This is a genomic window from Collimonas arenae (genome assembly GCF_000786695.1).
GTDB lineage: Bacteria > Pseudomonadota > Gammaproteobacteria > Burkholderiales > Burkholderiaceae_D > Collimonas > Collimonas arenae_A.
In genome coordinates this window covers 403,102-460,772 of sequence record NZ_CP009962.1, presented here as the reverse complement: position 1 = coordinate 460,772, position 57,671 = coordinate 403,102, and the positions used below count along the sequence as shown (strand labels likewise).

Sequence of the window (57,671 nt, the reverse complement as noted above, 5' to 3'; positions counted from 1 at the left end):
CAAACCGCGCTGACCCAGTGCTGGACCAATCGGTGGGGATGGGTTTGCTTTACCAGCTGGAACTTGCAGCTTGATAAAACCAATGATTTTCTTTGCCATGATGGCTCCTACGTTAAGTGAGTATTAGCGCCTTTTTGATCAACCCGATGTGCTGGGCGGCGATCTAGTGGGGCTCCTCTTACTGCATCGGATTCCTTGAGTTCTCACTCATGACGCTCCGAACGGCGTTGATTCAAATTCTTAAACCTTTTCGACCTTGTCGAATTCCAGCTCTACCGGTGTGGCGCGGCCAAAAATGGTGACGGTCACGCGCACGCGCGATTTTTCGTAGTTCACTTCTTCGACATTACCGTTGAAGTCGGTGAAAGCACCTTCCTTGATACGCACCAGCTCACCGACTTCATACAGAACCTTAGGCCGCGGCTTCTCAATACCGTCTTGCATCTGCTGCATGATCTTGTCGACTTCATGCTGCGGAATCGGCGTAGGCTTGTTCGACTTGCCGCCGATGAAACCGGTTACCTTGTTGGTGTTCTTTACCAGATGCCAGGTTTCGTCCGTCATTTCCATCTCAACCAGGACATAGCCCGGGAAGAAACGACGTTCGGTAACCGCCTTCTGGCCATTCTTAACTTCAATCACTTCTTCAGTCGGCACCAGGATCTGACCAAACTGCTCATCCATTCCAGCGCGTGTAATACGCTCGGCAAGCGCGCGTTGCACGCTCTTTTCCATACCGGAATAAGCATGCACCACATACCAGCGCTTTTTGCCCGCTGGCGCCGAAGGCGTTACAGCAGGCGGCGTTGCTTGCGCATCGTTTTGTGTGCTATCGCTCATTATTGTTTCCAACCCAATATTACGTCGTACAACAAGACCTCAAGGAGCTTATCGATGCCCCACAGGAAAATCGCCATCACCAGCACAAATGCGAAAACGATGGCAGTGATCTGCATCGCTTCCTTACGGGTTGGCCAGACTACCTTTTTTGTCTCACGGACGGCTTCTTTGGCGAAACCAACGAATTCACGGCCTTGAGTCGAAGTCCATGCGAGGGCGACTGCTACCACCAAGCCGGCAACCAGCGCACTAGTACGCACCAGACCAGACTGGCCCGACAAAAAATAAAAGCCGACAACGCCGGCGACGACAGCCAAAACTGCCAATATTACTTTGAGCTTGCTGCCGGATTCGCCGACAGTTTGCACAGGGTGGTTAGACATACGCGGCTTACTTTCAGTGACTTTCAGTACCCTACACCCGAATCGGTGGCAGGGGCGGAGGGCATCGAACCCCCAACCTCCGGTTTTGGAGACCGGCGCTCTGCCAATTGAGCTACACCCCTACGCTTAAAACACTTTTTGACCAGTTCGCTTGGCAACTTCGTGCAAGCTGATCAGACATTAACGCCGCGAGGCGGGATTTTCCCGGGTCGCGGCGATTACTGCTACTTCAATTACGCGTCAGGCAGGATCTTAGCAACAACGCCTGCACCAACAGTACGACCACCTTCGCGGATCGCGAAACGCAGACCTTCTTCCATCGCGATCGGGTTGATCAGCATTACTGTGATCGACACGTTATCGCCTGGCATCACCATTTCTTTATCCTTCGGCAACTCGATCGAACCAGTCACGTCCGTTGTACGGAAGTAGAACTGTGGACGATAGTTGTTGAAGAATGGTGTGTGACGGCCGCCTTCGTCTTTCGACAGAACATAGATCTCGCCAGTGAAATGCTTGTGTGGCTTGATCGAGTTCGGCTTGGCCAATACCTGGCCCCGCTCCACGTCTTCACGCTTGGTGCCGCGCAACAACACACCTACGTTGTCGCCTGCCTGACCTTGGTCCAGCAGCTTGCGGAACATTTCAACGCCAGTACATGTTGTATCTTGTGTATCACGGATACCAACGATTTGCAGTGCTTCGCCAACCTTGACGATACCGCGCTCGATACGGCCGGTTACAACAGTACCGCGACCCGAGATCGAGAATACGTCTTCCACTGGCAACAGGAAGTGACCGTCAACAGCACGTTCCGGTGTCGGGATGTAGGTATCCAGCGCTTCAGCCAGAGCCATGATCGCTTGCTCGCCCAATGGGCCAGTGTCGCCTTCCAGAGCCAGCTTCGCCGAACCCTTGATGATTGGCAGGTCGTCGCCTGGGAAATCATACTTGGTCAGCAGTTCGCGCACTTCCATTTCAACCAGCTCGAGCAACTCTTCGTCGTCGACCATGTCCGCTTTGTTCAGGAACACGATGATGTATGGCACGCCAACCTGACGCGACAACAGGATGTGCTCACGAGTCTGTGGCATTGGGCCGTCAGCTGCCGAACATACCAGGATCGCACCGTCCATCTGTGCCGCACCGGTGATCATGTTTTTCACATAGTCAGCATGGCCTGGGCAGTCAACGTGCGCGTAGTGGCGGTTGGCAGTTTCGTATTCAACGTGTGCAGTGTTGATCGTGATGCCGCGCGCTTTTTCTTCTGGCGCTGCGTCAATCTGATCGTACGCTTTGGCTTCGCCGCCAAATTTCTTCGACAATACTGTCGCGATCGCTGCTGTCAGCGTGGTCTTGCCGTGGTCGACGTGGCCGATAGTGCCGACGTTGACGTGCGGCTTGGTCCGCTCAAACTTGCCTTTTGCCATCTTAGACTCCTAAAGATTTGATGAGAATGTTCAGGCCAGCGCCCGACCGTCTTACAGATTGAAAACTCGAATCAGCAGTATTCTTACTACTACCCGAATCCATAGTGACATCCAACTTTTACGACGCCAATGCCAGCGCCGCAAACAAAACCGAGATACTAAATCTGGTGCCCTTGACGTGGATCGAACACGTGGCCTCTCCCTTACCAAGGGAGTGCTCTACCACTGAGCTACAAGGGCTATGCTGTCCGCGTGTTTTTATTATTAACAACACGCCCAACTTAATATTCTTGCAAAATCTACTGGAGCGGGTGAAGGGAATCGAACCCTCGTCATAAGCTTGGAAGGCTTCAGCTCTACCATTGAGCTACACCCGCGAGATCACTTCAATTCAGCTCACTTCACTTCTACCGCTACAACAATTTTTACTGCAACTGCCTTTTACTTCTTCCCAAAATGGTGGAGAGGGCTGGATTCGAACCAGCGTACTCGTAAGAGGGCAGATTTACAGTCTGCTGCCATTAACCACTCGGCCACCTCTCCGCAGGGAACCCCAGATTATAGTAAAGCACCCTTTGAGTGTCAACTGCGGAAATCGATTTCTTCTAAATATTTCTTAGTTTTTTCAATTTCCCCGCTGCAATGACATCGGGCCCGGCCGGAATCGGGAAAAGTGCGTTTCAACACTTCACCAGCCAAGGCGCGAGATAATATCAGAAACGCGTCTCGCGTGCAGCTCTTAAAAATCCATCGAGGATTGGCGTGCAATCCAGCAACTGCGGACCGCCGGCACGGTGGAATTCCGGGTGCCATTGCAAACCCATGACAAAAGATGCCTTGCGATAACGAATTGCCTCCACGATATTGTCGCTGCCGGAGATGGCTTCCACTGTCAGGTCCCGTCCCAGGTCACGTACAGCCTGGTGGTGGATGGAATTCACCACCCACTCGCTTTGCTCGCCGCCATGGGCATTGAATAAAGTTGCCAAAGAGGAACCTGGCGGGAACTGGATCGCATGGTGCAAGCGATCGTACTCATCGTTCACGTGCTTGATCGATGTCGGCACATCGGTTGCGATGTCCTGGTACAAGGTGCCGCCAAACGCCACGTTGATTAACTGGCAACCGCGGCAAATCCCCAGCACCGGCTTGCCGGCTTCAATGAATTCATGCAGCAGCTCCAGCTCGTACATATCGCGTACCCGATCGCCGCCCCACTCCGGCCGGGTTGCGGCTTGGGCATAGCTTTGCGGCGATACGTCGGCACCGCCCTGCAACACCAGGCCATCCAGATGCTTGGCGTAATCGCGCAGGCGAATCGAGCTGGGATGGACCAGACCGTTTGTGTTGACCGTAGGAATCATAAACACCAACACATTGCGCGACATTACCCACTGTGCGATCGATTCCTCCAGATATTGCAAGGTACGGCCACGCAAGCCTTTGGCGCCTTCTTCCGGATGGAAGATCCGCGCGGAAATGCCGATCTTCAAGGTCCGCTGCATCATGCGCCGGCCGGCTTTGTCGGACAGCGCACGGAACCGCGCCGCAATCAGCTTCCAGGTTTGCGGCCAGGGGGCGGAATCATCGGCTGCCTTGAATCCGCCTGCTGCGGCAGGTTGCGGCTGAGCTGCCGCCGCTTGCGGTCGCTCTTGCGCGGCTTCCTTGACAGCGTCCGGAACCGGCGCGGCCGGGCCGGATTCAGCGGAAATGATTTGTTTGGTTTCGATCGCTCCCTCGGGAACGGATTGGGCAGGATCGCTGGTCGGATCACTCGGTTTATTGTCAGACATATTTGTTAGGAATTGTCAGAAGTAAAAATGTTTGAGAAAGTACTGCTAGCATGTGGCTGCAAACAAAACAGCGCGTCGCCACGAGAGGCCGGTCAAAAACTGCTTGCCAAAGTATAGGCCCGATTGGTGTGTGAGCATTGTTTTCGTGATCAGTTCATCCTGAATTTCCTGTCGACTCAGCCGTTTCCCCTTATTTTTATCGATTCCGTCCAGAACCGCCATCGCCGACCATGACCAAACCGCCGCAAACCCTGATCCTGTACGCACATCCGACGCCGCACCACTCGCGCGCCAACCGGCGCATGGCCGAAGCCGCCGCCAAAGTGCCGAATGTCAAAGTACATGATCTCTATGAGCTATACCCCGACTTCCATATCCCTGTACGGCGCGAGCAAGCCCTGTTGCAAGAAGCGGACCTGGTCGTGTTCCAGCACCCGATCCAGTGGTACAGCATGCCGGCGCTGCTGAAACAATGGGTCGATTCGGTCTTCACGCCCGGCTGGGCCTACGGCCCTGGCGGCGACGCCTTGCACGGCAAGGATTTCTGGCTGGTCGCCACGCTAGGCGGCTCAGAGCGCTCGTATCAAGCCGAAGGACATAACCTGATGCCCTTCTCCGCTTTCCTCCCTGCGTTCCAGCAAACCGCGCAGCTGTGCGGCATGAACTGGCTGCCGCCACATTTGTTGTTTGGCGCACACCAAGTCAACCAGCAGACCCTGGCGGCGTATATCGAAACCTACCGCAAGCGTCTGGCGAACTATCCGAACTGGCCTGAGTTGCTGGCTGCAAATTCAACCACATCACTCACCGGCAACTGAGCATCATGGAAAATAATCTTTTATTCAACGGCTTGATTTACCTGGCGGCAGCAGTCGTAGCGGTGCCGATCGCCAAACGTCTGGGGCTGGGAGCTGTGCTCGGCTATCTGCTGGCAGGCATGACGATCGGGCCGTGGGGCCTGCGCCTGATCGATAACGTCGAAGACATCCTCCATTTCTCCGAATTCGGCGTCGTGTTGCTATTGTTTATGATCGGTCTGGAGCTGGACCCCAAGCGCTTGTGGTCGCTGCGGCGCTCGATTTTCGGTTGGGGCACGGCACAGGTGTCCATGGTGTCGCTAGCGCTGTTTGGCGCAGCTGTCGCCGTCGGCGTCGATTGGAAAACTGCTCTGATCGCAGCGCTCGGCATGTCGCTGTCCTCCACCGCGATCGCCCTCGCCACCATCAATGAGCGCAAATTAACGACGACGCCTGCAGGCCGCGCCGGATTTGCGATCCTGCTGTTCCAGGACATCGCCGCGATCCCGATGATCGCCATCGTGCCGGTATTGGGCGTGGCGGTCGCGCATGGAAGCGGCGAAGGCTGGATCGGCGGTCTCAAGGTGGTGGCGGTGATCGCCACGCTGATCGTCGGCGGCCGCTACCTGATTCGCCCTCTCCTGCGGCTGATTGCGCGCACCGAACTGCGCGAAATCTTCACCGCCTTTGCGCTATTGCTGGTGATCGCTATCGGTCTGCTGATGGAATCGGTCGGCATGTCGATGGCTTTAGGCAGCTTCCTGGCTGGCGTGCTGCTGGCCGATTCGGAATACCGACACGCGCTGGAAACCGATCTGGAGCCGTTCAAAGGCTTGCTGTTGGGACTGTTCTTTATTGCCGTCGGCATGTCGGTCGACTTCGGCTTGCTGCTGACCAAGCCATGGCTGATCCTGGGGCTGGTGGCCGGCTTCCTAGTTATCAAGCTGACTGTGCTATACCTGCTCAGCAAGGTCTTCCAGATCGCCCGCGCCCAGCAATTCCTGTTTGCGGCGTTGCTGTCGCAAGGCGGGGAATTTGCTTTTGTGGTGTTCGGCGCGGCCGCCACCGCACGTGTGTTTTCGGAAGAAACCTCGTCAATCCTGGTAGTGGTAGTGGCCTTGTCAATGGTGACCACGCCTTTGCTGCTAGTGTTGTACGACAAAGTCATCGCGCCTTACTTCCTGAAAGCGCAAAAACGTCCCGATGACGACATCGACGACAACGAAAACCCGGTGATCATTGCAGGCTTCGGCCGCTTCGGCCAAATCATCGGCCGTCTGCTGCATGCCAACAAGATCGGCCTGACCGTGCTGGATCACGACCCCGACCAGATCGAACTGCTGCGCCGTTTCGGCTTCAAGGTGTTCTACGGTGACGCCACCCGCATCGATCTGATGCATGCGGCCGGCATCGCCAACGCGCGCTTGCTGGTGGTGGCGCTGGACGATATCGAAGGCAGCCTGAAACTGGTGGAGGCGGTGCGCCACGAATTTCCCGACTTGCAAATCATCGCTCGGGCACGCAACGTCACACATTACTTTGACTTGATGGACCTGGGCGTCACCGTGATCGAACGGGAAACCTTCGAATCGGCGCTGCTGCTGGGCCGCGAAGCCTTGCGCCAGCTTGGTTTCGGCGCCTATCGCGCGCGCCAGGCAGCCATGAAATTCCGTGCGCATAATTTGCAAACCCTGCACGACATGTATCCGCATCAAAAAGACCAGCAGCAAATCGTCTCCATCGCCAAGCAGGCGCGCGAAGAACTCGAAGAAATGTTTGCGCATGACCGCATCTTGCGCGAGGATATGCCCGCCAGCGGCTGGGACGACGAGGTATTGCCGCTGGATCAACCTACAAAGGAAGCACAATGATCACGATTTATCACAACCAGCGCTGCTCGAAATCGCGCGAGGCGTTGGCGATTGCCGAGCAATTCAGCAACACGCGCAAGCTCAAACTGGAAGTAATCGATTACCAGAAGACGCCGCTGACGCTGGCCCAATTGCAGGCTTTGCATCGAACCTTGGGAGGTCCCGTTAGCGCCATGCTGCGCGACAATGAACCTGAATATGCAGCGCTCGATCTCGCGCAAGCCGATGACGCAGCGTTGCTGGAAGCGCTGGCAGCGCATCCGAAACTGCTGCAGCGGCCGATTGTGGTTTACCAAAAGCACGCAGTGATTGCCCGGCCGCCGGAGTTGGTCAATCCATTGTTTGGCATTTGACCTGAGATAACCTGCGAGAACCGGTGATACTAAGCCGATTAAGCCGATGTTTTAAAGTATCCGCACCAGCAGGAAAATCACCACCGACAACAAGACGGTCGAAGCGAACGGCAGCGAAAATTTCCTGCCGAACAAGGTGAAGCGCACATCGCCGGGCAGGCGCCCGAGGCCGAGTTTTTCCAGCCAGGGCAAGGTGCTGGAAAACACGATTACGGCGACGAAGATCACCAGCATCCAGCGGATCATGTCAGACCTTCAAGGAAGATAGTCATAGTCAGGCTTAGACTTACAGGCGATGGCTACGGTCATGGCGGCTGAAGCGCTCGGGTAATTCCGCCGCCATGCCCACTACCAGCACCTTGAACAGCTCGCCCATCTCGGCCGGCGACACCAATTTTTGCATGGCATTGGCTTGCGGCAGGTATTGCAAGGCGTTTTCCGGCGATGTGCGTAATAACAATTGGCCAATTCCGGCTTCCAGCAGAAATGCCGCCTGGCTGCTGTAACCCAGCAGTTCCAGCCCCGAATCCAGGGCGGCCACTGCCATCGCCGTGAAATCCACGTGCGCGGTCACATCCTGCAAACCCGGCATATAGAAAGGATCTGGATGCGCATGATGGCGGTAATGGCACATCAAGGTGCCCTGGTCACGCTGCTGCAGATAATATTCCGCTGCCGGGAAGCCGTAATCGAAGAAGATGGCGACGCCGCCTCGCCCGGCTTTCAGCATCGCTCCCAACGAGTGCATGAAGCCGATGGCGACCGGGTGTACTTCCGTCAGATGGCCCGGCGTCAGCGTATCGGCCTCAGGAATCTGGGCAATCAGCGCTGGATCGGCAGGCCGGTCGATATAGATAAATTGATCATTACCCGACAGGCCGACACCACGCTGCTGCCAGCCCTGCCCTTGCTCGCCCAGCACCACCAGTTCCACCGGCATGGCGTCCAGCACCTCGTTGCCGAGCACCACGCCGGAAAACGCTTCGGGTAAGCGGTCCAGCCACTGCACTTGCGGAAATTCACGCAATTTCAGTTGCTGGCGTGCGCGCAGTTCTGCTGACAATTCGACAATGTAATAGCCCTGCAACGCGCTTTTTTCATCGGAACCGGCCGCCAGCTCACTCAAGATATCGAAAGCCAGTTGGCCGCTGCCGGCGCCAAATTCGAGTATCTGTGGCTGCAGCGATGGCGACGAAGTGAACAATTCTGTTGCCAAATGCGCCAAAGCTGCGCCAAAAAGCGGCGTAATTTCGGGCGCGGTTGTAAAATCACCGTCTTTGCCCAATTTTGCTGCGCCGCCGCTGTAATAACCGAGATCCGGCGCGTACAGCAACAGTTCCATATAACGTGCGAACGAAATCCAGCCCTGTTGCAGGCGGATTTCAGTGGCGATCAGGTTGTGTAACAGGCGCGATGCGCGCTGTGCTTCGACCGAAGCTTCGGGTAATTGCAGTTGCATGCCGCTATTGTAGGAGATAACGCCAGAGCGTAAAGCACTCGATGCTAAGAGGCTGTTGAAAAATTAAGATGGCTAAGCGCTCCGACCAAGACAGTACGAGTAGTACGGCTAGGAGAAGCAACAACGCCAGGTTAATTTTTCAATAGCCTCTAAAGTTTAATCAGCGCCTGCGTCCACAATATGCACGAAGCCATTAATTGCCAACAACAAAACATGAGGTACCATGCCAAAGCCAGTCCATCAGCCTCACGCCGTAGCCCTTGTCACTGACGCCGCCAATGCGGTCGGCCGTGCCATTGCTCTGGCGCTGGCGCGTGCGGGATGGCAACTGGCGCTTCATTACCAGGAAGACCAGCCGCCGGCACCGCTCACGGCCCTTGTGCAGGAATGCCAGGCATTAGGCGCGCAAGCTGTCGCCGTCGGCTGTCGTTTGAACCAGGAAAGCCAGATCAGCACGCTGCTGCCGCGTGTTGCGGCGGCGCTGGGCGAGGTTCGTTGCATTGTCAACAACGACAGCCATGTCGAACAAGATAGTCCTGCCGCGTTTTCCTCCGCCGGACTGGCCCGGCACATGCAAGGCAACCTGGCCGCACCGCTCCAACTGGCGCAGGAACTGTATGCGGCGATGCTAAAGACGCCTGGCGCGCAGGCAGTCGTAATCAACCTGCTGGACCAGAAGCTGTTCAATCCGCAGCCGGATTTTTTATCCTATACTTTGTCCAAAGCCGCGCTACACAGCGCCACCACCTTGCTGGCGCAGGCCTTCGCGCCGCAGGTACGGGTAGTCGGCATCGCCCCGGCGCTGGCCGTGACCGACGCCGGTGGCCAAACATTGGCGCTGCAAGCCGCCAATCCCGCCACATTGGAAGATATCGCAGCGACAGTCTGTTTTGTCGCTGCCTCCTCCGCCATTACCGGCAGTACGCTGCTGGTCGATGGCGGCCAACATTTGCAAACTCATCCACGGGACAAGGCCGCCGCATCAGGCCAACCGTTCCAACCTCACTGAAAAAGCCATGCTCTCTGCACTCATCCATCCCGACCTTAGCGATTGCCGTCGCCTGTTCCTGCGCGACTACGAAGTGCAGATCAATATCGGCGTCTACGAATCCGAAAAACAAGGCACGCAGCGCGCGCTGATCAATGTCGACCTGTTTGTGCCGTTGGCCCTGTCGACACCGACCAAAGACCATATGGATGACGTGCTGGATTACAATTTCATGCGCAATACCGTGGCCAAGCGCATGGCACAAGGCCATATCCATTTGCAGGAAACCCTGTGCGACGACCTCGTCAGCGCCTTGCTGGCGCATCCACGGGTACGCGCGGTGCGGGTGTCGTCTGAAAAACCCGATGCCTACCCGGACTGCCGCTCGGTCGGCGTCGAAGTATTCCGCATCAAGCCGAAAGCCTGAGTTTGAATCACCATGAATGACCTATTGAAGCAGGAAGTCCTTATGCAAGACCAACCATTGGCGCAAGCGCTGGCCGACACTGTCGCCCCGAACCAGAAAAGCATCGAAAAGATCGCCCACGAAAACAACAAGCTGCATAAGCGCTTGTGCCGCCAGGTCGGCCAGGCAATCGGCGATTTCAACATGATCGAAGACGGCGACAAGGTGATGGTCTGCCTGTCCGGCGGCAAAGATAGCTACGCCCTGCTGGATATCCTGATGACCTTGCGCGAGCGGGCGCCGATCAATTTCGAGATCGTGGCGGTCAACCTGGACCAGAAACAGCCGAATTTCCCCGATCACATTCTGCCGGCCTACCTGGAAAAACTGGGCGTCGCCTATCACATCGAAAACCAGGATACCTACAGCATCGTCAAGCGCCTGATCCCGGAGGGCAAGACCACTTGCTCGCTGTGTTCACGGCTGCGGCGCGGCATCCTGTACCGGGTCGCCACCGAACTGGGTGCGACCAAGGTCGCTCTCGGCCATCACCGCGACGACATCATGGAAACCTTTTTCCTCAACATGTTTTTCGGCGGCAAACTGAAGAGCATGCCGGCCAAGCTGCAATCGGACGACGGCAAGCAGATCGTCATCCGGCCATTGGCCTACGTCAAGGAAGCCGACCTGATCCGCTATGCCGAGGTCAAGCAGTTTCCGATCATCCCCTGCGATCTGTGCGGCAGCCAGGAAAACCTGCAGCGCAAGCAGATCAAGGGCATGTTGCGCGAATGGGAAAAGAAATTCCCGGGCCGGGTCGACAATGTCTTCGCCTCGCTGTCGACAGTGGCGCCGTCACATCTGATGGACCGCAACCTGTTCGGCTTCACAGGACTCAAGGCAAGCGGCATCGCCGATCCGAACGGCGATATCGCGTTTGACGACGATCCTTGCTCGACGCCGGCCAGCGCTAACGTGGCCAGCATCATTCCGCTGCACGCGGTCGATTGAACGTCAAAGCGTTAACGTATCGATGCGTTGATCAAGCAGCAGTATTGAATTAACCCTCAGAGCTATATAATTAAAGTGGACGAGCGGCGGTCGGATGGATAAGTAGCTATTTCGTCACCGCTTCGTCTGCAACTATAAACAGGAGAAGCGCAATGGCAGGGTCCTATGTACTCAAGAAGTCTGTAGATGGACAGTTTTACTTCCTGCTCTACTCTGACGACGGCGAAGTCGTGCTCAACAGCGAAATGTACGTCGCCAAGGCCTCCGCCGAAAACGGCATCGCTTCGGTGCAAAACAACAGCACGCAAGATGATCGCTATAGCCGCAACCAGGCTTCCAACGGCAAATTCTATTTCAACCTGAAAGCCGCCAATCACCAGGTCATCGGCAGCAGCCAGATGTACAGCACCACCAGCGCCCGCGACGCCGGCATCAACGCCGTCAAGAAAAACGGCCCCAATACCAATGTGAAAGACGAAGCCTGACCCTTCGCGGCAGGCGGCCTGCAACCTCCGGGAGCGGCTTGCGGCGGGTATATTGCAAGTATTTGTAATCCCTGTATTCATTCCGTACGGCTTTTCGTTTAATACCGAGGATCTTTCTCTGGAGACATAAATGAACCGTCGTCGTTTTCAACGTTATTTGGTATTGTCAGCCGTAGCAGCAGCGACCGTGTCGCTGGCCGGCTGTGTAGTGGAACCGCCCCGCACACAGGTCGTATACCGCGAAGTCAAAGTCGTGCAAGCGCCGCCTGCGCCGCTGGTTGAAGTGCTGCCGCCGGCGCCCTATCCTGATTCTTACTGGATCCCTGGTCACTGGAAGTGGGAAAACAACCGCTTTGTCTGGAACAACGGTCACTGGGAACAGTCCCGCGCCAATATGGTTTTCCAGCACGCTTACTGGAGCAATGACGGCGGTCAATGGGTATTCCATCCTGGCCGCTGGGTGCAGATCAACAATACTTACAACGCCGCGCCGATCGTGATCAATGTTGCGCCGCCGCCGCCACGGATCGAGGTCATGCCCCCGGCGCCGAGTCCTGACCACGTCTGGATCGGCGGCTACTGGCGCTGGAACAACGGCCGCCATGACTGGATCAACGGCCACTGGGAAGCGCGCCGCGACGGTTATTTCTGGGCGCCGGGCCACTGGGTCCGCAATGGCAACAACTGGGCCTTCTCCGGCGGTTTCTGGCAGCACTATTAACTGGCTTAGCTAGCGCGGCGCGCGACGTATGCCGCCCCGCATGTCGTCCCGTACATCGCCCCATTACCGCTAATCCGGTCCTGGGGCGATTTAGTTTCGGCAAATTGTTGTGCAATCGGTATCGGCGCCAATGCCGACAGCACTGCGCATGCTAGAATTTCCCACCCGCCGTTTCCACTTCCCTTTCTATATTGACCATGAACATTGTCATTCTCGCTGCCGGCATGGGCAAGCGCATGCAGTCCGCACTCCCCAAGGTGTTGCATCCCCTGGCGGGCAAGCCGTTGCTATCGCATGTGATCACGGCGGCGCGCGCGCTGTCTCCCACTACTCTGTGCGTAATCTACGGCCATGGCGGCGATGCCGTGCCGCGCTCGCTGGCTGCTGACGACCTGGTCTTCGCCAAGCAAGAGCCGCAACTGGGCACCGGCCACGCCGTGGCGCAAGCCGCTGCGCACCTGGACGATGTGGTGCCGACGCTGGTGCTCTACGGCGACGTACCGCTGATTGCCAGCAACACGCTGCAACGCCTCATCGACAGTGCGGGCGCCGACAAGCTGGCGGTGCTGACAGTCGATATGGAAGACCCTACCGGCTACGGCCGCATCGTCCGCGAACAAGGCAAGATCACCAGCATCGTCGAACAGAAAGACGCGACGCCGGAACAGCGCGCCATCCGTGAATGCAACACCGGCATCATGGTCGCCCCGACAGTGCAACTGAAAAAATGGCTGGCCGGACTCTCCAATAACAACGCGCAAGGCGAATATTATCTGACCGACATCGTCGCCAGCGCCGTCGCCGACGGCACGCCGGTCGTCTCGGCGCAGCCCGATGCGATAGCGGAAACCCTGGGCGTCAACAGCAAGGTGCAGCTGGCCGAACTGGAGCGCATCCACCAGCGCAACATCGCCAACCGCTTGCTGGAACAAGGCGTGACCTTGCTTGATCCGGCCCGCCTGGATGTGCGCGGCACGCTGCAATGCGGCCGCGATGTCAGCATCGATATCGGTTGCATCTTCGAAGGCGAAGTCAGCATCGAAGACGGCGCGGTGATCGGCGCCCATTGCGTGATCAAGAACGCCCGCATCGGCCGCGACGCCAACATCAAACCCTTCTGCCATATAGAAGATGCAATCGTCGGCGCGGCTTCGCAAATCGGCCCGTATGCACGCCTGCGCCCCGGCACCGAACTCGGCGAAGACGTCCACATCGGTAATTTCGTCGAAGTCAAAAACAGCCAGGTCGCGGCGCACAGCAAGGCCAATCACCTGGCCTATGTCGGTGATGCCACAGTAGGAACGCGAGTGAATATCGGCGCCGGCACCATTACCTGCAACTACGACGGCGCCAATAAATTCCGCACCATCATCGAAGACGACGCCTTCATCGGCAGCGACAGCCAACTGGTAGCGCCTGTGCGCGTCGGCAAAGGCGCCACGCTCGGTGCCGGCACCACGCTGACCAAGGATGCGCCGGAAGGCAAGCTGACCGTATCGCGGTCACGCCAGGTCACGATTGATGGCTGGCAACGGCCTGTGAAGATCAAGAAGTAAGTAAGAAATAAGTACGAAGCAAATAACAAACAAATAAGAAACAAGCAGTAAATCAGCAAGCCATGGATAGCCACCGGTTTCGACCGGCGCTATCCATTTTTTTATACCGCCAGCCGGGTATCGAATTTGCTGCGGTGGATCGAGAAGTAAGTCCGCACATTGCGCACATTCTTCTGCGCGGCAAACAACTGGTGCGCCAGTGCATGGTAGGCCGCCATGTCCGCCACTTGCACCACCAGCACAAAATCCGGCCCGGGCGAAACCCGATAGCATTGCAGCAGCATCGGCTCAGCCGCCACCAGCGCCTCGAACTCCACCAAACGCTCATCCGCCTGATTGTCCAGCGTGACTTCGACAATCGCAGTAAGTCCAGCCCCCACCTTGTCCGGTGCGATGATCGCCACCTGCCGCAAGATGACGCCGGCATCGGTCAAACGCTTGACACGCCGCAAACAGGTCGGCGGCGACGCATGCACCTGTTGCGCCAGTTGATGATTCGTTTGTGAAGCATCCAGCTGCAATGCGTTCAAGATGCGCTTATCGAGCTCGTCTAAAACAATGTCCATGGTGCGATATGCAATTTATGAGATATTTATAAATAAAAATGAAATAATATTTCACAAAATGTATACAGTGAAATAATAATCCAAATAATAACAAATATAGACATCTTATTTCACCAACGCTAGCCTAAGATACGCTCATTCGGGAGCTTCGAAAAACCGTAGCAAGCGGTGGAATGTCGGCAGGAGAAGCGCAGCCGTACGAAAGTACGGTGAGCATCGCAGTGCCAAGATTGCAGAATTTGTAAACCCTGCAGCAGGTTATTCGAGGCTCCCTTCACCCAATCAATGAGGAAAACCATGTGCGGAATCGTTGCTGCAGTTGCCCAAATTAATGTCACGCCTATTCTGCTGGAAGGACTGAAACGCCTCGAGTACCGCGGTTACGATTCCTGCGGCGTGGCCCTGCATATCGACGGCAAACTGCAACGTTCGCGCAGCACCTCGCGCGTAGCTGACCTCGAAGCCCAGGTTGAGAAAGCCCACCTGTCCGGTTTTACCGGCATCGCCCATACCCGCTGGGCCACTCACGGCGCACCGGCAACCCACAATGCCCATCCGCATTTTTCGCGCGACCGTATCGCCCTGGTCCACAACGGCATCATCGAAAACCACGACGAGCTACGCGCCGAACTGCAAGCAGCCGGTTATCACTTCGAAAGCCAGACCGATACCGAAGTAATCGCCCATCTGGTCAATCACATGTACAACGGCGACCTGTTCGCCACCGTGCAGCAAGCTGTGCGCCGCCTGACCGGCGCCTATGCGATAGCCGTGTTCTCCGTCGACGAGCCGCACCGCGTCGTCGCCGCCCGCCAGGGATCGCCGCTGATCGTCGGCGTTGGCCAGGGCCAGAATTTCGTCGCCTCGGACGCCATGGCGCTGGCCGGCACCACCGACCAGATCATCTACTTGGAAGAAGGCGACGTGGTCGACCTGCAATTGCAACGCGTCTGGATCGTCGACGCCGCCGGCAAAGCCGTTGAGCGCGAAGTCAAGACCGTGCACGCCTACAGCAGCGCAGTCGAACTGGGGCCGTACCAGCACTACATGCAAAAGGAAATTTTCGAACAGCCGCGGGCCATTGCAGACACCCTCGAAGGCATCACCGGCATCATGCCGGAACTGTTCGGCGACGGCGCCTTCAATGTGTTCAAGCAGATCGATTCAGTCCTGATCCTGGCTTGCGGCACCAGCTACTACGCCGGCCTGACCGCCAAGTACTGGATCGAATCGATCGCCAAGATCCCCGTCAATGTAGAAATCGCCAGCGAATACCGTTACCGCGACAGCGTGCCGAATCCGAACTCGCTGGTGGTCACCATCTCGCAGAGCGGCGAAACCGCCGATACCCTGGCCGCGCTCAAGCACGCGCGCGGCCAGGGCATGCAACACACCCTCACCATCTGCAACGTCGCCACCAGCGCCATGGTGCGCGAATGCGCGCTGGCCTACATCACCCGCGCCGGCGTCGAAGTCGGCGTCGCCTCGACCAAAGCCTTCACCACCCAGCTGGCCGCGCTGTTCCTGCTGACGCTGGCGCTGGCGCAAAGCAAAGGCCGCCTCAGCGAAGAACAAGAAGCCGCCCACCTGAAAGCCATGCGCCACCTGCCGGCGGCGCTGCAAAGCGTGCTGGCGCTGGAACCGCACATCGTCGCCTGGGCCGAAGCCTTCGCACGCAAGGAAAACGCCCTGTTCCTGGGCCGCGGCATCCACTACCCAATTGCGCTGGAAGGCGCATTGAAGCTCAAGGAAATCACCTACATCCACGCCGAAGCCTACGCCGCCGGCGAACTCAAGCACGGGCCGCTGGCGCTGGTGACAGAAGAAATGCCGGTGGTTACCGTGGCGCCGAACGATGCGCTGATCGAAAAGCTGAAATCGAACATGCAGGAAGTCCGCGCCCGCGGCGGCCAGCTGTATGTATTCGCAGATGCCGATTCGCATATCAAGTCAAGCGAAGGCGTACACGTGATCCGGCTGCCGGAAAACTATGGTTTGCTGTCGCCGATTTTGCATGTGGTGCCGTTGCAGCTGCTGTCGTATCACACTGCATTGGCGCGTGGGACTGATGTGGACAAGCCTCGGAATCTGGCTAAATCGGTTACTGTGGAATGATGCCTGATAATTTTACGTACCGTTGATCACAAGTAATAAAGTCTGTCGGGGTCTGGCGTACACGGATATGCTTGGAATTGAGATGCGTGAGTGATTGACCGTTGGTACGACCGCAATGGGCCAGTTGGCCTCAATGTTGCGACAGCCTGAACGTCGCTTACAAACTTTCGAGAAAATATGATGAAAAGCAGGATTAGGAGAAAAGCGGCTTTATTCACGCTGGGAGCCAAAGCGCAAACCGCGCTACAAACTTGCAGAGCTGTTGGCAAAATGCCGGCGAACTTTCAATTGACTGCCTAGGATCGCGCTTGGCTTGACATGGCTCCGGTCGGTGGTGAGTTCGGTAGTTCAGACTACGAGCGCCCAGTACAGTTCGACGCCCTTGCTAATGCTACAAAGGCTTCTGCTGATCTAGCCGTTAAATCTATAGATGAAACGCTTTCATTTGTGGACGAATCAAATAAACGGATCCGGGGTATGAACCATGACCATTGAATTGCCCGTGGAGTTTCCGACCTTGTAGCGGGATTTTCACCTGTTAATTTTAACAGGTTGCCGTATAGAAATTTCAGCCTAAAATTTAAGCAAGTACTCTTGTAAAAACGCTGTCTTGAGAGTGCCAATTATAGTGTGCTTGACTTACTTCCCCTTCATACCCAAACCAGCTATAGCTTGAGTCCCAAGGGGCATGCCCTCGATAACTATATGCGCCGACTTCGTCGGTCAGCATAATTTATTCCTGCAGACATCCAACTTCGTCCAGCACGAGAAATTTAATCTATCTGGTAGTTATATACATTTATGAATTGAATGTGGGATTTTTTAATCACAGAAGAGAGGCTATCATGCGATTCGTTAAAACTATGGTTGTTTTCTGTATTGTCAGCACGGTTTCTTGTATCGGCTTTGCCGATACAACTAATACGATAAAGCAAGAAGGAACGAAGAATAAAATTACTAATCAAGTCACGGGAAAGGCCAGTGTAAAGATTGGGCCATTAAGTGGTGGAAGTGGCTCCGTCGGTGGTGCCGCGATCCAAAACTCAATTCTGGTTAACGATACAAAAAAGACTTCTCATAACACTATCAGTCTTAAAGGTGGCGACAATACAATTAATGGTCAAGGAACGCAAAATTCAATAGTTGTTGGAAAATAGTCCTATATTTAATGTTCCGCATTGGTTTCATTAATAGAAAATGCAAAGATCGTTTAAATACTGCGATTACTGTTTTTTGGAGGGCAGTAAAATGTCTCACCCGTTCTCTAATATATTCTTCTTAATTATTTTATCTGCCCCTTATGGTTTTTCCTTGGCTGATGGTGGTGCATACGATGCATATAAAGCGAAATTGAATCAGCAACAAAAAAATACGAAACCTCTAACTAACACTCAATTCACTGTTACGAATGCAATGAATCGTGCGAATAAAGAGGCTCGTGATGGTGCGTCGGGAGGAAAGCATCGAATAGTTCAAGGAAAGAGTGACGGTAGCGCGAATGTAAATAGCGTCAATATTGGTTCAAATGCAAAAATGAATAATGCAACAATTATTATCAAAGCTGATCACTCTAATTCAACTATTGTTAATAAGGATGCCGCGGTTAAATAATAAAATCATGAAATATTTCCTATTCAAATAAATTAATGGGAATAACACACGAATGCTGCATTTTATTCGCTCTATTTCTTATTTTTTGACCACGGTTTTACTCGCCGCTTGCGTAAGCGGTGAAGCCTTGGTGGTCGAACCTTACAGCATCCCCAAACAACGGATTAATGCGTTCAACGATAGCCTGCCATGTTTTGGCCGGATGTTGAGCGCGTATATTGATCAACCGTTGCCGATTGAAGTTGGCGTGGTGAAAGACGCCACGGGTGCTTCCAAAGACGAGGAAATCCCCGTTGATCTACGCGATATGGCTGTGAGTACCCTCTCCAAGATTGGCGGCCCGCTCAGTATTATTTATCGGCCGACGATGGAGGAAGCGCAGTTGTTCAATATTGGCGGGGCGGCGCTGATTCCAAGTCGGGCGTTTGGTTACGATACGATTTTTACGCTGTACGGTGCGGTGACTGAGTTTGACCGCGCGGTCTATGACAGCAAACATTCGCAAAATTTATCCACTGAATCCGGCGGCGGTAAGGGCCTGCTCAATGTCGACTTTGGACGTAATCAACAAAAGACCAGCACTCGCATCGTGATGGATTTTTACGCCAACCAAACCACTATGTTTTCTATTGCCAACCATACTGCCTCAACCAATGCGATGGTGCTCAATCTCGATAGTGTCGATCACAACTATGACATTAGCATCAATGGTAATTCCATCGGTTGGAGTGACTCAATATCGCGTATAGAAGCCCGTCATGCCTCGGTGCGCCTTCTCGTGGAGTTAGGCATCATTGAAACGCTGGGCAAAGCGGTTCCGGTGCCTTACTGGAAATGTGTACCAGGCGGCATTGAAGACCCCGAGACGGTGCAAACGGCGCGACGTGAATTTGTCCAAATTCAAGAAGCGCAAAACATGCAAACTATTGCCAATAGTCATACCCTTTCGTTTACACAAATCCGTCGCGCAAGAACACCACTGGAGAAAGAGCAAAAATTTAATACCTTGGTTAGCGCCTATGCCCTCAGCGGCCAATATCCAGAAACTGGCGGGGACTTACGTGATCGCCTGTTGAAGGAAGCGGGATTTTCTTCGTCAGACTTTGTTAACCCAGATGCTTATGTGGCGCTTTGGAAAAAACTTCCCTATTAATAGGAAAGATTGGGCTTGGCTATTGTTAACGCTCGGCCCCTTGTGCTTAAGTCTGCTTGCTACTGCCGCTAGCACTCCTTCGCTCGCGGCTGACACCGCTTGCCGTTTAGCCGACAGCCAAGCTTGGCCTGCCTATCAATACCAAGGACCTTGCTTGGAAGGCGTGAGCAATGGTCACGGTGTGGTGCGCTTCATCAATGGCGACGAACTGCAAGGCCAATTTAAACAAGGTCGGCTACTTGAAGATAAAGCGGAAATTCGCTACCTCAACGGTGATCGTTATACCGGGGGAATAAAAGATGGTGTGCCTCAGGGGAACGGCGTTTATGTTTGGCGCAACGGCAATGTGTTTGAAGGATCCTTTAACGCTGGCAAGAAAAACGGGGTGGGACAATACACAGAGGTGGAATCAGGCCGGCATTCGCAAGTCCGTTATCACGACGATTTTCTGCAAGAATTGAGTCAAGCGCCAATAGCTGCGACCACAACTGCGGCGCAGCAGGACCAAACAACGGTGGCGTTTCGCAAAGCTCTTAAGCCGGGTGATCAGACGAATTTGGGATTGGTCATAGAAATTAAGCACAAAGACGGCTTGGTGTTGGTGCAAGCGGAGGAAACGGGTCTGCTTGGCATCCCTCGCTTCGACTACCAACGACAACGCTCGGGCATCGACTATACCGTTGGCGCACAGGTAGTTCAGAGATGGGTCAAGCTGTCGCAAATTTATCCGCCGATGTCAGACGCTCGGCCTGAGCCTGGCCGCAGGCCCTAGTTCGCCGGTTCTCCAAAATAGCTCTGCACGCTGGGAACGAAGCGAATATGAGCTTTCCCTGAAATTTCGTCTTCCACAGGTAACGTAAAATTGACCTTGCTTTGGAAGGGCAAGAGATGAAGATTTCAAGAAGTACATATACGGTAGAGTTCAAGGAACTGCCTGTCATGCGGGTCAAAGCCGGTGAGTCGATTCCGGCGACCGCGAAGGAACTTGGCCTGAACGACCAGACGCTGCGCAACTAGGTGAAGGCCGCCGCGGCCGGCAAGTTGAAAGGCTCCGGCCGCCAGGTGGTGGCTCCCGAGGCGATGGAACTGTCGTGGCTGCGTGCCGAGAATGCCAAGCTCAAGCGGAAGAATGAAATTATAAAAAAGGCAGCGGCGTACTTCGCGAAGGATGTTCTGTGAAGAATACATTCTGAATAAATCTGCTCTGGCCAGCGCTACACTCCCGCCCCGTGACACGAATAGTGTAGCGCTTGGTTCATAACGATGGCTAGATGGATTAGCCTCGCATATGAGCTTGAACAACTGTTCCGGCTACCTGCCAAGGCCAACAACAGAGTAAACTGTACTGCCTATCTTTCGCACACTGCGATTCGAGCACACTTGTGAGTGACGCCATGCCTGAAACATCTATTCCCTTATTTTCCGATCTGAAGCTGAGCGAACCGCTACTGCGGGTGGTGAAGGAACTCGGTTACGAATCGCCTTCCCCGATCCAGGCCGCCACCATCCCGGTGCTACTGGCCAACCGCGATGTGCTGGGCCAGGCACAGACCGGCACCGGCAAAACGGCGGCCTTTGCGTTTCCCATTCTTTCGCGTGTTGACATCAAGCAAAGCGCGCCGCAGGCGCTAGTGCTGGCGCCCACGCGTGAGCTGGCTATCCAGGTGGCGGAGGCGTTTCAACGCTATGCCACCTATATCCCCGGCTTTCACGTCTTGCCGATTTACGGCGGCCAGAGTTACGGCGCGCAATTGAGCGCATTGCGCCGTGGCGTGCATGTGGTTGTCGGCACGCCGGGGCGCGTGATCGACCACCTAGAAAAGGGTTCGCTCGACCTGTCGAAGATCAAGACGCTTGTGCTGGATGAGGCAGACGAGATGCTGCGCATGGGTTTTATCGACGATGTGGAAACTATCCTGCAAAAGACGCCGGAATCGCGCCAGACTGCCTTGTTCTCGGCCACCATGCCTTCTGCCATCAAGCGTATTGCCCAAACCTACCTGCGTAACCCAGCCGAAATCACCGTCGCTGCCAAGACCGGCACGGCTGACAATATCCGCCAGCGCTACTGGCTTGTCAGCGGCATGCAAAAGCTCGATGCGCTGACGCGTATCCTGGAAGCCGAAACCTTCGATGGCATGATCATTTTCTCGCGTACCAAGCTGGGTACCGAAGAATTGGCCGGCAAACTGCTGGCGCGCGGGTTTTCCGCCGCAGCGATCAATGGCGACATCGTGCAGCAGCAGCGCGAACGTACGATCCAGCAATTAAAGGACGGCAAGATCGATATCCTGGTCGCAACAGACGTTGCCGCTCGCGGCCTCGATGTTGAGCGCATCAGCCACGTTATCAATTACGATGTGCCGCACGACCCGGAAAGCTACACCCACCGCATCGGCCGCACCGGCCGGGCCGGGCGCAGCGGCGAAGCCATTCTGTTCGTCACGCCGCGCGAACGAAACCTGCTCAAGGCCATCGAGCGCGCCACGCGCCAGCCGATTTCCATGCTGGAACTGCCGAGCGTCCAGACGGTCAACGATGTGCGCATCGCCAAATTCAAAACCCAGATCAGCGACACCCTGGCGGCAGGCGGCCTAGATGTGTTCCGTTCGCTGATCGAAGATTTCGAGCGTGAAAGTAATGTTCCATCGACCGATATAGCGGCAGCGCTGGCGAAGATGGCGCACGGCGACATGCCGCTCTTGATAGACAAGAAAAAGGGTGAGGCATCGGCCGCGCCGTCATGGCCGGAAGACAAGGTTGCGCGCGTGGGCAAGGCGGTACGTCCGGCGCGTGAGGAACGCAACGAGACGGCCGACCGTTTCGAGCGCGATCAGCGCCAGGAACCGGTGACGCGCGCCGTGTTTGCCAGGAAGGAGCCGGCGGCACGCACAACAGATGTCGGCATGCGCACGTTCCGCATCGAGGTCGGGCACGCGCATGGCGTCAAGCCCGGCAATATCGTCGGCGCCATCGCCAACGAAGCGGGTCTCGATGCCAAGTACATCGGCCGTATAGAAATATTCGACGACCATAGTGTACTGGACCTGCCAGACGGCATGCCCAAGGAACTTCTCGACCACTTGAAAACCGTGTGGGTCGCCGGGCAGCAATTGCGCATCGCGTATGCGGACGGCGTGCCGCCGAGCCAAAAATTTTCCGACAAAAAAGTACCGCTGTCCAACCCAAAAACGGGCGCGGATAGAAGAGTCGGTGAAAAGAAATTCGGCGAGAAGACAGCAGTTAAAAGTAAAAGCACTGTCGCTAATCGCCCGGCTGAGGCCGCCAAACCCAGGCCGAAGCCGCATCGCAAGGGACCGCCGGCCCGCTGATTTTATTGCGACACGTGAAAAACCTGGTCTGAACTAGACTCGCCGGCCCGCTCAATTCATCGATCCACGGATATAAGCGAGTTTACGACTTTAATTACATACCGAAAGGTCCAAAATCTCCATTCATAAATCGAGATTACAACTTTATTCGCTGTACCGAGAAATTCATTGCCTCGCCAAGTCGCATTAATGCTCATGCAGAGTTTATGACTTTAATTGCAAGGAATAGTTGGATACGACCCAACATATCAGCGCCGCGCGGCCATCGACACAGCGAAGCTGTCTTCCAACATCAAGTAGCTTGCGATCTTTTCACCGGAGAACGTCAGGACGATCGCAAACGAGGTATCGATCAGCTTTCCACTAGCGATGACCCGCGATTGCAGATGACCGAAAATGATGGTCCGATCATCGTTCGCGAGAATATCGTGTATATCGAGACTCACGCGTTCGATCATGGTTTGTGTGTCGCGGATAAAATCCGACATTGCCGTACGCCCCTTCTTGTGACCGATCCATGGCAATACGCCTGTGTCGCCTGGAATATTCCAGTCAAGGTCAGGTGTGCACAGCGCCGCAATTTCGTCGACGCTCGCGCCCGATCCTATTTTTTCAAGAAGCTGTTGGGTCAGGCGGAGGTTATCTTGCTGAGTCATGATATTTTCCAGTGAATGATGCGCCCATGGGGGCATGAGCGCGAGGTTGAAGTTTAGATTTGTGTGAGTCCGCCATCGACGAACATCTCGGTGCCGGTGATATAGCTGGCATCGTCCGAAGCAAGGAAAGACACCGCCTTTGCTATCTCGTCGGCGTTACCGATCCGGCCAAGTGGCGTCATCTGCGCGACTTCTCTGCACAATGCGTCGATCTGCTCGTCACTCATGTTGAGTTCGGTTTTGTACGCCGGCGTAACCACGGTGCCCGGTGCGACCACGTTGACGCGGATGTCACGGCCTTTGAGATCGGATGCCCAGGTGCGCGCAAACGATCGCAAGGCAGCCTTGGTGGCGGCATAGACCCCGAATGCGGGCGTGCCTTGAATCGACGCGATCGATCCTGTGATCACGATTGCACTGCCTGCCGGCATCAGAGGCAGTGCGGCCTGCACAGTAAACAATGTGCCTTTCACGTTGATACCGAAGTATTTGTCGAATTGCGCTTCGGTGATTTCACCGAGCCGCGCGAACTCGCCGCCACCGGCGTTGGCGAACAGGATGTCGATCCTTTGGCGCGCCGCCGATACGATATCGATAATGTTATCAAGGTCGGAGGCCGACGAGATATCACCTCGGATCGCACGTGCGCCGTGTCCGATTTCCAGTACTGCAGCATCCAACTCTGCCTGACGCCGCCCTGTGATAAATACTGTTGCGCCCTCGCGAGCCAGGCGCTTTGCGGTAGCAAAGCCGATGCCGGTGCTGCCACCGGTCACAAGCGCTATCTTTCCTGCGTGTTTGGTATTGTGAATGTTGGCGTACAAAGAAGTGGTCATTTGTTGGCTCCTTGTTGAGCGGGGTTGATCTTGTACTCAAGTGTAGTAAAAACACATATAGAGATAAAGATTGCTACTGTGGATTCTTTATCCACAACGGTGCATAATCGACGTACTACAGCACCACAGCACTACAACACTGCTAAGCAATAAATGAGGTAGATCAATGGACCATTTGCAGGCAATTCGCATTTTTTCCCGGGTGGTTGAAACAGGAGGTTTTGGACGCGCTGCGCTCTCGCTGAAGATGCCCAATGCTACGGTGAGCAAATGGATCAAATCGCTGGAAGCGCATCTTGGCGTGAAGTTGCTGGAACGAAGTACGAGGAGCGTCAGCGTGACAACCGACGGTGCGGCCTACTATGAACGCACCCGTCATCTGCTGAGTGAACTCGACGACATAGAATCCACGCTTGGCCGGGCTCAGGCAAGTCCGCGCGGCGCGTTGAGGATAGACACTGGTGGCTCGACCGCCAGCGGGTTGTTGATTCCCGCTCTGCCCACCTTTTGTGCTCGCTATCCTGATATTCAGGTGCAACTGAGCGTCACTGACCGTACCGCGGATCTCATCGCAGAAAACATCGACTGTGCAATTCGAAGCACATCCAATGACCTCAGCCTGGTGACACATCCGATCGGCACGCTCGCCTGGACTATATGCGCAAGCCCCGACTACCTGGCGAAGCACGGCACGCCGCAGCATCCGCATGAGATCATCGATAAAAACATGCCTGTCGTCGGCTATTTCTCTGCAAGCACCGGCCTTACCCAGCCGCTTCGATTCGGCCGGGGCGACGAGCAGATTATGCTCGAACGAGTACGCTACGATGTGCTGGTTGGTGAAAGTAATGCCCATCTAGCCACGGCGCTGACCGGCCTGGGTATCGTCCACACCATGGACTTCATGGTGCGCCCTTACATTGAGCAAAAGAAGCTCGTGCCCATTCTAGCTAAATGGCGGCCCGACCCTCTTGAAGTCTATATTGCGTATCCGCCTAGCCGGAGATATAGCACCAAGGTCAGGGTATTTGTCGATTGGGTGACTGAGCTGTTTGGGGCAATGTAATTCAAGCCGACAGCTGGTCGCGGCGCAGATTTCGCGGTCGATTTAAATGCGTCATGATCGAGATAGTGCAGATTGCATCGCCGTTGCTTCCGACACATCGGACACGGCGCGGCGTTAGATGCCAATCACATGGTTAGGTTATCCCGCCGCCGTTTTCCTGAGGCGGTCGACATCCCGCTGCGGCGACATGCCATACATCCGGCCATATTCGCGGCTAAACTGCGAAGGGCTTTGATAGCCAACACGATATCCGGCCGTCCCCACATCAAGCATCTCAAGGAGCATCAGTCGCCGCGCCTCGTGTAAACGAAGCTGTTTTTGATACTGCACGGGCGTCATTGCTGTGATGGCCTTGAAGTGATGGTGAAGTGATGAAACGCTCATACCAACGTGTTCAGCCAGTTGATCCATGCGAAGCTGGCCCCGGTAATTGGCGCGAAGCCAGGCAGTGGATTTCGCGATTTTGTTACTGGGACTGTCGGCCATTGCAATCTGAATTAGCTGGGAGCCGCATGGCCCCGTGAGCAGGTGATAGAGAATTTCCTGCTCAATAAGCGGTGCGAGAGCCGGAATGTCATCTGGCCTGTCGAGCAATCTGAGTAACCTGATCGTCGCGTCCAGCAGATCCGGAGAGGCGGTATTGACGCCTACGCTGAGCTTCTTATCGGTGACCAGGCTCGGGCGCGGGATACTGATCCGACTCATAAGATCGGCCAGTTTGGCACCGTCGATGGCCATGCCTAGTCCCAAAAGCGGTTGCTCCGGGCTAGCCTCTATTACGCGCGAAACGACCGGCAGGTCGAGCGAAACCAATAGAAAATCACCCACTCCATAATTGAAGGTGCCTGCGCCCAGGGTGATGCTTTTAGCTCCTTGTGCGACGAGTGCGAAGCAAGGCCATTGCGCAACGTGCAAAGGTTGGCGAGGCGTTGAGTAGCGGCTGAAAAACAGGGAGCCGATCGCGGTATTGCACTCCCGATCTTCCCCAATAACACGGGTGATGATCGAAGCGATCTCCTGAAAGCGATCGGATAGTGGATTCATCTGAAGCATTTTCCTCTTGGTGACAGTGCTTCCATTATCCTACCCGACTCTCATTTTCATCACATGTCCACTTTTGGCCAATTGCAGGATTGTGCATAAGACTAGCAGGATATCGATAACGATCAGCGTGCCACTTCCCATAGGATTACACACACCACTTCATTCCACACCGGTCCGAAAGAAAATATCAAATGCCCATTACCAAAGCCTACTCCGCATCGGCCGCATGCAGCCCGTTAGTTCTATCCACGATCGAACGGCGCCTTCCGCATGAGGACGACATCGTCATCTCGATCAAATATTGCGGCGTGTGCCACTCGGACGTTTTCATGGTTAGCGACGCTTGGGGATTTTCGATGTTTCCGATGGTTCCAGGCCATGAGATCGCGGGCATCGTTACCGCCGTCGGCTCGAAAGTTTCAAAGTACAAGATCGGCGACCGAGTCGGAGTCGGATGTTTCGTCGATTCCTGCACTAGCTGCGCCACACGCAACGTTGACCTGGAGCACCTGATGCCAGGCCTTATCCAGACGTATAACTGCTTCGAGGCAGACGGCAAGACGATGACCTACGGCGGCTACTCCGACAGCATCGTCGTGAAGGAGGGTTATGTCCTGAGCATCCCCGATAATCTTGCACTCGATGCAGCGGCTCCCCTGCTTTGCGCCGGCATAACCATGTATTCGCCCTTACGTCGATTCGAGGCCGGTCCGGGCAAAAACGTCGCCATCGTCGGCATGGGCGGCCTTGGTCACGTAGGTGTGAAAATTGCCCGCGCCATGGGAGCGACGGTGACAGTACTGAGCCAGTCACTGTCAAAGATGGATGATGGCTTACGCCTCGGTGCCGAGCGCTACTACGCAACAAGCGACACCAACACCTTCGCGCTCCTCGCCGGAAGCTTCGATCTCATTATTTGTACCGTATCTGCCGATATGGATTGGAATGCTTATCTGAATCTGTTGAAAATCGATGGCGCACTCGTCATTCTCGGCATCCCGGAAAAAGCCATTCCCGTCAACGCGCTTTCGCTGATCGTCGGCCGCCGTTCTTTGGTAGGATCCCTTATAGGGTCAATCAAGGAAACGCAGGAAATGCTCCATTTCTGCGGTGAACACAACATCGTTGCCAACATTGAAACGATTGATATTCAAGATATCAACCAAGCGTTCGAGCGCCTGGAGAAAGGCGATGTCCGTTATCGCTTCGTTATTGATATGGCCTCCTTGGCCGCTTAGAAAATAAGAACAACACAATGACCCAAGCCATAGAAATTACAACATTTAAACTCGCCGGATATTCCTGCGCAGAATTTGCCGAAGCAAACGCCGAGCTTGATGATTGGCTCAGACAACAACCAGGATTTCAATCCCGCCGAATGGCAGAGCAACCTGACGGCACAATAGTCGACATGCTACTGTGGGACTCCGTTGCCAAAGGCACCGCTTCAATGCATCGGCTGATGGATGAAATGCGTTACTCGCCTGTACATTCCATGATTGATCAAGAGACCGTATCTTGGAACATCGCACCAGTGAGGCACCACATAAAGCGATGACAACGGCTGCATACGTGTAATAGCTTAGGTGTGCCGTTCGATCATCACGCGCCGAGGATATTTATTTAAGGGGCACTATGAGTAATTCGAGAGTCAGTGACGTAAACACGCAACGTGTCGATAGCCCTGCGGAAGAAAAAGCCAGCTTTGCAAGAGGAGCTGCTTTCGTGGACGGAAAGATAGTTCCTGTGGGCGACGCGAAAATATCCATTCTTGACTGGGGCTTTCTACGCTCAGACGCCACCTACGACGTGGTGCACGTCTGGAATGGTCGCTTCTTCCGGCTTCAGGACCACCTTGATCGATTTAGCCGTGGCATGAAGCGGCTGCGAATGACAATCCCCTACAGCGACGCGGAAATCCAATCAATTCTCCAAGAGTGCGTCTTAGCGGCTGGACTGACAAACGCCTACGTCGAGGTGGTGTGCACGCGCGGAATTCCACTACCCGGATCACGCGATCCGCGGCAGTGTACAAACAAATTCTATGCGTTCGCTGTGCCTTTCACATGGATCGCCACCGAGGAGCAGCGCGTACGCGGGCTGCGTATGCGAATAAGTAATGTGCACCGCATTGCGCCAGAGGCGGTTGATCCAACCATCAAAAATTATCATTGGCTCGATTTGATCAATAGCTTGTTCGAAGCTTACAACTTCGGCGACGAAACCGCCGTTCTGACCGATGGCCGCGAGCACGTAATTGAAGGGCCGGGATTCAACATCTTTGCCGTGATAGACGGAATAATAGTGACTCCGCGGTCAGGCGTACTCGAGGGAATAACGCGGCAAACTGTCATCGATCTCGCCGAAATGGGCGGTTACGAGCTCCAACAACGCGCGCTGAAAGTTGATGAATTTCGGGACGCCACGGAAATTTTCATTTCAAGCACCGCAGGCGGAGTCATGCCAGTCGGCTGGATCGACGGTAAGGTCGTGGGAACCGGAGGGCGTGGTCCATTAACGGAGAAAATCCAGAAACACTATTGGGAGCTGCACATCGATCCGGCATTTAGTACACCAGTCTCGCAATAGGTATCCCAAGCTAAAGGGTTTTGATAACGCTTTGAATTGAATTGTTGCTAAAAATTCTGGATTGCGGGAAGATAAAAACTCCGCGAATTTAGGGCGACATATGAGACCAAAATTTGATCGTTTTGGCGTGCCAGACGAAAATTTACGGGCAGCTGAAGAGTCTATAAAAAAGCCAAACAAATATGACCTCCATGCATATGTGCCTACGCGACATGAAGTGGCTACTCTCGGGGCGAAGGAAATTACCGATATTTTGACTGGATGGATGTGTCACAGTCCCGTAGAGATTATTCCAAGCCGCGCTCAAATAGCCGAAGTAAGACTAGTTTTGCAGGAGAGACCTGACGTTACCCAGCTCTCCAAATTAGTGTCAATGTGCGATCACTATATTCGAGGAGATTAATTTTTTTGTGCTCCGCAGATCGCGCCAGCTTGGTAACGGCAATTACTTCTCGTCGATGGCGTCAGTTTTCAAAGCTTTACACCTTTAGTCGGTCATATTCGTCATGGTTGTAATAGGTTGTAAAGAGGTGATAAGAATTAGATGGGAGCCGCTATATTGATAGCGTCTCCTCCAACACCTCCCTATGGTTTGGATTCAGCCCACTGCCGCAAGGTTCGTGGGCTTTTTTTCGTCTCTTGTTGAGGGGGTACGGTCAAAGGCCACAACATGTCGAAAACGATCCGGTTCGACTGAAGCAGATTAGTACGGAGCTGCTCCGATCCGTTAATCTTTTTTATATCTAAGGCGAACTCGTCGTTGCGACGTCCGGCCGAGTGGGGATGACGTCGGCATCATTCAATGTTTTCAGAAAGGCGATAACATCGTCGATTTCCTGATCGTTCCACACTGGCGCTTCGTTAGCGTGCTTCGTCAGCGGCAGGTCTATCGTGTCGATATTCTCACGCAGGGAAGGCGGTAAGTCATCGAATTTGATGACGCCGGATTTTCCACGTGGATACCAGCGCTGGGCATCTGTATCTCTTTGGACGTAGAAACGTAGTGCATCTTGGAGAGTATGAAAACGCCCATTGTGGAAAAACGCGCCTCGGCTCGCGACATTTCTGAGTGAGGGCGTCTTAAACATGCCGCAATATTGGGTGTCCCGTGCCATATCTTTGCGCAGTGGACCGCATAAGCCCATGTCTGAGTAGTGCGCTGCGGCGTTGTACTTGATCTCAGGATTGCGCGGCACGCCTAAGGCTTCGAACTGGAAAGTGGTGAGCAGCGGATGTGAGCCGTCGGCACCCTTTTTATCGGTATGGCAGCTGGCGCAATTGCCTCGCAACGGGTCGTCGAACAATTTTAAGCCGCGCTGTTCCTGAGCGTTGAGCACAGCTTTGCCGTCGAGATAGGCATCGAACCTGCTTGAGTAGGGATGAAAGCTGGGATCGTTCAGTTCGAAGTCTTCGATGGCTGCGAGAGCCTTTTCATAAGCTAATTGTGGGGTGTTGAAGATATTTTCGCCGAAGTGACTGCGGAACTCTTTGGCGTAGGACGCACGCGCGATTTTTTGTACCAAGTCTTTGGGGTCGGCGTTGGCCATCTCGTTACCAGCCATCAGAGGAAACGCGGCTTGTTGATGTAACAAGTTGAAACGACCGTCCCAACCGAAGCCTCCATACGGCGATTCGTTTGCCTCTAACATGCGTTCAGCAGCACTGTCGACATAAGTCTTGGTCCAGACGGGCGTGCGGTTCAACACGTAGCGTAGCGATGGTACGGCACGAGCGCCTTGTTGGTTCATGGCGCTGCCGCCCAGTTGTACTGCCAAACCGTTGGCCGGGGCATAAGCGTGAGCGGGGTCGTGGCAACTTGCACACGAGAGCTTGCCTGAGGCGGAGAGCGTTTTGTCGAAGAACAGCTGGCGACCGAGCTCTACGCTTGAACTGTCCGTTGCTTGCGGCTTGCGCCTCAGGGCAGACACACGCTGGCTATTGTCGTTGGCCAAAACGATCGCGCTTGCCACGAGTAAAAAAAATACCCCACCAATAACATGGCGACGCGATATGGTTTGGAGCATGGGATTCTTCGGTAAGCAAGTAATGGCGCCACGACGGGCGCCATTACTGGTTTTCATTGTTTAATTGAAGATGGTACTGTCATCACCGATGGTAGAGAGCGTTGTGTCGTTGGCATAGCCGAGATAGCCATCAACGCCATAAATTCGCTCTAGACTGCGCAGCATAGAGTAGTGATTGTATTGCGTGTTCGAAACGCTGCCAGCTTTGATGAAAGGCGAGAGCAATACGGCACCAACCCGGTCACCGCCGAAGCCACTGATGACAAAATTTTCAATTAACGTCGGGGTGTTAATCAGCGTGGTAGTGCTTGGGCGTATGCCGCTCAAGTTCGGGCCCGGTTGTTGGTTGCAGCAACTCGCGCCGGGAAAGTTCAAACTGACGGTGGTTTGCCCGTTGGCGGACGCAACTGTTTGTGTATAGTTGCCTTCATCGAAGGTAATGACAATCATACCGTCCTGCTTATAGGCCGGCGAAGCCATGATTATCGGAATCCAAGTCTTGAGGAAGGCGTCGGCCGAGGTCAATCCACCTGGCTTGCCATTGGCACAGCCCTTGCCAGCAGCGCCTGTGCCATCGCCGTCATGGCCGTCGTCGCACAGATTGGGAGTGATGAAGACATAGTTAGGCGTACTTGCGGTCGCTTGCAGATCGCTGCTTAATTGATTGAGGTTGACCACGTTGGTATTGCAACTAGGCGAATCGATAATTGAATGAAAGTACATGAATGGGTTATGGCGGGTGGCATAGGCATCGCCCAGAGGAACGGCGGCACTTGGCGCCTCGGCAGTGTTGGTAAGATCGTTACCACCCAGAGTAGGGTGGCCGCAGGTAGCAGCCTCGCGCGCCGGATCGTTGCCCATGTCTCCCATATAGCCGCGCCAAGTCAGGTTCTTGGCAGTGAGCTGGTCAGCTAAGGTACGTACATTTGACGGATAGACGCAGCCGCCGGTGGCGATGACTTGGCCGTCGCTGGTAGTGCCGGTTTGGGCGACGTTGATGTATTTTCCTGTACCGACAAGACCAGGTATGCAATCGTTGACGGTGTCCGGTGTGGGCGATTGGCCGCTAAGCATGGAGATGTAATTGTCCAAGCTAACATGTCCCGTACCAAAGTATTGCGTTAGCAACGCGCCTTGCGGAACGAGAGTTTTTTGCAAATAAGGATCTTGCGTGCTGCTGCCGAAAGTGTCGCTGTAGTTCTTGTTTTCCAACACAATCATGAAGACATGCTTGATCCGGTTGGCACTGCTGGCGGGAGGTGGAACGTCAGAACTGCTGGAGGAACAGGCAACTAGTACTATGGCTATTGCGCCGAGCAGGAGCGCTGTAAACAATTTTTTCAAGTTTTTAAGATATGTCATGACATAGGCTTTTTGTTAGATTGACGTTCGATGAGGGTAAAGCATGGGGTGACAGATGATGAGGTGCTGGAGTTTGTTGAATTGCAAAATTTTGATATTTAAATTGTAAAACTTTGATGTGACAGCTCCATGACTGGACTCTTGCAAATGGTAAAACGATGTATCTTCATGTATCTGTTTTAGGTCGCGTCGTTGTTTGCGCGATGTGGCTGCCTCAGTCTTGAGCCAAGCCGACAGTTGAAATAGGTATTTGTTGATCGTGCTGGGGAAATGCCGTTCCGAGCGGACCGGTTCTATTGGATATTTCGGAGCAACGTGACCGCCGATTCCGGGCGAACGAGATCGATTTTGTGTATTGATGTGAATGCGTAGACCAACCAATCTGCCCGCGTCACTGTCGACGACAGATGATACAAAGTGATATTACTAGGGGGTTTCAACAGTGACGAATATGTTCTCATCACAGAAATTCAAGTGAAGCGTTGTTGCCGGCCTTAATAGCACGTCGATAGTTGCTGCTGAACCAGATAGGTCGTGACGACTGGCGGAGGAAACGAAGGTTTGAGCCCCAATAAACAGGCGCGACGGATTCAACCGGTCAGTGCAACGCTTCGTCAAATACGTAAACCGGGATTCTAAAATCTAGCGTCTTTCTTGGCCTTGCATTCAGTTTTTCCGCAATGTTGCCTAGCTGATTTTGGGTATAAATGGTTATGTGTTCGACGGCGTACCGCGTTGTTCAACAAGCCATTTGTCGAAAGTACGCATGTCGGACTGACGTGCCAGCAGCGTCGGTATATCGGCTAGGTAACCAGCCTCTCCAAACCACTCAAACATCTTCCGAACGTCATAGGGCAATGGGCGTAATAGCAACCTGGGCAGTGGGAATGGCAGCCCGGCCGACCAGCCGTGGTGCTTGAAGGTTGCGATGATCTGCGCGCGGGTCAGCTCGACACTGGCGATTTCCTCGGACTTGCCAAGAAACCCATCCGGCTGGGCGAAGGCCTGCGCAACCCAATTGCCAATGTCGGCCGTTGCGATCATTTGGAGTCGCTTCGTCTTGGGTACATAGCTGCGCAATAGCGCCAACAGAACGGTTCGCTGTGCAAGCTTGCTAAAGTTGTCCATGAAGAACACAGGACGAACGATGCTCGCTGATAGGCCAATGCTGCGGATGTATTCCTCGATAAGCCACTTGCTTTCAAAATGCGGTACGCCCGAGCGCCGATCAGCTCCTCCCACCGATGCATAGATGAAGTGCGCTACCCCTGCAGCAAGCGCGGCATCCGCCACGGCGATACCCCGGCGAGTCTCGACCTCCGCGCCCTGCTCCGAACCTTGAACGGAAAAAACTCCGTGGGCGCCGGCGAAGGCGGTCCGCAACGAGGCGGAGTCGTCCATGTCGGCCGCGACGACCTCGATGCCATCCGCGATCAATTGCTGCGCCGCTTCGGAGCCGGGGCTCCTGGAAAGCGCTCGGATGCGCCAATGACCATCTGCCCTTAGCGAGCGTATCACGGCACCCCCCTGTTGCCCCGTGGCGCCTAGAACAACGATCATTCTGGAAATCATGGTATGGAAATCGACTGTTTGGGGGAGTATCTATCCGACGCTGACATCAGATCGATCGGAGCGCGTAGCTCTGCTTGCCCTCGGCACGAAGTTGACGCCCGATGCGACGGATCTCGGCCTCGCCCCGTCGCAACGCCTCGGTGCTGGTGTGCACGGAGTAGTGGCCGAGCACGAGTTCGTGAGGGTGCTGCGTGGCCGAGCCGAGCACGAATCGTGTGTCGCCCTCGGCGACTAGCTCGATGGCCGTCTCGGCGCGTTCGAAGATTGCGACTTCTCCACGGGCGATACGAGATGATGCACGCAGCGCGCCATCCATCAACGAGACCCACGCGACGTCGTGCCCCGATGGCGGGAGAAACGTCCAGCGCTCGCCGTCCTTCAGCGTAACCACGAGGTACGTCATCAGTGGCGTAACGATCGGGCTCACCATGCCATTGTACGTGCCAAGGATCACGCGTACGGGGCCAGCGCGGGGACCTGCCCGGGCATCACGTACTGGCTTACGCTCGGCGCGTTTTCGAGCTCGGGCGGAAGAGCCACCCAGAGCTGGAAGCCTCTCACGGGTGCCGAGTCCAAGGTGCCCGTGTGCCAAACACCGCCACCGGCCTGCATCCACTCCACGCCGCCGGCAGGCAGCACGCCAACGCTGCCCGTCGTCTCGGCGTATTGGACCGAGCCGTCAAGGACGACTGTTACCGTGGCAATGCCCGAGTGCGGGTGCCAGCCGAGCTCCAGAGGCGGGGCGTGGCCACCGTTGGACTCAAAGAGATCGAGGAACACGAACGGCTTGATGAGCCCGCCCAGGTCGGAGGGGCTCACGAGCCGTGTAATCGAACCGTTGCGCACTCCATGCGTACGGTGAACGATGTCGCGTCGACGCTGATCGCGCCCGAGGTGGGACAAGGTGTTTTCGTGTTCTGTCATGTTTGTCGTCATGCTGTTCGTCCTTGCTTTTGGGCCATCTGTGCAACCTGCCGTCATGCCATATGCCGTTTTCGGCCATGACCAATTCCATGCCATCGGAATGGCGGTCTTAGCGCTTCAGATCGGGTTCCTCCGCACAAACCTGTCCTTCCCATGAGCAGTTACGCGGTGGCGATGCCAGAACGGTGTGCCAGGGAAAGCCGTCTTGCTGCGACTTCCTGGCAGGCTGCTCAAAGTATCCGGCAGATTCGTCGACATTCACGCGCCAAAGTCCTCGAAGGTCATATCAGTGGTCTCAACGAAACCGCACGCTCAGGGTGAAATGGGTTCAGCTCATGTGCTTGTCGAACCAATCGATCATCTGCTCCGGACGTTCGGAGAAGTAGTTGTAACCGTCCCAGCGCCGGGTGCTTCCTTCGATCCAGAACAGCTTCTTGTCGGTGACGGGGATGTTGTCGAAGATCGACTGCACGTCAGTGGATTTGGTCAACGCGTCGTCGCGCACCTGGAGGATGAAGGTGGGCGCCTGCCAGTTCTTGGCGTATTCCAACGGCGACACCTGGTCGATCTTGAAGCTTGTGATCAACTGTACCTCTCGGTCGATGGCGTCGAACTGGTCCACGAGCCCCATGTACTCAAGGTTGCGCTCGACCATGGCGCGCATCGAGATCGGTTGCAGGGCGACCAGGCAGCGTACGTCCTCGAAGAGCTCCGGGTATCGGGTCCTCGCGACGAAAGTGGCGTTGGCGCCCATGCAGCGGCTAAGTAGGCCCAGCTTCATGCCGCGGGCATCAGGGCGGGACTTGACGTACTGCAGCGAACCGGCCACGTCGCGGGATTCGAACATGCCCCAGGTGAAGATGAAGCCGTTGGCCTCGCCGCTGTGGCCGTGGTTGCGCGCGTCGTAGGTCAGCACGTTGTAGCCGGCGTCGTGCAGATGCTTGTACTCCAGCATGTAGTTGACCTCGACGTCGTTGCCGGGGACGAACCTCCACGGGTCCAGATGCGAGGGAAAACCGTAGCGGTTCATGGGCAACGGGTGGTTGGCGATGACCAGCTTGTCCGAGCCCGGACAGGGAATCCACCATGCCTCCAGCGGAGTGCCGTCCAGCGATGGGAACGTTACGTCCTCATACTTCAGCCCGTACTCATCCGGCGTGTGCAGGATCGGTGAACGGACCGGGCTGCTGAGGCCTTTGGCCAAACCTTTAATTACTTCCGAAACATCCGGCATGACAATTTCTCCTTTTCTTTCTGGTTAGCGGTGTCTTTCCACCCAGCTAAGATACGTCTCGACCTGCCGTTGTACAAGCCGTGCATTTTGGGTATCATCGTTCCATGAGCGGAACAATTGACTTCAATCAGCTCGTGGTCTTCATTCGGGTCATCCAGGCGGGGAGCCTGAGCGAAGCGGCACGACACTTGAAAATGCCGAAATCCACAGTGAGCAGGAAGATCGCCGACCTCGAGGAGCGGGTCGGTGAGCGACTCATCCAGCGCACAACGCGCAAGCTGAGCCTCACCGAGGCGGGCCGCGTTCTGTTCGAGCGCGTCGCCCCAGCCATGAGCGACATCGAGGAGGCCGAGAGTGCAGTGGCGGGAATGCGTGGGGCGCCGCGTGGCGTGCTGCGGGTCGCGGCTCCCATGTCGTCCAGCACGCTCGGACCGGTCGTCGCCGAATACCTCGTTCGTCATCCGGACGTGGCAGTCGAGATGGTGTGCTCCGATCGTCTCGTCGATCTCGTGGGGGAGCGCTTCGACGTGGCCATTCGAGCGGGAGCGCTCGTCGATTCGACGCTCGTCGCACGCAATCTCGGAAAAGCGAAGTCCATGCTGGTCGTGGCGCCCGAGTACAGCAAACGCCATGGCGTCCCGAAGACACCTGCCGAACTGGCGAACCACGCATGTGTCGCGTTCGGCGGTGGAGTGGAGCCGCACGTCTGGACCATGGAATCGAAAGGCAAACGCGTCGAGGTCCGCATCAAGCCGCGACTGACGGTCAACGACATGGAGATCGCTCGTGTGTCCGCCCTCGCGGGCGTGGGGATCGCATGCCTACCCGAGCTCTTCTGCGCCGATGACGTCCGCAACAACCGCTTGCTGCATCTGCTCGTCGACTGGTCCTTCGCAGAAATCCCCGTGCATGCACTCTACCCAACGAGACGTCATCTTTCGCCAAAGGTAGTCGCCTTCGTCGATCTGCTCGCCGAGCGGATCCAGCTGCACGATAGCTAACGCGTACTCATCCTGTGCTCCAAGCATGTGATCGCGCAATGGAGCGGGCCTGCGGGTGTTCTATCGTCAACGTACTGTCCTTGTGCGCTCTAGAGGATGAGCGGCATGAAGCGGCTGTCCATGCGGCGAAGGAGGCGCTGCGGATGGCCAATATGAATGCAATGCGCTATGCGGCGCGCAATATCCGAGTCAATACAATCCATCCGGGCTTTTCACGGCCACCGGCGCTGGTGGAGGCCTTGCGCAAGCAGGGCGACCTAACGCAGAAGCTGGTTGATCTGGCGGAAGTGCAGATGCTGACGGCCCGGGGTTCTGCGACGGATGTGGCGGCGGGGATTCTGTATCTGGCTTCGGATGCCAGCCGCTTTGTCAGCGGTACGGAGCTGGTGATTGAGGCTGGCTACGGCTGTCGCTGACGTGCGCAATTGTCGCCGGATTCATCATCATCATTCCTCACTGAATAGCGACAGGAGTCCCGGCTCTATCAGTTCAAACCATTCTCGGTCCTCCCATCAGTTTAAGTCTACGACTTGACGTCATCATTCCCCTCTCCGGATTTCAGCCATTTCAAGACCTCTTCTGGCACGCCGCTTCCGTCGCTCATTTTGCGTGCAAAGATGGCGACGAGATTGCGCTCATCCGCTTGCAGCTCCGAAACGGGAACGGCCTTCATCGATTGAGCGAGGGCTGTCTGTAATTCATCGTATTGTTCTGCGCTGATTTTTGGCGCTAAAAATGCGAGCGCCTGGTCTCCGACTTTGCAACTGAGTGCTTTTTCTCCGAGTTCAATGGAGCTCAGATAAGCGGAGCTTACGGATAAGGATGCAGCCATATCTTTCAGCGCCAAACCGAGCTCCAGGCGAATCTTTCTTACACACAATCCGTATGGCGTTAATTTCATTTTCTTCCTTGATTCAACTGCTGATTAACTGAAAAATTGAAATTGACCGTTGAAATGCTTATTGGTCCGGCTGAGCGGACTCACGGCAAATGACAAGTAGCCGACGTGTTTATTTCATCAAATTTTATCGACCCAATTAAACATACCAACCTGATTTTTATTCTACTGCATGGGTTTGTCGTTGTATGGCTGTCAAAAAATACAGGGGCAGCCGTTTTTCATTGTGATGGCTCCAGATCGCATCTTATTTTTTTCACATGCAGAAGCGCTCGTTTTTCGAACTAGACAGACCTACCTGTATATTTTACGAGTTATGCGGTTTTTCAAAGTCAGGTCAAATGCAGGCCTGAATAAGAGCGAATTTAAACAGACTCGATAGTTTATTTCTTCGACTTTTTTCTAAAAATATCGGAAAAACCTTCCGAGGCAAGCGATCGGCCGCAATCCCTGTTTGAAAAATTGGCGTCACTCTTACCATTAGCGAAAATCAACATGCAAAATTCCGGCACTGGGGCATCTACAGCACCACAGGATGAGGACTTCCCACGGGAAGCATTCAACGCATCAGACGCTGTTAATGATGACGATCCCGGATTAGGCAAAAATAATGGCGCTGAACGTATCGCCATCATCGGCGCCGCCTGCCGCCTTCCCGGCGCCGCGGACTTGCCGTCTTTGCGATCCTTGTTATTGAATGGGCAAGAAGCCGTACACGGTATCGCTGCCGACAGAAACGCCATCGCGGTCGACGGCGTGCAAAGAGCCGGATTGATCGCCAGTCCGGAATTGTTCGATCCACAATTTTTTGGGATTGCGCAGCGCGAAGCCAACCAGATGGATCCTCAGCAGCGGTTAGTCATGGAGCTGGCGATCGAGGCGTTGGAGTCGGCCGGAATAAGCCGCGCCTCTCTGGCCGGCAGCCGCACTGGCGTGTATATCGGCATTTCCACATTTGACTATAGCCGGCTGCAAATGAACCGGGATCAACCCCTTGATCTCTATGCCGGCACCGGTAACGCCTTCAGCATCGCCGCCAACCGGCTTTCCTATTTTCTCAACCTGGCCGGCCCCAGCATCGCGGTCGACACCGCCTGCTCGTCTTCCCTTACTGCTACCCACTTGGCGGTGCAGGCCCTGCGCGCAGGGGAAATCGACCTGGCGATCGTCGGCGGCGTGAATCTGTTGCTGGCGCCCGACCTGATGAAGATTTTTGCCGGGGCCAGGATGCTGTCGCCAGAGGGCCGCTGCAAAACCTTCGATGAAAGCGCCGACGGCTATGTGCGCGGCGAAGGCAGCGGCATTGTGATTCTCAAACGGTCCGATCTTGCTGTGGCAGACCAAGACCGCATACTGGCGCTGATCGCCGGTACCGCAGTCAACCAGGATGGCCGCACCAACGGCCTGACGGCGCCGAGCGGACCGGCGCAAGTCGCGGTAATCCGCGCTGCGCTGGCCGACGCCGGATTGCAACCGCAAGATATCGATGCCGTCGAACTGCATGGTACTGGCACGCCGCTGGGCGACCCGATCGAAGCGCAGGCCTTGGGCGAAGTATTTTCCGCCACTCGCAACGCGCCGCTGGCGGTCGGCTCGGTGAAAACCAATATCGGCCACCTGGAAGCCGCGGCCGGCATTGCCGGTTTGTTGAAAGGGATAGTTGCCTTGCGTGAAAGCGCCTTGCCACCTTCCTTGAATTTTCGTCAGTCCAACCCGGATATCGATCTCGTCCGCCTCAAGTTGCAGGTCGCCACTTCTGTCCTGCCGTTCACCGTCCCCGAGCGGCCGGTTCGCATCGGCGTCAGCAGTTTCGGTTTTGGCGGCACCAACGCCCATGTGATTCTTGAAGGCGCACCTGAACAAAAAAACCATCCCGAACACCTGGATGCCGGCGCAAGCTGGCTGCTACCGCTTTCCGCCGCCTCATCCGACGCCTTGCATTCGCTTGCCGGACGACTCGGACAGCAGCTCGCCGGCGCCTCGCCGCAACTGACGGCAGATATTATCTTTACCGCATCTCTGCGTCGAGATCATATGGATTACCGGCTGGCTGTTTCAGGCAGCACGGAAACACTCGTCGCGGCTTTGGCTGCTGCGGCCTGCGGCGAAAACCATCCCGCCTTGCTGCAAGGACGACGCCCAGCCGCAGGCGCGCGCAAGCTTGCCCTGTACGCCGCCGGGCATGATGTACAAAAGGAAATGCTGCGCTCCGGGATTGTCGTAGATACAGTGTTGCAGGAACTGGATCCAGGCCGCTTGCCGGAGCAACTGAGTGGCCGCTGGGATATCTTGCATCTTGGCGAAGCGCGTGCAGAAGTACAAGGGCAGCTGCCGGAACGGCTGCGCATGCTGGATCTGGCGCCCGTCACCGATGAAGATATCGCTGCCAGGATCCGTGCCCTGCTGTATGTCAACGGACACGCACTGGACTGGACAGCGTTCCAGCCCGCTGGAAAACTCGCCGAGCTGCCGTTGTATCCCTGGCAGCGCCGCCGCTGCTGGTTCGCGTCCGACGAAACGCTGCAACAGGATTCGACGCCAGCCAGCCAGGCCGCCCTGCCGGAAAAACAATCCGAGCGTCCTCGCCACGTATATGCATTGGTTGGCGACAGCGTAACCACCCTGGCTGCACAAGCTGAGCGCGCACTGGCCCAATCTCAAGGGTTGCAGCCACAATCGCTGGCGGATTTCTGCCATGCGGCCAATTCCCTGCTGCGGCCCTCTGCGTCGCCGACCACGGTGGCAACTGCAATGACAGCCGCCGATCCGGGCGAACTGCAACGTGGATTGCAACGGTTCATCGAGCAACCGGCAGTCTCGCCGCAAGCCGGCGGACAAGGCGTGGTGTTCGTGCTTACCGGTCAGGGCGGCCTGACTGCCGGCGCCGGCGCGCAACTGTACCGCAGCCAGCCGCGCTTCCGCGACGCAATCGAGCATTGTGCCGACCGGCTGAAAACCTCGCTGGACCTGCCGCTGACGCAGTTGCTGTTCAGCGCCGAAGCCGGCGCAGACTTATTGCGTGAAACGCGCTACGCGCAGCCGGCGCTGGTGGCCCTGAGCTGGTCGCTGGCGCAGCTGTGGGCCGAATGGGGCGTCAAGCCGGCGGCGTTGATCGGCCACAGCCTGGGTGAATACACCGCCGCCGCATTGTCCGGCATGGCTAGCCTCGATCAGGTGTTGCCGCTGGTTGCCGCGCGCGGCGCGCTGATGCAAGAAACCTCGTACAACGCCAGGATGGTGGCGATCAAGGCGCCGCTTGACATCGTTTCGGCCCTGGTTGCAAGCGCGCCAGAATTGCTGGCTGTGGCTGCGGACAATGGCCCGGAAAGCTGCGTGCTGGCCGGCGCCGTCGGCGCGGTTGAGCAGGCGCTGGCAGCTTTGTCGGCGCGCGGCATCCGCTGGCGGGCGCTGGATGTTGCAGCGGCCTTCCATTCACCGCTGATGGAGCCGGTGCTGGCGCGCCTCACCGCGTTGGCGAATCAGGTTCAATGGCGCAGCAATACATTACCGGTCATTTCAAATCTGAGCGGCGGCTTTTTTCAACAAGCGCCGGACGGCAATTATTGGGCGCAGCATGCGCGTAGCACGGTGCAATTCAGGACCGGCGTCGAGACTCTGCTGGCGCACGGCCATCGCCTGTTCCTGGAACTGGGACCGCGCGCCAGCTTGTCCGCTATCGGTCAGAGCGTATCCGGCAGCGTTGCCGCTACCTGGCTCAATTCACTGGATGGCGATGGCAACGATTGGCACGCCATGCTTGACAGCGTGGCGGCGCTGCATAGCGCCGGCATCGCCATCGACTGGGCCGGATTCGACCGGCCATACCGGCAGCAGTCAAGTCATCCAGCTGCAGCATCTTCCACCTCATCTTCCACCGCAACTACGCCAACCACTTCACAGCTGGAGCCATTCATGCGTCAAGTTACCAATTCACCTGCGGCTGCGCCAACTGCGGCGCCGGCAATCCAGAGCGCCGATGCGCATGCGCAGGAAGTACGGACCGACCTGGTGAACCAGATCGCCAAGGCCCTGGGCGAATCGGCCGCAGATTTGCAGACCGACCGGCCATTCGTGGAAATGGGCGCCGATTCGGTGATGCTGGCTGAAGCCATGCGCGGCATTCAAGCCAAATACGGGGTAAAAATCAGCGCCCGCCAATTGCTCAATGAACTCGACACCATCGATCGTCTGAGCGTCTACCTGGCACAGGCCAGCCCAATCAGCTCACTCTTGCCGCAGCCCGCAGCGATTGCGCCTGCCGCCCAGTTGCTGCCGATGCCCGGCCATGCAGAACATGTTACAGACCCGCATCCAGCGGCTGAGGCCGGCAGTTACAACATCTTGTTCCAGCAGCAATTGGCGCTGGTGCAGCAAGTGATTCACAGCCAGAATGCGGCGCTGCGCGGTGCTGCAAACGTTTATCCGGCGACAGCAAGCGTCTTTCCCGCCGCCTTGGCGGCGTCGGTCGCAACCTCCGCCCCGCATGCAGTCGCCAGCGCTGTCAAACAGCTGCCGCAAGCGACGATAGCCGTGGCCAGGTCCGTCCCTTCCCAGACCGCCGTCAATCCGCTGCAAGCCGCGCACTACGCCTCGTTTTCCAAGGCTTATATCGCCCGCACGGCGACATCGAAGCAACTGGCCGATGAGCGCCGCCTGCGCTTCGCCGATGTGCGCGCATCGGCCGGCTTCAGGCCCTCGATCAAGGAACTGGTGTATCCGATTACCGGCACCCGCGCCGACGGCGCGCGCGTATGGGATGTCGATGGCAATGAATACATCGACATGTCGATGGATTTCGGCGTCAATCTGTTCGGACACGGCGCACCTTTCCTGAAAGCCGCAATCCATCAGCAAACAGAAAACGGCCTGGCGCTGGGCACCCGTTCGACGCTCTCCGGCGACGTCGCCCAGATGCTGTGCGAAATGACCGGCATGGACCGCGTGCTGTTTTGCCAATCCGGCAGCGAATCGGTCATGACCGCCATGCGACTGGCGCGCCTGCTGCGCGAACGTTCCAAGATTGCGGTGTTCCGCAAATCCTATCACGGCCATTTTGACGGTGTCCTGGGCGATCGCGCCAGCACCGGCGACGGCACCGAACCAGTCGCGCCGGGCATCCTGCAGAATTTCGTCTCCGATTTATTGTTGCTGGATTACTGTGAAGAATCGGCCTTGCAGGCGATTGCCGCCAATGCCGACAAACTGGCGGCCGTATTGGTCGAACCGATTCAAAGCCGCATGCTCGATGCACAGCCGCGCGAGTTCTTGCAACGCTTGCGCGCGCTGACGACAAAGCATGGCATCCTGCTGATTTTCGACGAGATGATTACCGGCTTCCGCAGCGCTCCGGGCGGCGCCCAGGAGATTTTCGGAGTAGAAGCCGATCTGGTAACTTACGGCAAAACCATCGGCGGCGGCGTACCGATGGCCGCGCTGGCGGCGCGCGGCAACCTGCTGGATGGCATCGACGGCGGCATCTGGCGCTTTGGCGACGATTCCAGGCCGGACGCCACCACCACTTTCTTCGCCGGCACTTTCAATAACCATCCGCTCGGCTTCGCCCTGTCGCACGCGGTGCTGACGGAATTGAAACAACGCGGACCATCGTTCCAGGAAGAACTCAGCGCCAGGACGGAACAGCTGACCGATCGGCTCAACCGCCTCTTTGCGGCTGAAAACGTGCCGCTGTCGATGATCCGTTTCGGCTCGGTATTCCGCTTCAAGCATGCCGGCAACCTGGATCTGCTGTACTACCATCTGCTGCATCGCGGCCTGTTTGTGTGGGAAGGCCGCAACTGCTTCCTGTGCGACGCTCACGGACAACAAGAAATCGACGCCATCGTCGACGGCGTGATGGACTCGGTCGCGGCGCTGCGCGAAGGCCAGTACTTGCCTGTCAAACCGGCATCGCCAGGCGTCGCACATGCCAAAACCGCGACGCACGCCAGCACGCTGGCGCTGTCCGATACGCAAAAGCAAATCTGGCTGGCATCGCAATTCGATGCAGCCGGCGCCAATGCTTACTGTGAAACGGTAGCGCTAGCACTCGACGGCGAGATCAACGCGGTTGCGCTGGAACACGCTCTGAACCAGTTGATCATGCGTCACGAATCCTTGCGCACCACCATCAACGGCGAAGACGGCACGCAAACGGTCCATCCGGTAATGAAGGCGCTGGTAAGTTACAGTGAAGACATGGCGACTGACGCCTGGATGGCGTCGCTGAGCGAGCGGCCGTTTGATCTGTCGGCCAAAGGTCCGCTACGGGTCAGCCTGCTCAAGGTGGCCAACGGCTCGCATGTCGAGCATGTATTGGCGTTGCGCGCGCACCATATCCTGATCGACGGCTGGTCGCTGGCGCTGATCATCGATGAACTTGGCAAGCTGCTGAACTCGCCGCTGGCAGAGCCATTGCCGCAAGTACAGCAATTCCGTCAGCAACTCGACTGGCTGCATACTGCAAACGATCCGCTGGCTGAAAATTTCTGGCGTGAACGCATCCTCGATGCCCCGCCTGCCCTGCCGCTGCCGAAAATCGCTCAGTACGACGGCGCACAGCAAAAGGCCGCGCGCTGGCAAGGCAACCGGGTCAGGCTGGCGTTGCCGGCAGACGTTGCTGCGGCGCTCACCGCCTTGGCCACCCGCCAGAAAACCACCATGTTCAACGCCACCCTGGCGCTGACGCTGTCGTTCTTGCATACGCTGTTCGATCGCGACGACCTGTTGATCGGCATACCCAGCCATGGCCGCCTTGACGGACTGGAACACATGATCGGACAAGCGGCGCAACTGATGCCGATGCGCTCGCGCCTGCAGCGTGGCATGCGTTTCGCGCAATTGCTGGACAGCGTCGATCTCGAACTGGATGCCATTTCGGCCTACCAGACCTACCCGCTGGCGCACGTTCTGGAACCGGTGCTTTCCGGCGGTGACGAGCGCCCGGGATCATTGACTGTCACCTTTAACCTGGACCGCATCCGTCACACCAAGTTCGCCGGCTTGCCAACCAGGTTGCTGGATGCACCGGTGGCCGGCGTCAAATTCGACCTGGCCATCAACCTCATGCAATCGCCCGACGGCTGGCTGCTCGATCTCGACTACCAGAGCAAGAACTACAGCCACGCCGATATCGAACGCCTGGGCCGGCGCTGGATCGACTGGGCAGCGCGCGTCGCCGCTGATCCGGCGCTGGAACTGGACCGCGCCGCGCCATTGCCTGCGGACGAATTACAGCAAGTACTGCACACTTTCAGCGGCGCCGTCCGCGATTACTCCACCATCGGCAGCGTGCCGGCACAGATCGCGCTGCAAGCAGCCAATACGCCGGAAGCCGTTGCAGTGACAGCCGATGGCCGCCATCTCGACTATCAGACTCTGGACCGCGCCGCCCGCTCGATCGCAGCCAGCCTGGCCGGCCTTGACGCCGGTCCGGGAAAAATCGTCGCCGTCATGCTGCCGCGCTCCGCCGAACTGGTGGCGACCATGCTCGGTATTTTCTACTCCGGATCGGCGTATATGCCGATCGACCCTGACGAACCGGGACTGCGGCGCGACGAGATTTTTTCGGAAACAACGCCGGTTGCGCTAGTCACCACTGCCGAGATTGCTTCCCGGCTCGGCGTTTCTTGTCCTCTCATGATCCTGGAAACGCCGGAAGCGCTGGCGACAGCATGGCTGAACGCACCGGAAGAGCGGATGGAGCCGGTCGCCGTCCAGCCTGAGGATCTGGCCTATGTCATTTATACATCGGGGTCGACCAACAAGCCGAAAGGCGTGCAATGCACCCATGGCGGCTTGCGCAACCTGATGGCGTGGAATTGCGAGACATTCCCGCTGGACGGCAGCGATGCCTTGCTGCAGAAAGCGCCCTACACCTTCGATATCTCATTGTGGGAACTATGCTGGCCGCTGGTGGCCGGCGCCCGTATCGTAGTGGCGCCGCCAGAGAGCCATCGCGATCCCGAGGTTCTGGCGCGCCTGATCGTCGACGAGCAGGTCACTATCGCCCAGTTCGTGCCGGCCATGCTGGAAGCATTCGTGGCCGTGCCGCTAGCTGCGCGCTGTACATCGCTGCGCCATCTTTTCGGCGGCGGCGAAGCGCTCCATCCCACCTTGTGCGACGCGGTGCATGCACTCGGTCTGCCGACCGAACTGCATAATCTGTATGGCCCGACCGAAGCCACCATCCTGGTGACCCATTGCCGTTGCATTCCCGGCGATGCGGGTCCGATCCCGATCGGCTATCCAATCGCCAATACCACGGTGAGAATCGTCGACAGCCTGGGCCGTCCGGCCGCAATCGGCATCGAAGGCGATTTACTGATCGGCGGCGTGCAATTGGCGCGCGGCTATCTCAAGCGCCCCGAGCAAAACGCCAAGTCGTTCGTCGACAACCTGCAGCTGGCGCCGATGCGGCTGTACCGTTCCGGCGACCGCGCCCGTTGGCGTGAAGACGGCGCCATTGAATATCTCGGCCGCGCCGACAACCAGATCAAGCTGCGCGGTTTGCGAATCGAAATCGGCGAAATAGAACATGCCTTGCGCAGTCACCCGGCGATCCAGGACGCCGTAGTCGACCTGCGCGGCAAAACCGCTGTTCAGCAACGCTTGCTGGCCTGGATCGTACCTGACGCTTCGGTTGCAACCAGCAGCAACGGCTGGCAATCCGAGCTACGCAGCTATCTGGCGACAAGAATACCGGCCTATATGATTCCTGCGCATTTCGTCGCAGTAGCCGCTCTGCCGGTCAGCCGCCACGGCAAGATCGACCGCAATGCCTTGATCGAGCCGGAGCATTCGGCCAGCGCCGCCCAAGCGGTGGTAGCGAATTCGCCGGTTGAAGCCGAGCTGCTGGCCTATCTGCGAGACACCCTGGATATCCATGCCGCTTCCACCGAGGACAACTTCTTCATGCTGGGCGGGCAGTCGCTGGCTGCCTCGCAGCTGATCACCTGGGCTCAACAGCGCTGGTCGGTACGGCTAGCGCTCAAGGATTTCTTTGAAACGCCAACACCGGCGCGCCTGGCGAGCCTGATCGAGATCGCCGTATTGCATCAGGACGATCAGCCCGGCCCGGCGCAATCCGCCAACGAAGCAAGCGTAATCCGCCCGCGCGAGCGCCGCCGCGTCCGCCGCGAACAATTTGTCAGCGAAAACGTAAACGGGATTTTAGAATGAACCGAACCGACCAAATGACAGGCGTCAAAGCAGCACCAGCCGTGGATAAAGACGTATCCGTTTGCGAAGCGTCGCCGGCGCAGCAGCGCCTGTGGCTGCTATCCGGCCTGGACCAGGGCAATACCGATTACATCATTGCCGGCGCGCTCAGGTTAAGCGGCGCGCTGAGGGAGGATGTCCTGCAGGCGGCGTTGAACGACTGTATCGCCCGCCATGAAAGCCTGCGCACCGGCTTTGCCGAGATCGACGGCACTCCCTGGCAGACGATCGAAGCCGCCAGCCAGATAACGATCACGCATTCCGACCTGAGCATGGAGCCGCAGGAAGAACGCCTTGAACATGCTTTGCGTAACGCCGAGGCCATGGCGGCGCAAGCGTTCGATTTGAGCCAGCCGCCGCTGATGCGCGTGCAGTTGATGAAACTGGGCCAGCATGAATGGCTGCTCGCCCTGGCGATTCACCATATCGTCTGCGACGGCCCGTCGCTGGGGTTGCTGGTCAGTGACCTGGCTGCGGCTTATTCGCACCGGATTGATCCGGCCATGCCAATGGCGGCCGAGGTGCCATTGCAATTTGCCGATTTCGCGGAGTGGCAGCGCGAACAGCTGGCGCGGCCTGAAAGCGGGCAGTTGCTGGCGGACTGCAGCCAGAATCTGCAAGGCGTGCCGGATCTCGACTTGCCCACGGATCATCCCCGTCCAAAAATCCGCGCCGCCAAAGGCGCCCGCATCAGCTTCGTGCTGCCGCAGTCCTTGAAGGAACACGTTGGCGGCACGGCTCGCGCGCTGGGGACGACGCCATTCGCGGTGCTGCTGGGAGCCTGGGGCATGACGCTGGCGAGCTGGTCCGGACAGCAAGACTTTGCCATCGGCACCCCGATAACCGCCCGCAACGATCCGGCGCTAGCTTCCACAGTCGGCAATTTCGCCGAAACTGCCGCCTTGCGTTTCACACTGTCCGAGCAATCGACCATACGTAGCATCCTGGAGCAGGTGAAAATCAGCTGGCGCGATTCGCTGGCCTATGCCGGCGTCCCGTTCGACCTTCTGGTGCGCGCCTTGCGGCGTCCTCAAGAGCGCAGCAGAACGCCATTAGTGCAAACCATCTTCTCGTTGAATCCCGCACCCGCCGCGATCGCCATGAGCGGCCTGGCGGTGCAGTCGGTACCGTTGCGCAGCGGCGAAGCAAAAACCGACCTGGTGCTGGAAATCAGCGAAACTGCAAACGGCTTCCAGGCCACGCTGGATTACGACAGCGCCTTGTTCGAGGCGGCGACGATCGAAGGCCTGGCCGCGGTATACCGCGACTTGCTGGACGCAGCCTTGTCCCGCCCGGAGCACACGCTGGAGGTCGTATATGCACTGATCGGTGCGCCGCTGCAGCCTGCTTCACAAGCTCACAGCCCCGACTCGGCCAACCCCGGCGGCACGCCAGCGGCGAGTGAAGCGGTGCCGGTGAGCGACGAGATACTGCATGCGATCCGGGAAATCTGGCAAGACTTGCTGCAAGTTGACCAGATTGCCGGCGACACCAATTTCTTTGAAATCGGCGGCCATTCGCTGCTGGCGACCAAAGTCGCTTCGCGCCTGCGCAAGCGCCTCAACATCAAACTGCCGATGACCGCGCTGTTCGATGCGCCAACTTTTTCTGAACTTGCCGCCCACGTACAGATGCAAAGCAAACTGCAGGCACCGGTTGCGGCCAAACGGCTGCCGGCTGCCGCCGGCGCAAGCTCCGTACCGCTTTCGTCCACCCAGGCCAGGCTGTGGTTCATCCAGCAACTGGATGCCGGCAATACCGCTTATGTGCTATCCGGCGCGATACGCATCGAGGGTCCGTTGGATGCCGTTTTGCTGGAACGCACGTTCGGCATGCTGCAGGCCCGGCACGAAACCTTGCGCACCAGGTTTGTCGAGATCGACGGCAAGCCCGCGCAAATCATCCTGCCGCCGGCAGCCTGCCCCATCGCACTACCGATAGAGGAGCTGGATGTGGTGGCCGGGATCAACCAGGCGCAAATGCTGGACGCCATGCTGCGCCAGGAAGCGATGCAACCGTTCGCACTCGACCAGGCGCCGCTGATCCGGGCCAGGCTGATCAACCTGGCGCCGGGGCTGCATGTACTGAGCATTTCCATGCATCACATCATTGCCGACGGCTGGTCGCTAGGCGTCCTGTGGCGCGACCTGATCCAGACCTATCGCGCGCTGGAAACCGGCAGCGCGCTACAGTTGCCTGCCCTGCCGCTACAATATCGCGACTATGCGCAGCTAGACAATATCGATCAAGGTGGCGTCCTGGAGCAGCGCGACATCGCCTACTGGCGCGGCGCGCTAGCGGATTTGCCGACGCTAGAGCTAAGCACCGATTTCCCGCGCCCGCAATTGCCTTCATCTCAGGGCAGCCAATACCGTTTCGAGTTGCCGCCGCATCTTGTGAGCGTAATCGACCGTTTGGCCCAGGCCGCCGGCGCCAGCCGTTTCATGGTGGCGCTGACTGCGTTCCAGGTCTTGCTGTCGCGCTGGAGCAGCCAGACCGACCTGGCGCTCGGAGTGCCGGTTTCAGGCCGTGAACAAAACGATGTGCAGGATCTGATTGGCTGCTTCGTCAATACCCTGGTGATTCGCGCCGATTTGTCCGGCAGCCCTGATTTCCTGACCTTGCTTACCCGCACCAGGACACGCTGCCTGGCCGCCTTCGAGCATCAAGCCCTGCCCTTCGACCGTTTGCTGGATGCTTTACGGCCGGCGCAGGACCTGAGCCGTCATCCGCTGTTTCAAGTCATGTTCAATTACCAGAACACGGATTTCCATACTGTCGCATGGGAAGGTATGCGTACCGAGGCGCTGGAAGTGGACGGCGGCGCCACCCAGTTCGACCTGGCGCTGTACCTGGAAGACACCGACGGCAGCCTGCGCGCCAATTTTGTCTATCGCAGCGACCTGTTCCTGCCAGCCACGATGGAACGCATGGCGAGCGCTTTCCTGGCGATTATCGAGGCGGCTGAGACACACGATCATCCGGTCAGCAGATTCGACCTGCTGTCCGCAGCCGACCGCAAAACCCTGGCCGCCTGGAACGACACGACGATCGACTACGGTCCTGCCGCGCCGCTGGACATGCTGATCGCAGATCAAGCCTTGCGTAGCCCGGAAGCAGAAGCCATCAGCGCCGAAGACGGCACGCTTAGCTATGCCGAGACCATGCGCCGCGCTGATGCGCTGGCTGCGCGCTTGCAAGAACTGGGCGCCGGCCCCGGCCGCACGGTCGCCGTACAGCTGGCGCGTGGCGTCGACTTGCCGCTGGCCCTGCTGGCGGTGCTGCGTTCGGGCGCTGCCTACTTGCCGCTGGATCATGAGCTGCCGCCCGAACGGCTGGCGTTCATGGTGGAAGATGCGGCGCCGGTAGCGCTGATCGCATTGCCGGGCACGACTGGCTGGCTGACCACAGAAGTGGCGGTGATCGGCCCCGATGCCGTGGCTGTGGCGCAAACCGCATGGCGCGCGCCCAACGGCCGCACGCTGGCGGATATCGCCTACGTCATCTATACCTCAGGCTCCACCGGCAAGCCCAAGGGCGTGATGGTGCCGCATGCCGGCATCGTCAACCGGCTGCGCTGGATGCAGGCGGAGTACCGCTTGCAGCCGCAGGATCGCGTCTTGCAAAAGACCAGCTGCAGCTTCGATGTCTCGGTATGGGAATTTTTCTGGCCGTTGCTGACCGGCGCCACCCTGGTCATGGCGCGCCCGGGCGGCCATCGCGATCCGGAATACATCGCCGCCGCGATCGTGGAACAGAACATCAGCACGTTGCACTTTGTACCGTCGATGCTGGAAATTTTCCTGGCTGAAGCCGAATCTGGCCATTGCGCCAGCCTGCGGCAAGTGTTCACCAGCGGTGAAGCATTGACGCCCGAGCTGCGCGACCGCTTTTTCGATTTTGGATCAGACGCTCGCCTGCACAACTTGTACGGCCCCACCGAAGCCTCGGTCGACGTGACCTACTGGCCTTGCGTTCCTGAAGAGCGCGGCGGCCCGGTGCCGATCGGCCGGCCGGTCGCCAATACCCGCATTCACGTACTGAACGAGTTCGGCCAGGAAATGCCGATCGGCGTTCCTGGCGAAATTTGCATCGGTGGCGTCCAGGTTGCGCGCGGCTATCTGAATCGCCCCGAACTGAGCGCCGAGCGTTTCATCCGGGATCCGTACGCCAATAGTGCTGATGCTGATGCATTGTTGTACCGCACCGGCGACCTGGGACGCTGGCGGCAGGAAGGCTGGATTGAATATATCGGCCGCCGCGACAACCAGATCAAGCTGCGCGGCCACCGCATCGAACTGGGCGAAATCGAGGCAGCGCTGCGCCAGCATCCTGCGATACGCGACGCCGTGGTGCTGGTGCAAGGCAGCAGCGCGGAAAGCCGGCATCTGGTCGCTTTCGCACTCATGTCAGGGCCTGTTCAGAGCCAGGTGGACAACGCTGCACTGCGCCAGCATCTTTCCGGATTGCTGCCGGCGGTGATGGTGCCGTCCTTCATCCATCAGCGCGAGGCTTTCCCTCTCACCAGCAGCGGAAAAATTGACCGCCACGCATTGACCGCGCTGGCTGCCTCACTGTCCAAACCAAACACCGCTGCGGGCCCGCAACCTGCGTCCGGCACGGAACAGCGGATTGCTGCGATCTGGCGTGATGTGCTCAAGCAGGCTATCGTCGATACCAACAGCAATTTCTTTGAAGCCGGCGGCAACTCGCTATTGCTGGTGCAGGTCCACGCCCGCTTGCGAAAGGAATTTGAAGCGGCGCCGACATTGATCGACCTGTTCCGTCTGCCGACCGTGGCAAGCCTGGCGGCCTTCATCGATAACGCCGGCGCGCCGCAGACGGTTACGCTTGAACGCCGGGAAGACAGCGACGCCGACAACGCTATCGCCATCATCGGCATGGCGGGTCGTTTCCCCGGCTCCGCCGATGTCGAAACACTATGGCGCTCCTTGCTGGCCGGCGCCAGCGGCATCCGCCAGGTTTCCCGCGAAGAGGCGCTGCAAGACGGCGCCGACCCGGCACAGCTCGACCATCCGGACTATGTGCCGTTCGCCGCGCCGCTGGACGGCATCGACCAGTTCGACGAACGCTTTTTCGGCTACAGCCCGGCGGACGCCGCCATGCTCGATCCGCAAGGCCGACTGTTTCTGGAAACCGCCTGGGAAGCGCTGGAATCGGCTGGGATCGATCCCAGCCGGGCCGGCGGCCGCATCGGCGTTTTCGCGGGCGCCACCGTCAGCACCTATGCGCTGGCGGCGTTGAGCAGCAATCCGGTGGCCGGCAGCGAACTGTTCCGCACGCTGTTTTCCAACGACAAGGATTACCTGGCCAGCCGCGTTTCCTACAAGCTGGGCCTGACCGGCCCGGCCATCGGCGTGCAGACGGCATGCTCGACTTCGCTGGTCGCGGTGTCGCTGGCGATCCGCTCCATCCTCAGCGGCGAATCAGATACGGCGCTGGCCGGCGGCGCATCCATCACAGTGCCGCACCGCGTCGGCTATGTGTACGAAGAGGGATCAATCATGTCGCCTGACGGCCATTGCCGTGCATTCGACAGCGCAGCTGCCGGCACCGTGCCCGGCAACGGCGTCGGCATCGTGGTGCTGAAACGCCTGTCGCGCGCATTGGCGGACGGCGACCCGGTGCGGGCCGTGATCCGCGGGGTAGCGATCAACAATGACGGCGCAGAAAAAGTCGGTTTCTCGGCGCCCTCCGTCAGCGGCCAGGAAACCGTGCTGCGCGATGCCTTGCGCCAGGCCGGGCTGCAGGCGGCCGACATTGGCTATATTGAAACCCACGGAACCGGCACCCGCCTGGGCGACGAAGTGGAGTTGACTGCCTTGACTCGGGCTTTCAGCGATGCCACCGATAAGGCCAATAATGCTGACAATGCCGACAATGCTGACAGTACCGGCGCTGCGGTTAATGCGACGCCATGTCTTATCGGCTCGCTGAAGTCCAATCTCGGCCATCTGGATGCAGCCGCCGGCGTCGCAGGCTTGATCAAGGCTACGCTCGCAGTGGAACGCGGCATAATCCCGCCAAGCCTGCATGTTGTCCAGCCGAACGCCTTACTGGACAGCGTTGCCAGCCGTTTCAAGGTGGCTACCACCGCAACCCCGTGGAGCGATCTGCAACGGCCGCGGCGCGCCGGCGTCAGCGCCTTCGGCATCGGCGGCACCAATGCCCATTGCATCGTCGAGCAGGCGCCGCCGTCTCCGGAAAGAGCGGCGGATGACGCCAGCCAATTGCTGGTGTTGTCGGCGCATGACGCCGACAGCCTGGAGCGTTATCGCGGCAAGCTGTTCTCCGAATTGGAGCACAATCCACAACTGGATCTGGCCAGCGCAGCCTGGACTCTCCAAACCGGCCGGCGCGAACTGCCGTGGCGCTTGGCAGTCAGCGTCGCCGCCGCAATGGATGCCCGATCAGCCTTGCAAAACGCAGCGCTGCCGACGGCGCCGGCAGCATCAGCCCGGCCGGAGATTTTCTTTATATTTCCCGGTCAGGGCAGCCAGCGCGCCGGCATGGGCGCCAGCCTGTTTGCCGACGAGCCGCAGTTCCGGCAAACCGTCGAGCAATGTCTGGCGCAACTTGATACCGCACTCAGCGAGACAATTCGCGCCACCACGTTTTCCATGCAACCGCCGGTCGACGCAGAAGCCCTGTTGGCGAGTACCGCTGTCGCCCAGCCTGCCCTGTTTATCCTGGAATACGCGTTGGCGCGCTTGCTGATGAGCTGGGGTATTCAACCGGCTGGCATGCTGGGCCACAGCCTGGGGGAAATTGTCGCTGCCGCCGTGGCCGACATGCTGAGCTTGCCGGCGGCGCTGCAACTGGTCGCCGAGCGCGGCCGGTTGATGCACGCCAGCACCCCCGGCGCCATGCTGCAAGTCGAGGCATCGGCCACAGCGCTGACGGCAATTCTTCCTGCCGAACTCAGCATCGCCGCTATCAACGCGCCGGAACTGACCGTGGTCGCCGGGCCGGCCGACATTGTGGGGAAATTTGCCGAATCGCTGGAACAGCAAGGGACCGCTGCACAGCGCCTGCCGACGGCTTATGCCTTCCATTCGCCGCTGATGGTGGACGCAGCCACGGCTTTCGGTCCGCATTTGTCGCAGCTGACGCTGCAGACGCCAACCTTGCCTTTGCTATCGAATCTCAGCGGCGACTGGATGAGCAACGAAGAAGCGCTCGACGCCAGCCGCTGGGCGCGCCAGATCTGCCAGCCAGTACAGTTTGCGGCGGCGCTCGCCCAATTGCAGCGCCCCGCTGCACTATTGCTGGAAGTGGGGCCGGGACGGACATTGTCCGCGTTTGCCCGCCAGGCCGGATTACGCGCCATCCAGTGCATGCCGAAACCTGCTGCCGATAGCCCGGGCCGTCAAACGCTGCTGGATGCGGTCGGCGCCTTGTGGCAAGCCGGGTTCACACCGGATTGGGCCGCAATCCAAGGGACTGTGAAGCCACGCCGGATTGCTTTGCCAGCTTATCCATTTGCCCGCAACCGGCACTGGTTTGCTTCGGCCGCATCTGCGATAGCGCCGCAAAAGAAGGAACCGGCCGTACCGCATCTGGCGCTGCTTGACTGGCATTACGCAGAACCGGCGCTGCCGACGCCCGTAGCCAGCGTCGCGCTGCTAGGCGCCGAATCGCCGCTGTCGGCGGCCTTGACGGAACGTTTCAAACTGCTCGGCATTACCGTACAAGGCTGGCAGACGCCGGCCGACGTAGGGCAAGTTGATCTGTTGATTGCGCTGACGCCTGATTTCCAGCGTCTGACCTGGCTGGCACAACGTCTGGCGGGCGGCAAGACCCGCCTGGTGGTGGTCACACGCAATGCACAGCAAGCCGACGCCGCCACCGACCGCCATGCCGCCATGACCGCCGCAGCCGCGCTGTGTATCGGCCAGGAGTTGCCGGAACTGGCGCTGCGCCAGATCGATCTGTGCGAAGCAGCCGCGGCAGCGTTGAACCCGCGCCAGGTGAGCGCCTTGGCTAACGAGTGCCTGGCCAACGGTCCGTCGCAGGTTGTGCTGCGCGACGGCCGCCGCCGGATTGCCGTGGCGTCGCCGTTGACAGCTCCGGCTATGACGTCAGCGTCAACGTCAACGTCAACGTCAACATCAGCATCAGCATCAACCTCAGCCTGGCGCGCCAATGGCGTGACCTTGATTACCGGCGGCTTCGGCGGCGTCGGCATGGCTTTCGCGCGGCATCTGGCGCAATCCTCGCAAGCGCGCCTGGTTTTGCTGGGGCGGCAACTGCCGGACGAACACGATCCGCGTCTGCAAGAGTTACGTCAGCTCGGCGCTCAGGTTTTGCCGCTGGCCGGCGATATTTCACAGCCAGGCGTGGCTGAATCCGCGGTGCAAGCAGCCTTGCAACACTTCGGTCAGCTCAACAGCGTGATTCATGCCGCAGGCATTGCCGGCACCGCCGCCCAGCGCCCGATTCTTGAAACCGACAACGTGGAAAGCGCAGAAATCCTGGCGGCAAAATGCAGCGGCACCAGCTATCTGGCCGCAGCTTTGCAACCGTTAGCGCTGGATCACGTTGTCTTATGTTCGTCGCTCTCGACTGTCCTCGGCGGTCTGGGCTTTGCTGCTTATGCCGCCGGCAACCGCTGGCTGGAAGTGTGCGCCGAGCAGCAGAATCGTAACGGCGTTACTCCCTGGCTGGCGTTGGCGTACGACGGCTGGCGTTTCGACGCGGCCGCGGGCGCAGAACCGACCCTGTCAGCCGCTGACGCTATCCGCCTCACCGACCAGGCGCTGGCCTTGGGTCTGGTCGGACGGGTATTGGTCTCAGCCGGCCGCTTGCAGACACGGCTGGAGCGCTGGACCTCGCAGTCGGCGGAAGCGGAACCGGCGGCGGACATGGCAGACACCGCCTATCTCGACACTTACGACGATCCGATCGAAGCAAGCGTGGCAAAGGCTCTGGCTGAAACCCTGGCCTTGCCCGGCATCGGCCCCGACGACGACTTCTTTGCATTGGGCGGCGACAGCCTGATCGCCACCCGGGTCATCGCCAAATTACGCAGCGCCACCGGCCTGCCGCTGTCTGTGGGCCTGGTGTTGCAGGCGCCGACGGTGCGCTTGCTGGCCACCGCCATCGCGGCGTTGCAGGGAGGCCGTTCGGCAGCCGCCAGACTGGCCCAAGACAACGAATATGAGGAAGGGACACTATGAGTGCTGATGCAATCCGCCTGCTAGCTGAACTGAACCGTGCCGGTATCGCGTTGTGGGCGGAAGAAGGTCAGTTGCGCTTTCGTTCCCGCAAAGGGCAACTGACAGCGCAATTGAAAGCCGCACTGGCGACCCACCGCGATGCGCTGCTGGCGCTGCTCGGGGCAGCGGGCGCAAGCGAAACGGCGATCGGCAAACGCAGCGCAGCCGCCGACGATCCCGTGCCATTGTCGGCTCAGCAGCATGCCGTATGGATGGCCGAGCAAAATGGCGGCGGCAAGGCATTTCTGATTCCGGGTGCGCTCAGCCTGGCAGGCCAGCTCGATAAAGCCGCCTTGCGCGCCGCTTTCCAGGGGCTGCTCAACCGCCACGAAGCGTTTCGCACCGCGATCCGGGTCGAACACGAGCAGCCAATGCAGGTGGTCATGCCCGCAGTACAGTTTGAGATGCCGCAAATCGATCTGTCCGGCTTGAGCGAAGTCGAACAGTCGGCCCGCGTCAGCGCGCTGCTGGCGGCGGAAGCGGAACAGCCGTTCCAGCTGGAAATTGCACCGCTGCTGCGCGCCAGGCTGATCGTGCTCGGCAGCGAGCGCCATGTCTTGATCCTGACGCCGCATCACATCGTTGCGGATGGCTGGAGCATCGACATCATGGTGCGCGAGCTAAGCCACCTCTACCAGCCTGGCGTCGCGCTGCCAACCGCAGAACTGCAGCTAGGCGCAGCGCCGCTCGGCTACGCCGATTTCGCCGCATGGCAGGAAGCCCGCAGCCGGCAAGGCGAAGACAGCGCCGACCTGGCGTATTGGCGCAGCACGCTTGCCAATTTGCCGGCGCCGCTGGAACTACCCTCCGAACGGCCACAGGGCGCTGTCGCCGAGTTTGCCGGCGCTTCGCTACGCGCCGAACTGCCGGCGTCTGCCTGCAGTGGCTTGCGGCGGCTGGCTACGCAAGCCGGCACCACCTTGTTTTCGGCGCTGGCCTCAGCCTTCGCGGCGCTGCTGTACCGTTATAGCGGACAAACCGACTTGATCATCGGCACTGCAATCGCCGGCCGTGGCCGCACTGAGCTGGAGGGCGTCATCGGCCTGTTCGCCGGGCGCTTGCCGTTGCGGCTGGATCTGGAAGGCGATCCCTCTTTCCGCGAATTGCTGAAACGCCTGGCCGCCACGGCTGCAGAAGCGT

Annotated in this window: 42 protein-coding genes, 4 tRNA genes and 1 pseudogene (2 of these 47 only partly in view); 25 read left to right on the top strand and 22 right to left on the bottom strand. The window is 57.7% G+C overall.

Features of this window, described 5'->3' with window-relative positions; translation table 11 throughout:
- The 9 genes from rplK to LT85_RS01890 all read right to left on the bottom strand — a co-directional run.
- Nucleotides 1-99: the 5' portion of a 50S ribosomal protein L11 gene (gene rplK / locus LT85_RS01930; RefSeq protein ID WP_038484621.1), read on the bottom strand. The gene continues 333 nt to the left of window position 1, outside the view; the window shows 99 of its 432 coding nt (coding positions 1-99); the start codon lies at nucleotides 97-99; the stop codon falls past the left edge of the window.
- 141 nt (nucleotides 100-240) lie between these two features.
- Nucleotides 241-840 (bottom strand): transcription termination/antitermination protein NusG, encoded by a 600-nt coding sequence (gene nusG, locus LT85_RS01925; protein WP_038484618.1) that lies wholly within the window; start codon nucleotides 838-840, stop codon nucleotides 241-243.
- A complete protein-coding gene (gene secE / locus LT85_RS01920) occupies nucleotides 840-1,223 on the bottom strand; it encodes a preprotein translocase subunit SecE (RefSeq protein ID WP_038484614.1) in 384 nt (127 codons plus the stop codon). The genes nusG and secE overlap by 1 nt, the downstream gene beginning before the upstream one ends.
- Before the next feature lie 46 nt (nucleotides 1,224-1,269).
- Nucleotides 1,270-1,345: transfer RNA gene (locus LT85_RS01915), tRNA-Trp, on the bottom strand.
- A gap of 111 nt (nucleotides 1,346-1,456) precedes the next feature.
- On the bottom strand, nucleotides 1,457-2,653 hold the full coding sequence (gene tuf / locus LT85_RS01910; protein WP_038484611.1) for an elongation factor Tu: 1,197 nt from the start codon (nucleotides 2,651-2,653) through the stop codon (nucleotides 1,457-1,459).
- Nucleotides 2,654-2,818: 165 nt separating this feature from the next.
- A tRNA-Thr gene (locus LT85_RS01905) sits at nucleotides 2,819-2,893 on the bottom strand.
- A 63-nt stretch (nucleotides 2,894-2,956) separates the two neighbouring features.
- Nucleotides 2,957-3,030: transfer RNA gene (locus LT85_RS01900), tRNA-Gly, on the bottom strand.
- Nucleotides 3,031-3,110: 80 nt separating this feature from the next.
- Nucleotides 3,111-3,196 (bottom strand) — tRNA-Tyr (locus LT85_RS01895).
- Nucleotides 3,197-3,366: 170 nt separating this feature from the next.
- The gene (locus LT85_RS01890; protein WP_038484608.1) at nucleotides 3,367-4,446 is read right to left on the bottom strand and encodes a gamma-glutamyl-gamma-aminobutyrate hydrolase family protein; all 1,080 of its coding nucleotides are present in this window, start codon (nucleotides 4,444-4,446) and stop codon (nucleotides 3,367-3,369) included.
- A 230-nt stretch (nucleotides 4,447-4,676) separates the two neighbouring features.
- Here LT85_RS01890 and LT85_RS01885 point away from each other — a divergent pair, with 230 nt between their 5' ends.
- From LT85_RS01885 to LT85_RS01875, 3 genes are read left to right on the top strand one after another with little or no spacing between them, the layout of a single operon-like run.
- Complete coding sequence (locus tag LT85_RS01885) at nucleotides 4,677-5,264, top strand: NAD(P)H-dependent oxidoreductase (RefSeq protein WP_038484605.1); 588 nt, start codon at nucleotides 4,677-4,679, stop codon at nucleotides 5,262-5,264.
- A gap of 5 nt (nucleotides 5,265-5,269) precedes the next feature.
- A complete protein-coding gene (gene kefC / locus LT85_RS01880) occupies nucleotides 5,270-7,114 on the top strand; it encodes a glutathione-regulated potassium-efflux system protein KefC (protein ID WP_038484602.1) in 1,845 nt (614 codons plus the stop codon).
- Nucleotides 7,111-7,467: an ArsC/Spx/MgsR family protein gene (locus LT85_RS01875; protein ID WP_038484599.1), complete on the top strand. Its 357-nt coding sequence runs from the start codon at nucleotides 7,111-7,113 to the stop codon at nucleotides 7,465-7,467. The genes kefC and LT85_RS01875 overlap by 4 nt, the downstream gene beginning before the upstream one ends.
- A 51-nt stretch (nucleotides 7,468-7,518) precedes the next feature.
- On the opposite strand, the gene LT85_RS01870 is transcribed toward LT85_RS01875, so the two are convergent.
- Together LT85_RS01870 and LT85_RS01865 are read right to left on the bottom strand one after the other, a co-directional pair.
- Complete coding sequence (locus tag LT85_RS01870; RefSeq protein WP_038484596.1) at nucleotides 7,519-7,713, bottom strand: DUF2905 domain-containing protein; 195 nt, start codon at nucleotides 7,711-7,713, stop codon at nucleotides 7,519-7,521.
- 40 nt (nucleotides 7,714-7,753) lie between these two features.
- Nucleotides 7,754-8,926, bottom strand: coding sequence for a class I SAM-dependent methyltransferase (locus LT85_RS01865; RefSeq protein ID WP_038484591.1), 1,173 nt, complete (start codon nucleotides 8,924-8,926; stop codon nucleotides 7,754-7,756).
- Nucleotides 8,927-9,149: 223 nt separating this feature from the next.
- Here LT85_RS01865 and LT85_RS01860 point away from each other — a divergent pair, with 223 nt between their 5' ends.
- The 6 genes from LT85_RS01860 (at nucleotide 9,150) to glmU (ending at nucleotide 14,093) form a co-directional block, all read left to right on the top strand.
- Nucleotides 9,150-9,935: an SDR family NAD(P)-dependent oxidoreductase gene (locus LT85_RS01860; protein WP_038484587.1), complete on the top strand. Its 786-nt coding sequence runs from the start codon at nucleotides 9,150-9,152 to the stop codon at nucleotides 9,933-9,935.
- Nucleotides 9,936-9,942: 7 nt separating this feature from the next.
- Entirely contained in the window at nucleotides 9,943-10,341 is a 399-nt protein-coding gene (locus tag LT85_RS01855; protein WP_038484584.1) for a dihydroneopterin aldolase, read from the top strand.
- 42 nt (nucleotides 10,342-10,383) lie between these two features.
- Nucleotides 10,384-11,331, top strand: coding sequence for a tRNA 2-thiocytidine(32) synthetase TtcA (ttcA, locus tag LT85_RS01850; protein ID WP_253273644.1), 948 nt, complete (start codon nucleotides 10,384-10,386; stop codon nucleotides 11,329-11,331).
- 152 nt (nucleotides 11,332-11,483) lie between these two features.
- A complete protein-coding gene (locus LT85_RS01845) occupies nucleotides 11,484-11,816 on the top strand; it encodes a YegP family protein (protein WP_038484578.1) in 333 nt (110 codons plus the stop codon).
- Nucleotides 11,817-11,946: 130 nt separating this feature from the next.
- Nucleotides 11,947-12,537 carry a YXWGXW repeat-containing protein gene (locus tag LT85_RS01840; RefSeq protein WP_038484576.1) on the top strand — a complete coding sequence of 197 codons (591 nt, stop codon included), beginning with the start codon at nucleotides 11,947-11,949 and terminating at the stop codon, nucleotides 12,535-12,537.
- Nucleotides 12,538-12,734: 197 nt separating this feature from the next.
- Nucleotides 12,735-14,093, top strand: a complete 1,359-nt coding sequence (gene glmU, locus LT85_RS01835) for a bifunctional UDP-N-acetylglucosamine diphosphorylase/glucosamine-1-phosphate N-acetyltransferase GlmU (protein ID WP_038484573.1) — start codon at nucleotides 12,735-12,737, stop codon at nucleotides 14,091-14,093.
- Nucleotides 14,094-14,194: 101 nt separating this feature from the next.
- Here glmU and LT85_RS01830 read toward each other — a convergent pair whose 3' ends face one another.
- Entirely contained in the window at nucleotides 14,195-14,659 is a 465-nt protein-coding gene (locus LT85_RS01830; RefSeq protein WP_038484570.1) for an Lrp/AsnC family transcriptional regulator, read from the bottom strand.
- 297 nt (nucleotides 14,660-14,956) lie between these two features.
- On the opposite strand from LT85_RS01830, the gene glmS reads away from it, so the two are divergent.
- The 7 genes and pseudogenes from glmS to LT85_RS01800 all read left to right on the top strand — a co-directional run bounded on the left by glmS (nucleotide 14,957) and on the right by LT85_RS01800 (nucleotide 22,870).
- Nucleotides 14,957-16,774, top strand: coding sequence for a glutamine--fructose-6-phosphate transaminase (isomerizing) (gene glmS, locus LT85_RS01825; protein WP_038484567.1), 1,818 nt, complete (start codon nucleotides 14,957-14,959; stop codon nucleotides 16,772-16,774).
- Nucleotides 16,775-17,619: 845 nt separating this feature from the next.
- On the top strand, nucleotides 17,620-17,931 hold the full coding sequence (locus LT85_RS26355) for a hypothetical protein (RefSeq protein ID WP_156117401.1): 312 nt from the start codon (nucleotides 17,620-17,622) through the stop codon (nucleotides 17,929-17,931).
- Between the two features lie 91 nt (nucleotides 17,932-18,022).
- Entirely contained in the window at nucleotides 18,023-18,385 is a 363-nt protein-coding gene (locus LT85_RS01820) for a hypothetical protein (RefSeq protein ID WP_038484564.1), read from the top strand.
- 52 nt (nucleotides 18,386-18,437) lie between these two features.
- Nucleotides 18,438-19,538, top strand: a complete 1,101-nt coding sequence (locus LT85_RS01815; RefSeq protein ID WP_038484561.1) for a hypothetical protein — start codon at nucleotides 18,438-18,440, stop codon at nucleotides 19,536-19,538.
- A gap of 163 nt (nucleotides 19,539-19,701) precedes the next feature.
- A complete protein-coding gene (locus tag LT85_RS25155; RefSeq protein WP_367379814.1) occupies nucleotides 19,702-20,310 on the top strand; it encodes a hypothetical protein in 609 nt (202 codons plus the stop codon).
- A gap of 116 nt (nucleotides 20,311-20,426) precedes the next feature.
- Nucleotides 20,427-20,719 (top strand): annotated as a pseudogene (locus LT85_RS27045) (transposase); the annotation flags it as partial.
- A 213-nt stretch (nucleotides 20,720-20,932) separates the two neighbouring features.
- The gene (locus tag LT85_RS01800; RefSeq protein WP_081991932.1) at nucleotides 20,933-22,870 is read left to right on the top strand and encodes a DEAD/DEAH box helicase; all 1,938 of its coding nucleotides are present in this window, start codon (nucleotides 20,933-20,935) and stop codon (nucleotides 22,868-22,870) included.
- A 248-nt stretch (nucleotides 22,871-23,118) separates the two neighbouring features.
- Here the strand turns inward: LT85_RS01800 and LT85_RS01795 are convergent, their stop codons facing one another.
- Nucleotides 23,119-23,526 carry a nuclear transport factor 2 family protein gene (locus LT85_RS01795; RefSeq protein ID WP_038484558.1) on the bottom strand — a complete coding sequence of 136 codons (408 nt, stop codon included), beginning with the start codon at nucleotides 23,524-23,526 and terminating at the stop codon, nucleotides 23,119-23,121.
- Nucleotides 23,527-23,579: 53 nt separating this feature from the next.
- Entirely contained in the window at nucleotides 23,580-24,362 is a 783-nt protein-coding gene (locus LT85_RS01790) for an SDR family oxidoreductase (protein ID WP_038484555.1), read from the bottom strand.
- A gap of 166 nt (nucleotides 24,363-24,528) precedes the next feature.
- Between LT85_RS01790 and LT85_RS01785 the strand changes: the two genes are divergently transcribed.
- Entirely contained in the window at nucleotides 24,529-25,428 is a 900-nt protein-coding gene (locus tag LT85_RS01785; RefSeq protein ID WP_038484552.1) for a LysR family transcriptional regulator, read from the top strand.
- 138 nt (nucleotides 25,429-25,566) lie between these two features.
- Here the strand turns inward: LT85_RS01785 and LT85_RS01780 are convergent, their stop codons facing one another.
- Nucleotides 25,567-26,472 (bottom strand): AraC family transcriptional regulator, encoded by a 906-nt coding sequence (locus LT85_RS01780; RefSeq protein WP_038494762.1) that lies wholly within the window; start codon nucleotides 26,470-26,472, stop codon nucleotides 25,567-25,569.
- Between the two features lie 191 nt (nucleotides 26,473-26,663).
- On the opposite strand from LT85_RS01780, the gene LT85_RS01775 reads away from it, so the two are divergent.
- The 3 genes from LT85_RS01775 to LT85_RS01765 all read left to right on the top strand — a co-directional run bounded on the left by LT85_RS01775 (nucleotide 26,664) and on the right by LT85_RS01765 (nucleotide 29,061).
- Nucleotides 26,664-27,710, top strand: a complete 1,047-nt coding sequence (locus LT85_RS01775; protein WP_038484549.1) for an NAD(P)-dependent alcohol dehydrogenase — start codon at nucleotides 26,664-26,666, stop codon at nucleotides 27,708-27,710.
- Nucleotides 27,711-27,727: 17 nt separating this feature from the next.
- Nucleotides 27,728-28,030 (top strand): hypothetical protein, encoded by a 303-nt coding sequence (locus LT85_RS01770; protein ID WP_038484546.1) that lies wholly within the window; start codon nucleotides 27,728-27,730, stop codon nucleotides 28,028-28,030.
- 77 nt (nucleotides 28,031-28,107) lie between these two features.
- Nucleotides 28,108-29,061, top strand: a complete 954-nt coding sequence (locus tag LT85_RS01765; protein ID WP_038484543.1) for an aminotransferase class IV — start codon at nucleotides 28,108-28,110, stop codon at nucleotides 29,059-29,061.
- A gap of 743 nt (nucleotides 29,062-29,804) precedes the next feature.
- Here the strand turns inward: LT85_RS01765 and LT85_RS01760 are convergent.
- From LT85_RS01760 to LT85_RS01740, 6 genes are all read right to left on the bottom strand, one after another.
- A complete protein-coding gene (locus LT85_RS01760) occupies nucleotides 29,805-31,085 on the bottom strand; it encodes a cytochrome-c peroxidase (protein ID WP_052135472.1) in 1,281 nt (426 codons plus the stop codon).
- A gap of 60 nt (nucleotides 31,086-31,145) precedes the next feature.
- Nucleotides 31,146-32,447 (bottom strand): alkaline phosphatase family protein, encoded by a 1,302-nt coding sequence (locus LT85_RS01755; protein ID WP_052134552.1) that lies wholly within the window; start codon nucleotides 32,445-32,447, stop codon nucleotides 31,146-31,148.
- 711 nt (nucleotides 32,448-33,158) lie between these two features.
- Complete coding sequence (locus LT85_RS01750) at nucleotides 33,159-34,007, bottom strand: NmrA/HSCARG family protein (RefSeq protein WP_052134550.1); 849 nt, start codon at nucleotides 34,005-34,007, stop codon at nucleotides 33,159-33,161.
- A 58-nt stretch (nucleotides 34,008-34,065) separates the two neighbouring features.
- Nucleotides 34,066-34,449: a hypothetical protein gene (locus tag LT85_RS27445; protein ID WP_367379790.1), complete on the bottom strand. Its 384-nt coding sequence runs from the start codon at nucleotides 34,447-34,449 to the stop codon at nucleotides 34,066-34,068.
- A 20-nt stretch (nucleotides 34,450-34,469) separates the two neighbouring features.
- Nucleotides 34,470-34,955, bottom strand: coding sequence for a pirin family protein (locus tag LT85_RS27440; RefSeq protein ID WP_367379789.1), 486 nt, complete (start codon nucleotides 34,953-34,955; stop codon nucleotides 34,470-34,472).
- Between the two features lie 316 nt (nucleotides 34,956-35,271).
- Nucleotides 35,272-36,177, bottom strand: a complete 906-nt coding sequence (locus tag LT85_RS01740; protein ID WP_038484534.1) for an alpha/beta hydrolase family protein — start codon at nucleotides 36,175-36,177, stop codon at nucleotides 35,272-35,274.
- Nucleotides 36,178-36,281: 104 nt separating this feature from the next.
- On the opposite strand from LT85_RS01740, the gene LT85_RS01735 reads away from it, so the two are divergent.
- Entirely contained in the window at nucleotides 36,282-37,178 is an 897-nt protein-coding gene (locus tag LT85_RS01735) for a LysR family transcriptional regulator (protein ID WP_052134547.1), read from the top strand.
- Between the two features lie 14 nt (nucleotides 37,179-37,192).
- Entirely contained in the window at nucleotides 37,193-37,594 is a 402-nt protein-coding gene (locus tag LT85_RS01730) for an SDR family oxidoreductase (RefSeq protein WP_301280489.1), read from the top strand.
- A 107-nt stretch (nucleotides 37,595-37,701) separates the two neighbouring features.
- Here LT85_RS01730 and LT85_RS01725 read toward each other — a convergent pair whose 3' ends face one another.
- Nucleotides 37,702-38,079, bottom strand: a complete 378-nt coding sequence (locus LT85_RS01725) for a helix-turn-helix domain-containing protein (RefSeq protein WP_038484531.1) — start codon at nucleotides 38,077-38,079, stop codon at nucleotides 37,702-37,704.
- Nucleotides 38,080-38,571: 492 nt separating this feature from the next.
- On the opposite strand from LT85_RS01725, the gene LT85_RS01720 reads away from it, so the two are divergent.
- The 3 genes in view from LT85_RS01720 to LT85_RS01700 are tightly spaced (each overlapping or abutting the next) and all read left to right on the top strand, a layout consistent with a single transcriptional unit that may run on beyond the window.
- Nucleotides 38,572-47,253: a hybrid non-ribosomal peptide synthetase/type I polyketide synthase gene (locus LT85_RS01720; protein ID WP_038484528.1), complete on the top strand. Its 8,682-nt coding sequence runs from the start codon at nucleotides 38,572-38,574 to the stop codon at nucleotides 47,251-47,253.
- Nucleotides 47,250-56,492: a hybrid non-ribosomal peptide synthetase/type I polyketide synthase gene (locus LT85_RS01715; protein WP_081991927.1), complete on the top strand. Its 9,243-nt coding sequence runs from the start codon at nucleotides 47,250-47,252 to the stop codon at nucleotides 56,490-56,492. Before LT85_RS01720 ends, LT85_RS01715 begins: the two co-directional genes overlap by 4 nt.
- Nucleotides 56,489-57,671: the start of a non-ribosomal peptide synthetase gene (locus LT85_RS01700; protein ID WP_052134544.1), read on the top strand. It continues 5,906 nt past the right edge of the window; the window shows 1,183 of its 7,089 coding nt (coding positions 1-1,183); it begins with the start codon at nucleotides 56,489-56,491; its stop codon lies beyond the right edge, outside the window. Before LT85_RS01715 ends, LT85_RS01700 begins: the two co-directional genes overlap by 4 nt.

What these genes read in the sequence shown, in the direction of transcription:
- nusG (WP_038484618.1), bottom strand. Translation starts at nt 840, where the DNA reads ATGAGCGATAGCACACAAAACGATGCGCAAGCAACGCCGCCTGCTGTA.
- secE (WP_038484614.1), bottom strand. Translation starts at nt 1,223, where the DNA reads ATGTCTAACCACCCTGTGCAAACTGTCGGCGAATCCGGCAGCAAGCTC.
- tuf (WP_038484611.1), bottom strand. Translation starts at nt 2,653, where the DNA reads ATGGCAAAAGGCAAGTTTGAGCGGACCAAGCCGCACGTCAACGTCGGC.
- LT85_RS01890 (WP_038484608.1), bottom strand. Translation starts at nt 4,446, where the DNA reads ATGTCTGACAATAAACCGAGTGATCCGACCAGCGATCCTGCCCAATCC.
- LT85_RS01885 (WP_038484605.1), top strand. Translation starts at nt 4,677, where the DNA reads ATGACCAAACCGCCGCAAACCCTGATCCTGTACGCACATCCGACGCCG.
- kefC (WP_038484602.1), top strand. Translation starts at nt 5,270, where the DNA reads ATGGAAAATAATCTTTTATTCAACGGCTTGATTTACCTGGCGGCAGCA.
- LT85_RS01875 (WP_038484599.1), top strand. Translation starts at nt 7,111, where the DNA reads ATGATCACGATTTATCACAACCAGCGCTGCTCGAAATCGCGCGAGGCG.
- LT85_RS01870 (WP_038484596.1), bottom strand. Translation starts at nt 7,713, where the DNA reads ATGATCCGCTGGATGCTGGTGATCTTCGTCGCCGTAATCGTGTTTTCC.
- LT85_RS01865 (WP_038484591.1), bottom strand. Translation starts at nt 8,926, where the DNA reads ATGCAACTGCAATTACCCGAAGCTTCGGTCGAAGCACAGCGCGCATCG.
- LT85_RS01860 (WP_038484587.1), top strand. Translation starts at nt 9,150, where the DNA reads ATGCCAAAGCCAGTCCATCAGCCTCACGCCGTAGCCCTTGTCACTGAC.
- LT85_RS01855 (WP_038484584.1), top strand. Translation starts at nt 9,943, where the DNA reads ATGCTCTCTGCACTCATCCATCCCGACCTTAGCGATTGCCGTCGCCTG.
- ttcA (WP_253273644.1), top strand. Translation starts at nt 10,384, where the DNA reads ATGCAAGACCAACCATTGGCGCAAGCGCTGGCCGACACTGTCGCCCCG.
- LT85_RS01845 (WP_038484578.1), top strand. Translation starts at nt 11,484, where the DNA reads ATGGCAGGGTCCTATGTACTCAAGAAGTCTGTAGATGGACAGTTTTAC.
- LT85_RS01840 (WP_038484576.1), top strand. Translation starts at nt 11,947, where the DNA reads ATGAACCGTCGTCGTTTTCAACGTTATTTGGTATTGTCAGCCGTAGCA.
- glmU (WP_038484573.1), top strand. Translation starts at nt 12,735, where the DNA reads ATGAACATTGTCATTCTCGCTGCCGGCATGGGCAAGCGCATGCAGTCC.
- LT85_RS01830 (WP_038484570.1), bottom strand. Translation starts at nt 14,659, where the DNA reads ATGGACATTGTTTTAGACGAGCTCGATAAGCGCATCTTGAACGCATTG.
- glmS (WP_038484567.1), top strand. Translation starts at nt 14,957, where the DNA reads ATGTGCGGAATCGTTGCTGCAGTTGCCCAAATTAATGTCACGCCTATT.
- LT85_RS26355 (WP_156117401.1), top strand. Translation starts at nt 17,620, where the DNA reads ATGCGATTCGTTAAAACTATGGTTGTTTTCTGTATTGTCAGCACGGTT.
- LT85_RS01820 (WP_038484564.1), top strand. Translation starts at nt 18,023, where the DNA reads ATGTCTCACCCGTTCTCTAATATATTCTTCTTAATTATTTTATCTGCC.
- LT85_RS01815 (WP_038484561.1), top strand. Translation starts at nt 18,438, where the DNA reads ATGCTGCATTTTATTCGCTCTATTTCTTATTTTTTGACCACGGTTTTA.
- LT85_RS01800 (WP_081991932.1), top strand. Translation starts at nt 20,933, where the DNA reads ATGCCTGAAACATCTATTCCCTTATTTTCCGATCTGAAGCTGAGCGAA.
- LT85_RS01795 (WP_038484558.1), bottom strand. Translation starts at nt 23,526, where the DNA reads ATGACTCAGCAAGATAACCTCCGCCTGACCCAACAGCTTCTTGAAAAA.
- LT85_RS01790 (WP_038484555.1), bottom strand. Translation starts at nt 24,362, where the DNA reads ATGACCACTTCTTTGTACGCCAACATTCACAATACCAAACACGCAGGA.
- LT85_RS01785 (WP_038484552.1), top strand. Translation starts at nt 24,529, where the DNA reads ATGGACCATTTGCAGGCAATTCGCATTTTTTCCCGGGTGGTTGAAACA.
- LT85_RS01780 (WP_038494762.1), bottom strand. Translation starts at nt 26,472, where the DNA reads ATGAATCCACTATCCGATCGCTTTCAGGAGATCGCTTCGATCATCACC.
- LT85_RS01775 (WP_038484549.1), top strand. Translation starts at nt 26,664, where the DNA reads ATGCCCATTACCAAAGCCTACTCCGCATCGGCCGCATGCAGCCCGTTA.
- LT85_RS01770 (WP_038484546.1), top strand. Translation starts at nt 27,728, where the DNA reads ATGACCCAAGCCATAGAAATTACAACATTTAAACTCGCCGGATATTCC.
- LT85_RS01765 (WP_038484543.1), top strand. Translation starts at nt 28,108, where the DNA reads ATGAGTAATTCGAGAGTCAGTGACGTAAACACGCAACGTGTCGATAGC.
- LT85_RS01760 (WP_052135472.1), bottom strand. Translation starts at nt 31,085, where the DNA reads ATGCTCCAAACCATATCGCGTCGCCATGTTATTGGTGGGGTATTTTTT.
- LT85_RS01755 (WP_052134552.1), bottom strand. Translation starts at nt 32,447, where the DNA reads ATGACATATCTTAAAAACTTGAAAAAATTGTTTACAGCGCTCCTGCTC.
- LT85_RS01750 (WP_052134550.1), bottom strand. Translation starts at nt 34,007, where the DNA reads ATGATCGTTGTTCTAGGCGCCACGGGGCAACAGGGGGGTGCCGTGATA.
- LT85_RS27445 (WP_367379790.1), bottom strand. Translation starts at nt 34,449, where the DNA reads ATGGTGAGCCCGATCGTTACGCCACTGATGACGTACCTCGTGGTTACG.
- LT85_RS27440 (WP_367379789.1), bottom strand. Translation starts at nt 34,955, where the DNA reads ATGACGACAAACATGACAGAACACGAAAACACCTTGTCCCACCTCGGG.
- LT85_RS01740 (WP_038484534.1), bottom strand. Translation starts at nt 36,177, where the DNA reads ATGCCGGATGTTTCGGAAGTAATTAAAGGTTTGGCCAAAGGCCTCAGC.
- LT85_RS01735 (WP_052134547.1), top strand. Translation starts at nt 36,282, where the DNA reads ATGAGCGGAACAATTGACTTCAATCAGCTCGTGGTCTTCATTCGGGTC.
- LT85_RS01725 (WP_038484531.1), bottom strand. Translation starts at nt 38,079, where the DNA reads ATGAAATTAACGCCATACGGATTGTGTGTAAGAAAGATTCGCCTGGAG.
- LT85_RS01720 (WP_038484528.1), top strand. Translation starts at nt 38,572, where the DNA reads ATGCAAAATTCCGGCACTGGGGCATCTACAGCACCACAGGATGAGGAC.
- LT85_RS01715 (WP_081991927.1), top strand. Translation starts at nt 47,250, where the DNA reads ATGAACCGAACCGACCAAATGACAGGCGTCAAAGCAGCACCAGCCGTG.